Source organism: bacterium (assembly GCA_035530055.1).
Lineage (GTDB): Bacteria > UBA6262 > WVXT01 > WVXT01 > WVXT01 > WVXT01.
This window is the reverse complement of record DATKVN010000010.1, coordinates 1-57,316: the sequence shown is the minus strand read 5'-3', so window position 1 is coordinate 57,316 and position 57,316 is coordinate 1. Positions and strand designations below refer to the sequence as shown.

At 39.5% G+C, this 57,316-nt stretch carries 65 protein-coding genes, 1 tRNA gene and 1 riboswitch (1 of these 67 cut by a window edge); of the genes, 64 read left to right on the top strand and 2 right to left on the bottom strand.

Annotated elements, in window-relative coordinates; genetic code table 11:
- The 11 genes from VMW39_01430 to VMW39_01380 form a co-directional block, all read left to right on the top strand.
- Positions 1–37, top strand: partial view of a nitroreductase family protein gene (locus tag VMW39_01430; protein HUW22682.1) — the 3' end only. It extends 455 nt beyond the left edge of the window; the window shows 37 of its 492 coding nt (coding positions 456–492); the start codon falls outside the window, past its left edge; its stop codon occupies positions 35–37.
- A gap of 15 nt (positions 38–52) precedes the next feature.
- Positions 53–1,060 carry a hypothetical protein gene (locus VMW39_01425; GenBank protein ID HUW22681.1) on the top strand — a complete coding sequence of 336 codons (1,008 nt, stop codon included), beginning with the start codon at positions 53–55 and terminating at the stop codon, positions 1,058–1,060.
- A complete protein-coding gene (locus VMW39_01420) occupies positions 1,045–1,545 on the top strand; it encodes a ribonuclease H-like domain-containing protein (GenBank protein HUW22680.1) in 501 nt (166 codons plus the stop codon). Before VMW39_01425 ends, VMW39_01420 begins: the two co-directional genes overlap by 16 nt.
- Before the next feature lie 250 nt (positions 1,546–1,795).
- Complete coding sequence (locus VMW39_01415; GenBank protein ID HUW22679.1) at positions 1,796–3,001, top strand: putative DNA modification/repair radical SAM protein; 1,206 nt, start codon at positions 1,796–1,798, stop codon at positions 2,999–3,001.
- A 133-nt stretch (positions 3,002–3,134) separates the two neighbouring features.
- Positions 3,135–3,440 (top strand): MazG nucleotide pyrophosphohydrolase domain-containing protein, encoded by a 306-nt coding sequence (locus VMW39_01410; protein HUW22678.1) that lies wholly within the window; start codon positions 3,135–3,137, stop codon positions 3,438–3,440.
- A 374-nt stretch (positions 3,441–3,814) separates the two neighbouring features.
- Entirely contained in the window at positions 3,815–4,495 is a 681-nt protein-coding gene (locus tag VMW39_01405; GenBank protein HUW22677.1) for a queuosine precursor transporter, read from the top strand.
- On the top strand, positions 4,449–5,177 hold the full coding sequence (locus tag VMW39_01400) for a hypothetical protein (protein ID HUW22676.1): 729 nt from the start codon (positions 4,449–4,451) through the stop codon (positions 5,175–5,177). Before VMW39_01405 ends, VMW39_01400 begins: the two co-directional genes overlap by 47 nt.
- A gap of 80 nt (positions 5,178–5,257) precedes the next feature.
- Positions 5,258–5,911: an ATPase gene (locus tag VMW39_01395; protein HUW22675.1), complete on the top strand. Its 654-nt coding sequence runs from the start codon at positions 5,258–5,260 to the stop codon at positions 5,909–5,911.
- 1 nt (position 5,912) lies between these two features.
- Positions 5,913–6,158, top strand: coding sequence for a hypothetical protein (locus tag VMW39_01390; protein HUW22674.1), 246 nt, complete (start codon positions 5,913–5,915; stop codon positions 6,156–6,158).
- A 1-nt stretch (position 6,159) separates the two neighbouring features.
- Positions 6,160–6,918 (top strand): signal peptide peptidase SppA, encoded by a 759-nt coding sequence (gene sppA, locus VMW39_01385; protein ID HUW22673.1) that lies wholly within the window; start codon positions 6,160–6,162, stop codon positions 6,916–6,918.
- Positions 6,919–6,997: 79 nt separating this feature from the next.
- Positions 6,998–7,729: a sugar phosphate nucleotidyltransferase gene (locus tag VMW39_01380; protein ID HUW22672.1), complete on the top strand. Its 732-nt coding sequence runs from the start codon at positions 6,998–7,000 to the stop codon at positions 7,727–7,729.
- On the opposite strand, the gene VMW39_01375 is transcribed toward VMW39_01380, so the two are convergent.
- Complete coding sequence (locus VMW39_01375; protein ID HUW22671.1) at positions 7,677–8,471, bottom strand: ribonuclease Z; 795 nt, start codon at positions 8,469–8,471, stop codon at positions 7,677–7,679. The two genes, VMW39_01380 and VMW39_01375, sit on opposite strands and share 53 nt — an antisense overlap.
- A 168-nt stretch (positions 8,472–8,639) precedes the next feature.
- Here VMW39_01375 and VMW39_01370 point away from each other — a divergent pair, with 168 nt between their 5' ends.
- The 41 genes from VMW39_01370 to VMW39_01170 all read left to right on the top strand — a co-directional run bounded on the left by VMW39_01370 (position 8,640) and on the right by VMW39_01170 (position 47,537).
- Positions 8,640–9,164, top strand: coding sequence for an NTPase (locus tag VMW39_01370; GenBank protein ID HUW22670.1), 525 nt, complete (start codon positions 8,640–8,642; stop codon positions 9,162–9,164).
- Between the two features lie 52 nt (positions 9,165–9,216).
- Positions 9,217–10,005 carry an SAM-dependent chlorinase/fluorinase gene (locus tag VMW39_01365; GenBank protein ID HUW22669.1) on the top strand — a complete coding sequence of 263 codons (789 nt, stop codon included), beginning with the start codon at positions 9,217–9,219 and terminating at the stop codon, positions 10,003–10,005.
- A gap of 22 nt (positions 10,006–10,027) precedes the next feature.
- Positions 10,028–10,528, top strand: coding sequence for a DUF456 domain-containing protein (locus VMW39_01360; GenBank protein HUW22668.1), 501 nt, complete (start codon positions 10,028–10,030; stop codon positions 10,526–10,528).
- A gap of 11 nt (positions 10,529–10,539) precedes the next feature.
- Positions 10,540–11,511: an ABC transporter permease gene (locus tag VMW39_01355; GenBank protein HUW22667.1), complete on the top strand. Its 972-nt coding sequence runs from the start codon at positions 10,540–10,542 to the stop codon at positions 11,509–11,511.
- Between the two features lie 26 nt (positions 11,512–11,537).
- Complete coding sequence (gene opp4C / locus VMW39_01350; GenBank protein ID HUW22666.1) at positions 11,538–12,374, top strand: oligopeptide ABC transporter permease; 837 nt, start codon at positions 11,538–11,540, stop codon at positions 12,372–12,374.
- Positions 12,375–12,476: 102 nt separating this feature from the next.
- Positions 12,477–13,472: an ABC transporter ATP-binding protein gene (locus VMW39_01345; protein ID HUW22665.1), complete on the top strand. Its 996-nt coding sequence runs from the start codon at positions 12,477–12,479 to the stop codon at positions 13,470–13,472.
- Positions 13,473–13,558: 86 nt separating this feature from the next.
- Complete coding sequence (locus VMW39_01340; GenBank protein HUW22664.1) at positions 13,559–14,359, top strand: ATP-binding cassette domain-containing protein; 801 nt, start codon at positions 13,559–13,561, stop codon at positions 14,357–14,359.
- A 16-nt stretch (positions 14,360–14,375) separates the two neighbouring features.
- Complete coding sequence (locus tag VMW39_01335; GenBank protein HUW22663.1) at positions 14,376–14,675, top strand: MerR family transcriptional regulator; 300 nt, start codon at positions 14,376–14,378, stop codon at positions 14,673–14,675.
- A 186-nt stretch (positions 14,676–14,861) separates the two neighbouring features.
- The gene (locus VMW39_01330; protein ID HUW22662.1) at positions 14,862–16,364 is read left to right on the top strand and encodes an HDIG domain-containing protein; all 1,503 of its coding nucleotides are present in this window, start codon (positions 14,862–14,864) and stop codon (positions 16,362–16,364) included.
- Positions 16,361–17,038, top strand: a complete 678-nt coding sequence (locus VMW39_01325) for a glycosyltransferase family 2 protein (protein HUW22661.1) — start codon at positions 16,361–16,363, stop codon at positions 17,036–17,038. Before VMW39_01330 ends, VMW39_01325 begins: the two co-directional genes overlap by 4 nt.
- A 59-nt stretch (positions 17,039–17,097) precedes the next feature.
- Positions 17,098–17,172, top strand: a tRNA-Gly gene (locus VMW39_01320).
- A gap of 132 nt (positions 17,173–17,304) precedes the next feature.
- Positions 17,305–18,180 (top strand): PHP domain-containing protein, encoded by an 876-nt coding sequence (locus tag VMW39_01315; GenBank protein HUW22660.1) that lies wholly within the window; start codon positions 17,305–17,307, stop codon positions 18,178–18,180.
- Positions 18,175–18,303, top strand: a riboswitch (cobalamin riboswitch). It overlaps the preceding gene by 6 nt.
- A gap of 82 nt (positions 18,304–18,385) precedes the next feature.
- Complete coding sequence (gene cobU, locus VMW39_01310) at positions 18,386–18,913, top strand: bifunctional adenosylcobinamide kinase/adenosylcobinamide-phosphate guanylyltransferase (protein HUW22659.1); 528 nt, start codon at positions 18,386–18,388, stop codon at positions 18,911–18,913.
- 2 nt (positions 18,914–18,915) lie between these two features.
- A complete protein-coding gene (cobT, locus tag VMW39_01305) occupies positions 18,916–19,971 on the top strand; it encodes a nicotinate-nucleotide--dimethylbenzimidazole phosphoribosyltransferase (protein ID HUW22658.1) in 1,056 nt (351 codons plus the stop codon).
- Positions 19,968–20,705, top strand: coding sequence for an adenosylcobinamide-GDP ribazoletransferase (gene cobS / locus VMW39_01300; GenBank protein ID HUW22657.1), 738 nt, complete (start codon positions 19,968–19,970; stop codon positions 20,703–20,705). Before cobT ends, cobS begins: the two co-directional genes overlap by 4 nt.
- Before the next feature lie 184 nt (positions 20,706–20,889).
- Positions 20,890–21,816 (top strand): cobalamin-binding protein, encoded by a 927-nt coding sequence (locus VMW39_01295; GenBank protein ID HUW22656.1) that lies wholly within the window; start codon positions 20,890–20,892, stop codon positions 21,814–21,816.
- On the top strand, positions 21,813–22,844 hold the full coding sequence (locus tag VMW39_01290; GenBank protein HUW22655.1) for an iron ABC transporter permease: 1,032 nt from the start codon (positions 21,813–21,815) through the stop codon (positions 22,842–22,844). Before VMW39_01295 ends, VMW39_01290 begins: the two co-directional genes overlap by 4 nt.
- A 58-nt stretch (positions 22,845–22,902) precedes the next feature.
- Complete coding sequence (locus VMW39_01285) at positions 22,903–23,754, top strand: heme ABC transporter ATP-binding protein (GenBank protein ID HUW22654.1); 852 nt, start codon at positions 22,903–22,905, stop codon at positions 23,752–23,754.
- Positions 23,755–23,768: 14 nt separating this feature from the next.
- Positions 23,769–24,296: a cob(I)yrinic acid a,c-diamide adenosyltransferase gene (locus VMW39_01280; protein ID HUW22653.1), complete on the top strand. Its 528-nt coding sequence runs from the start codon at positions 23,769–23,771 to the stop codon at positions 24,294–24,296.
- Between the two features lie 316 nt (positions 24,297–24,612).
- Complete coding sequence (locus VMW39_01275) at positions 24,613–26,919, top strand: TonB-dependent receptor (GenBank protein HUW22652.1); 2,307 nt, start codon at positions 24,613–24,615, stop codon at positions 26,917–26,919.
- A gap of 180 nt (positions 26,920–27,099) precedes the next feature.
- Positions 27,100–27,480, top strand: coding sequence for a TraR/DksA family transcriptional regulator (locus VMW39_01270; protein ID HUW22651.1), 381 nt, complete (start codon positions 27,100–27,102; stop codon positions 27,478–27,480).
- A gap of 100 nt (positions 27,481–27,580) precedes the next feature.
- Positions 27,581–28,816 (top strand): glucose-1-phosphate adenylyltransferase, encoded by a 1,236-nt coding sequence (gene glgC, locus VMW39_01265; GenBank protein ID HUW22650.1) that lies wholly within the window; start codon positions 27,581–27,583, stop codon positions 28,814–28,816.
- 155 nt (positions 28,817–28,971) lie between these two features.
- Positions 28,972–29,631 carry a transposase gene (locus VMW39_01260; GenBank protein ID HUW22649.1) on the top strand — a complete coding sequence of 220 codons (660 nt, stop codon included), beginning with the start codon at positions 28,972–28,974 and terminating at the stop codon, positions 29,629–29,631.
- A 91-nt stretch (positions 29,632–29,722) separates the two neighbouring features.
- Complete coding sequence (locus VMW39_01255) at positions 29,723–29,920, top strand: helix-turn-helix domain-containing protein (protein ID HUW22648.1); 198 nt, start codon at positions 29,723–29,725, stop codon at positions 29,918–29,920.
- 57 nt (positions 29,921–29,977) lie between these two features.
- Positions 29,978–30,616: an endonuclease III gene (nth, locus tag VMW39_01250; protein HUW22647.1), complete on the top strand. Its 639-nt coding sequence runs from the start codon at positions 29,978–29,980 to the stop codon at positions 30,614–30,616.
- Positions 30,609–31,025 carry a DNA polymerase ligase N-terminal domain-containing protein gene (locus VMW39_01245; GenBank protein ID HUW22646.1) on the top strand — a complete coding sequence of 139 codons (417 nt, stop codon included), beginning with the start codon at positions 30,609–30,611 and terminating at the stop codon, positions 31,023–31,025. Before nth ends, VMW39_01245 begins: the two co-directional genes overlap by 8 nt.
- A gap of 27 nt (positions 31,026–31,052) precedes the next feature.
- Positions 31,053–32,099 carry a pyruvate kinase gene (gene pyk, locus VMW39_01240; GenBank protein HUW22645.1) on the top strand — a complete coding sequence of 349 codons (1,047 nt, stop codon included), beginning with the start codon at positions 31,053–31,055 and terminating at the stop codon, positions 32,097–32,099.
- Entirely contained in the window at positions 32,071–33,801 is a 1,731-nt protein-coding gene (gene glgP / locus VMW39_01235) for an alpha-glucan family phosphorylase (GenBank protein ID HUW22644.1), read from the top strand. Before pyk ends, glgP begins: the two co-directional genes overlap by 29 nt.
- A gap of 137 nt (positions 33,802–33,938) precedes the next feature.
- Positions 33,939–35,606 (top strand): cobalamin-dependent protein, encoded by a 1,668-nt coding sequence (locus VMW39_01230; GenBank protein ID HUW22643.1) that lies wholly within the window; start codon positions 33,939–33,941, stop codon positions 35,604–35,606.
- A gap of 88 nt (positions 35,607–35,694) precedes the next feature.
- Positions 35,695–36,984 (top strand): radical SAM protein, encoded by a 1,290-nt coding sequence (locus VMW39_01225; protein HUW22642.1) that lies wholly within the window; start codon positions 35,695–35,697, stop codon positions 36,982–36,984.
- 185 nt (positions 36,985–37,169) lie between these two features.
- The gene (locus tag VMW39_01220) at positions 37,170–37,466 is read left to right on the top strand and encodes a nucleotidyltransferase family protein (protein ID HUW22641.1); all 297 of its coding nucleotides are present in this window, start codon (positions 37,170–37,172) and stop codon (positions 37,464–37,466) included.
- The gene (locus VMW39_01215; protein HUW22640.1) at positions 37,463–37,810 is read left to right on the top strand and encodes a DUF86 domain-containing protein; all 348 of its coding nucleotides are present in this window, start codon (positions 37,463–37,465) and stop codon (positions 37,808–37,810) included. The genes VMW39_01220 and VMW39_01215 overlap by 4 nt, the downstream gene beginning before the upstream one ends.
- Positions 37,807–37,968: a hypothetical protein gene (locus VMW39_01210; GenBank protein HUW22639.1), complete on the top strand. Its 162-nt coding sequence runs from the start codon at positions 37,807–37,809 to the stop codon at positions 37,966–37,968. The genes VMW39_01215 and VMW39_01210 overlap by 4 nt, the downstream gene beginning before the upstream one ends.
- Before the next feature lie 40 nt (positions 37,969–38,008).
- Positions 38,009–39,931, top strand: a complete 1,923-nt coding sequence (locus VMW39_01205) for a PAS domain S-box protein (GenBank protein HUW22638.1) — start codon at positions 38,009–38,011, stop codon at positions 39,929–39,931.
- Positions 39,928–40,326 (top strand): response regulator, encoded by a 399-nt coding sequence (locus tag VMW39_01200; protein HUW22637.1) that lies wholly within the window; start codon positions 39,928–39,930, stop codon positions 40,324–40,326. Before VMW39_01205 ends, VMW39_01200 begins: the two co-directional genes overlap by 4 nt.
- A gap of 65 nt (positions 40,327–40,391) precedes the next feature.
- Entirely contained in the window at positions 40,392–40,763 is a 372-nt protein-coding gene (locus VMW39_01195; protein ID HUW22636.1) for a response regulator, read from the top strand.
- Between the two features lie 226 nt (positions 40,764–40,989).
- A complete protein-coding gene (rnk, locus tag VMW39_01190) occupies positions 40,990–41,406 on the top strand; it encodes a nucleoside diphosphate kinase regulator (protein ID HUW22635.1) in 417 nt (138 codons plus the stop codon).
- A gap of 284 nt (positions 41,407–41,690) precedes the next feature.
- Positions 41,691–42,293: a nucleotidyltransferase domain-containing protein gene (locus tag VMW39_01185; GenBank protein HUW22634.1), complete on the top strand. Its 603-nt coding sequence runs from the start codon at positions 41,691–41,693 to the stop codon at positions 42,291–42,293.
- The gene (locus VMW39_01180; protein HUW22633.1) at positions 42,244–42,684 is read left to right on the top strand and encodes a hypothetical protein; all 441 of its coding nucleotides are present in this window, start codon (positions 42,244–42,246) and stop codon (positions 42,682–42,684) included. Before VMW39_01185 ends, VMW39_01180 begins: the two co-directional genes overlap by 50 nt.
- 279 nt (positions 42,685–42,963) lie before the next feature.
- Positions 42,964–45,708 carry an HAD-IC family P-type ATPase gene (locus tag VMW39_01175; GenBank protein HUW22632.1) on the top strand — a complete coding sequence of 915 codons (2,745 nt, stop codon included), beginning with the start codon at positions 42,964–42,966 and terminating at the stop codon, positions 45,706–45,708.
- Entirely contained in the window at positions 45,693–47,537 is a 1,845-nt protein-coding gene (locus VMW39_01170; protein HUW22631.1) for an amino acid permease, read from the top strand. The genes VMW39_01175 and VMW39_01170 overlap by 16 nt, the downstream gene beginning before the upstream one ends.
- Here the strand turns inward: VMW39_01170 and VMW39_01165 are convergent.
- The gene (locus tag VMW39_01165) at positions 47,506–47,922 is read right to left on the bottom strand and encodes a hypothetical protein (GenBank protein HUW22630.1); all 417 of its coding nucleotides are present in this window, start codon (positions 47,920–47,922) and stop codon (positions 47,506–47,508) included. The two genes, VMW39_01170 and VMW39_01165, sit on opposite strands and share 32 nt — an antisense overlap.
- Before the next feature lie 86 nt (positions 47,923–48,008).
- Between VMW39_01165 and VMW39_01160 the strand changes: the two genes are divergently transcribed.
- The 12 genes from VMW39_01160 to VMW39_01105 all read left to right on the top strand — a co-directional run bounded on the left by VMW39_01160 (position 48,009) and on the right by VMW39_01105 (position 57,192).
- Complete coding sequence (locus tag VMW39_01160; GenBank protein ID HUW22629.1) at positions 48,009–48,626, top strand: nucleotidyltransferase domain-containing protein; 618 nt, start codon at positions 48,009–48,011, stop codon at positions 48,624–48,626.
- Entirely contained in the window at positions 48,623–49,180 is a 558-nt protein-coding gene (locus VMW39_01155; protein HUW22628.1) for a HEPN domain-containing protein, read from the top strand. Before VMW39_01160 ends, VMW39_01155 begins: the two co-directional genes overlap by 4 nt.
- Before the next feature lie 111 nt (positions 49,181–49,291).
- Positions 49,292–50,611, top strand: a complete 1,320-nt coding sequence (locus tag VMW39_01150) for an MFS transporter (protein ID HUW22627.1) — start codon at positions 49,292–49,294, stop codon at positions 50,609–50,611.
- 18 nt (positions 50,612–50,629) lie between these two features.
- The gene (gene rlmN / locus VMW39_01145; protein ID HUW22626.1) at positions 50,630–51,658 is read left to right on the top strand and encodes a 23S rRNA (adenine(2503)-C(2))-methyltransferase RlmN; all 1,029 of its coding nucleotides are present in this window, start codon (positions 50,630–50,632) and stop codon (positions 51,656–51,658) included.
- Complete coding sequence (locus tag VMW39_01140; GenBank protein HUW22625.1) at positions 51,655–52,311, top strand: HAD-IB family phosphatase; 657 nt, start codon at positions 51,655–51,657, stop codon at positions 52,309–52,311. The genes rlmN and VMW39_01140 overlap by 4 nt, the downstream gene beginning before the upstream one ends.
- Before the next feature lie 138 nt (positions 52,312–52,449).
- Positions 52,450–53,700 carry an NAD(P)/FAD-dependent oxidoreductase gene (locus tag VMW39_01135; protein HUW22624.1) on the top strand — a complete coding sequence of 417 codons (1,251 nt, stop codon included), beginning with the start codon at positions 52,450–52,452 and terminating at the stop codon, positions 53,698–53,700.
- Positions 53,701–53,736: 36 nt separating this feature from the next.
- A complete protein-coding gene (locus VMW39_01130) occupies positions 53,737–54,534 on the top strand; it encodes an ATP-binding cassette domain-containing protein (GenBank protein HUW22623.1) in 798 nt (265 codons plus the stop codon).
- 5 nt (positions 54,535–54,539) lie between these two features.
- Entirely contained in the window at positions 54,540–55,283 is a 744-nt protein-coding gene (locus tag VMW39_01125; protein ID HUW22622.1) for an ABC transporter permease, read from the top strand.
- Between the two features lie 158 nt (positions 55,284–55,441).
- Positions 55,442–56,242: a type IV toxin-antitoxin system AbiEi family antitoxin gene (locus VMW39_01120; GenBank protein ID HUW22621.1), complete on the top strand. Its 801-nt coding sequence runs from the start codon at positions 55,442–55,444 to the stop codon at positions 56,240–56,242.
- Positions 56,229–56,384, top strand: coding sequence for a hypothetical protein (locus VMW39_01115; GenBank protein ID HUW22620.1), 156 nt, complete (start codon positions 56,229–56,231; stop codon positions 56,382–56,384). Before VMW39_01120 ends, VMW39_01115 begins: the two co-directional genes overlap by 14 nt.
- 29 nt (positions 56,385–56,413) lie before the next feature.
- Positions 56,414–56,839 (top strand): nucleotidyl transferase AbiEii/AbiGii toxin family protein, encoded by a 426-nt coding sequence (locus VMW39_01110; protein HUW22619.1) that lies wholly within the window; start codon positions 56,414–56,416, stop codon positions 56,837–56,839.
- Between the two features lie 80 nt (positions 56,840–56,919).
- Positions 56,920–57,192 (top strand): DUF5661 family protein, encoded by a 273-nt coding sequence (locus VMW39_01105; protein HUW22618.1) that lies wholly within the window; start codon positions 56,920–56,922, stop codon positions 57,190–57,192.
- The last annotated feature ends 124 nt before the right edge of the window (positions 57,193–57,316 follow it).

Here is a 57,316-nt window from a genome sequence, read left to right as displayed (position 1 = left end):
AAAACTGAAAGACGTCCTCCACTGGGAAAAATATTGAGTTTGAGATTCAAAAATGCTCATTGTAGGAATTGATGAGAATGGATTAGGTTTTCGGAACCAGAGAATGTTGGGACCTCTGGTGGTAACCGCTACTGCCTTTAGAATAGAAAGAGGTTATGACTTCAATAAAGATTTTTTCTGGAATGAGCTTAAAAAGGTAGTTTCAAAAGATAAAAGTGATAAGAAGAGCCTCATTGTCTGTGATAGTAAAGAACTTTTCAAGAGCAATAACCAGAAAACATATAAATTAGCAGAGGCTACAGTACTTGCTTTCTATTCTCTTTTGAATAGAAAATTGCCCCAAGATTTCGATAACGATTTTTTCTCCAAAATAGTTCTCAATGGACAGGGTCTTCTTAGTGATTGTCCTGTAAATTGGAAAAGCTCCCTCTGTGGAATCGGTGCTCCCTACAATCTCCCCGCCTGGAAAGCAGAAACTCAATTTATAGAAAATATCTCAGAAAAATTGAAAGAGACGTTAAGAAAAAAGAGAATTGAATTCATTTTTTGGAAAAGTGGAATATTTTGTCCTTCCATTCTTAATAAGACGGGAGAGAAAAATCTGGATAAGTACTGGCTCGAGGTTCAAACAATAGGTGATTTTATTAATCTATTTCTGGAAAACTACCCAGAAGAAGAAATTTCCTTTTTTTCAGGGAAGATAGATGGCTGGGGAAAGAAGAAAATTTTGAGTTGCTTGGGAGAGAGATTTGAAATTCAACCTTTTCCTACAAAAGAGGGAATAGATATTTTTACAGTCTTCCATAAAAAGAAAAAATTGAAGCTCTGTTTTATCAAGTCCGGTGATAAGTTCATCTTTCCCATCTCCCTTTCCTCAATTTTTGGCAAATACATCAGAGAAATATTTATTAGACGGATAAACGAATTCTTTCAAAAGTTTGATAGTTCCTTAGATTGGTGTGGAGGATACAGGCAAGGCAGGAGATTTGATGGCTTCCTGAAAAGGGCTGCCGAAATAGCAACTATGGAGAGAATTCCACAAGAATGTTTGCTCCGGTAGAAAGACGAATTATGAAAGCTTTTCTGGACATTGAGACCTCATTTGAAGGAGAAATAACTGTTCTGGGAATATATCGCGGGGATGGCACGCTAATTCAGTTAGTGGGAAAAGAAATTACCAAGCCAAACTTGCTTAAGAGCCTTGTGGGGACAACTGCCATTTACACTTACAATGGGAGCAGGTTTGATCTCCCGGTCATAAAGGAGAAGCTGAGTGTAGATTTGGATGATTTTTTCGCAACCTACGACTTGATGTACGACTGCTGGGAAAGAAATCTTTATGGTGGTTTAAAAAAAGTCGAACAAATACTAGGAATTAAAAGACGCCTGAAAGAGGTAGATGGCTGGGTAGCTATGGAACTATGGTACCAATACGAAAAAGAAAATAACAAAAAGGCCTTACAAGTGTTACTGGAGTATAATAAAGAAGACATTGTTAATCTTCCTATCTTAATGGAAAAACTTGGAAAAAGGGGTGGTGATTAGTATGCCAGGGAAAGTACCGGCCAAGAGAGAGAAGAAGAAGCCAAAAAAGAAGAAAAAGTAAAGGAGTATAGGCGCTCATTCTGGTAAACGAATGTAGCAGCAGAGCGAAGCTCTGCTTCATTGGCAATGCAGGTCTTTATGTCCGTAACGGTGCGTCAATGTAAGTAGTGTAGGGGCTTGTCCCCGTAGAGATTACGCCCATAAAGGGCTACACTACGGATAATGTTTTGGTCGCGTAGGGGCGACCTTTATGGTCGCCCAGGGGCTTTATGCCCGTAATTTGAGTATGAAAAAACAGAATTTACATCATAAAGCAAACTTATTGGGAGAACTGGCTGGCTTCGATGTAACTGGTTTCCCCCTGGCTATTTTCCCTAAGAAACACATTGCCCGTTCCAGTCTCATCTATCCTGCGGCAGGACAAAAAGGTGAATGTATAAATCTGTTTAAAGTTCTGCAAACTAATTTTTGCGAGAACAACTGCTTCTACTGCGTAAATAGGAAAGACAGAGATTGTCCTCGAATAGAATTCACACCTCAAGAGCTTGCTTCTCTTTTCCTGGAATACTATAAGAAAAGGTGGGTTAAAGGGCTTTTTCTTTCTTCAGCAATAAATGTTTCTCCTAATGCCAGTCAAGAAAAGATGCTGGGGACTCTAAAGATTTTAAGGCAACGGTATAATTACCAGGGATATATACACTGTAAAATTCTGCCTGGTGTAGATACTGGCCTCATCGAAGCCACAGGAAGATTAGCAGATAGGCTCTCTATGAACTTAGAAGCACCAAACCAGAAATGCCTTTCTGAACTATCTGCGGATAAGAATTTCCATCGAGAACTGCTCGATGGGTTGAAGAAGATTGCCTCTTTTCATGGGAAACATCCCTTGAAAGGAGGAGTGACCACTCAGCTCGTAGTAGGAGCGGCAAAGGAGGGGGATAAGGAAATCCTTTCTCTGAGTCACAATCTTTATAGAGGCCATAACCTTCGTAGAGTCTATTACAGTGCTTTCACTCCGGTAGAAGATACTCCTTTGGAGAACTTGCGTCCTTGTCCTCCTTTGAGAGAATTCCGTCTTTATCAGGCCGATTTTCTCTTACGGAAATATAATTTCACTCCAGAGGAATTGATTTTTGATGAGAAAGGGGATCTCTATCTGGATAAAGACCCCAAGTTAGTATGGGCTTTAAGTAATACAGACAGGTTTCCGGTAGAAATAAATAAAGCTTCGTTCGAAGAACTGATCAGAGTTCCTGGAATTGGTAGAATATCAGCTAGGAAAATTCTGGATATAAGGAAAAACACTAAATTGAAGGAACTGGAACAGTTGAAAAAGTTGGGCACGGTTGTTAAACGAGCACGAAAATTTATAACTCTAAATGGAAAATTTTATCCTGCAAAGAAGGAACTCGAACCAGAAATAGACAAACAACTCTTCCTTTGGGAAGAGATTTGACAAATGGGAAAAAAGTTCCCTATCCCCCTTGGGGGAGAGAGTTAGGCCTGCCTGTGCGCCTGTCCATTCTGGGCCTTAACGGCCAGGGTGGCACGAGCCACGGCCAGGGGCGAGGGGGTAAAAGGAGGTTCAATTGGAAATAAGAGAATTTCAGAATCTAATGCACAAACTCTACTATTCCAGAGACAAGAAGAGAGGACTTGCCAGGACTTTTGTCTGGTTTATTGAAGAAGTAGGGGAGTTAGCCAAGCTAATTCGTGAAGGCAAAAAGAGTGATTTTAAGGAAGAAGTAGGAGATGTTTTTGCCTGGTTTTTAAGTTTAGCCAACCTTTTAGATGTGAATGTAGAAAAGGAAATCGAAAAGTATAAAGAAGGCTGTCCCAAGTGCAAAAAAATCCCCTGCCAGTGCACCTACGACACCCCCAGCTTCCAATTTTAATATGGAGTAGCTCCGATCCATCGGAACATTTCACAACCTATGGAGTCCTTGCGAAAGCAAGGGTTATTCAAAAATGTAGCAGCAAAGCGTAAGCTTTGCCTCTCTGTAGGGGACGGATTCTGTGCCGTCCCTTCATTTGGGCGGCCACGGAGTGCCGCCCCTACAATGCAGAGTTGTCGCTCTCGAGCTACAACTTTTTGCTTTCCTCCCTTTCGGGAGGACTCCAAAAACTAAAGCCTGCACAGCTTCCCAGAAAATCAAGCTCCCTCCACTTAAGACCCTCAAAATTAGTATAAATAGTCAAGTAGACAGTTTTAATTGACAAATTTTAGTTCTTTTGCTATTCTATCCTATATCGACGATAGGAGAAACGAATGGGAAAAACTGAAAGGGCTATTCAGCGAGAAGAGAAGATTTATATTCTTCTGATAGCCATTTTTGTCGGTGGCCTGGTCATTGCCGGGGTTCTGGCGAGCAAGATTGTCAATATAGCTGGTCTTATAGTCCCGGGAGGAGTTTTTGCCTACTCCATAACTTTCCCCATTACTGATATAATTTGCGAAGTTTGGGGTAAAAAAAAAGGGAAATATGTGGTCTTTAGTGGGTTCATCACTCTACTGGTCGTCCTGGCACTGATTAGACTTACTCTCATCTTTCCCAAAGCTTCTTTCTGGACTGGAGAAGAGGCCTTCACCAAGATTCTGGGTGGCACCTCGCGGATTATTATCGCTAGTTTTATTGCTTATCTGGTAAGCCAGTACCACGACATCTGGGCATTCCATTTCTGGCGCAAGGTTACCAAAGGAAAGCATCTCTGGCTGAGAAATAATGCTTCAACGTTTGTCTCACAGTTCATCGATACAGTTGTCTTTATTACCATTGCTTTTTATGGTGTAATGCCAGTTTTTACATTAATTAAAGGACAATATATTATCAAACTACTAATTGCGTTATTAGATACACCGATTGTATATTTTGGCGTCTGGTTAATAAGAAGGGGAAAAAAAGATGAAGATAGGCATAGTGGGAGTTCCCCCACAGGAAGTTTTAGATAAATATAGAGGAAACGATTTCATAGACCTGGACACTCTTTTCGATTTTACTGATAACACCAAAGCTGAATCCTACTTACCAAAGATATACTGTGCTACAATTAAAAGCATTATCGCCAATGCTTTGACTATAAAATTAGACCTCATCATTTTCGATAATGGCTATAGCAAGTGTGACAATGGTAGGTTCGTCAGTGAAATTCTTAAGCGTGAGCTTAATGTGCCTATAGTTACCACTCAAAATAATGCTACTCGTAGACATCCCCAGACAGTATGCGAAAGCGACCTGGAATTGAGAAAGAAGTTTGATTTGATAGTGGACAGTGTGGTTAAAGATGTTGATAAGTCAAAGTTGAAGTATGTAAAGCCAAATTATGGTTTCTGGGGAGTCCCTCCCAATGATTTCAGCATACTTGACCTATTTCCTAAAGAGACCCATGTTTTCGGCTGGGCAAGGTGTATGGAAGCAAGAGTTCCCGCAGACCTGGAGTTGGAAATCATGATAAGGGAGGACCTGCCTACGGTATTCTATGCACAGGCTTTCTGCAGCAAGAACTCCTTGGCGAAATATCTGGCAAAAAAGCATAATGGACTTTATGTTGAAGTTGACGATGTTCTCGATAATTCCGTAAAAAGCAAAATCGAAGCTTATCTCTACTTAAATAGGGACAGCGACCATTTTTAAAGGCGGTGCATAAAAAAGGTGACAGGTACATTTTTTGTGGGGGTGGCATTTATGCGACCCGCTGGATGGAGTGAGGCGATATGCTTTTAGGCGATGTGGGAACCAGTTATACCAAGATATTAAACACAGAAAAAGATGAGTATAGAGTTATGAAGACTCTCGACTTGCTTAAGAGTGACATAAGATTCGATATAGCCTGCGGGCATAACGCGAAATTGAAAGCAGATAGAGTGGTCAATGAATTGGTTGCTCTGGAAAAGGGTAGCAGGAGATTGATTGGAAACGGGAATTTTCTGGTGGTGGATGTGGGAAGTAGGGACATCAAATATGTAAAAATGAAAAGTAGTAAATATGAGGAGATGGATTGGAACGCTCTCTGTGGAGCAACTTTAGGATTTTCTATTGAGCTTCTGGAGAACCATTTTAATGTAAAGACATCAGAGATAGAGAAAACTTCTCAGTCCCTGGGAGTGACTTGTGGAGTTTTAGGTATGGCTAAAATTTTCGATAAGATTTCAGAAGGGTATGAGATAAACGATATTCTGGCAAGCTTTGTCAAAGGAATAGCAGAGAACGTCTATAAATTCATAGATGAACCTGAATTTTTCTATTTAAGTGGAGGATTATATAACAACAATTTATTTATCAAAAGTTTTCAGTGCAAGGTTAAACCTTTGGGAAGGTTTGTTCTTTTAGAAGGATTAAGAGAGATTGGGGATAGTGGAGTCAGATAGTATGCGTTTTGGATTTCACATCTGGATCGGTGAAGGATTCTCTAAGGTGCCTGAACTGGCACGCAAGAGAAGAGCCAGGACAATCCAATTCTTTTCTCGCAACCCCAGAACATGGGCGGTTTCTCCTATCCCCGAAGAGGAAGTCAAAAAATTTAAAGTAGGAAAGGATATATCGAAGGAACCCCCTCACCCTGACCCTAAGGGGAGAGAGGACAAAGTGAGTGACTGTTTGTCACAAGGAGAATAAGATGGCTAAAAAAGGAAAGATTGCAATTATTCCAATTAAGGGGATGGTTATTTCTGAGGAAGGCCCTCCTTCGTCTTTCCCTTTCTTGGCTATGACCAGAACAGTATCCTCAGCCGGACTAATTCCATTAATTGAAAGTGTAAAGAAGAATCGCCGGATTAAAGGTTTGATTCTGGAAATAAATTCTCCCGGCGGAAGACCTTTCCCCTGTAAAGAGATTGCAGAATGTATCAAAAGCCTGGGAAAGCCCACGGTAGCCTGGATAAAAGAATATGCTGCTTCTGGTGGCTACTGGATTGCCTCATCTTGCGACAGTATTGTAGCTGACCGCTTAAGTACCCTGGGGAGTATTGGTGTGGCGTCCATTCGACCCGACTTCTCTGAGCTGATGAAAAAGTTCGGGATAGACGTGGAGACAATGGCCTCAGGTGTCTACAAGACATTTGGCATACCTTATAAGAAGTCGACCCCGAAAGAGAAAGAGTTGCTAAAAGAAGAACTCAATACCATTTACAAAAATTTCATAGAAGAAGTCACCAAGAACAGAAAACTAAGCGAGGAAGTAGTAAAAGAAATATCCACTGGAAAGATTTACTTAGGGGAAGAGGCAAAAAAGCTTGGTTTAATAGATTTTCTGGGGGGAAAGACTAAAGCAATAGAACTTATTATGAAAAAGACAGGAATTGAAGTATACAAGATTGTAGATTACGCCAAAAAGATGAGGAGACCTTTAGGTTTTTTGAGGAGAATGTTTGGATAAAAAAAGGGGTAAAAAAGGGGTCAGGCCCCTTTTTTCGGAGTCCTCCCGAAAGGGAGGTTTCTATAATGAACGAGAAGGCATGAAAGGTTTAATTCTGGCTGCTGGTATTGGTAAAAGACTTCGGCCACTGACCAATTCGCTTCCTAAAGCCTTAATCCCTGTAGCAGGAAGACCGATGATTGAGTACAGCCTTAGAGGTTTTGGGAGGGCAGGAATTGGCCAAGTAGGTATTGTTGTCTCGCCTGGCGAGCAGGGAACCGTTTCTGAAAGACTGGGCGACGGGGGACAATGGGACACGCAGCTTACCTACATAGAACAGGAGAAACCATTAGGCACGGGAGATGCACTGGCAAAAGCTCAAGGATTTGTCGGTGAAGACAACTTCTTGTTGGCTTATTGTGACCTTGTTTCCTTTTACGACTTCACAAAACTCATCGAGTCTCATCTAAAATTTCGTCCCCTGGCAACTCTCCTTATCAATAGAGAAGAGAGTCCTGAAACAACAGGTCAGGTAGTTTGGGAAGGAGATCTGATTAAAAAGATAGTGGAGAAGCCAAAGGACAAAATTTCTGATTATGGAATAAGTGGGCTATTAATTATTGAGCCCGATATCTTTAAAGCCATCCCACATATCAAACCGTCAGCAATGGGAGAATACTACATTGGAGATGCCTTACAGTATTTAATAGATAAAAAATTTGAAGTACGTTACCAAAAGATTGATACCTGGCGGGTCAATGTGAACTCTCTTGAAGATATCAAGAAAGCTGAGGCTTTAATTCTAAAGAATCGAAGTCAGAAGGAATTATAAGGTTTCCTGAAAAATTATTTTTTATCTCGTTTTCTATTTCTTCCATTTTAAATTCGATTTCAGTAAAAAAATGGATAGGAACGAGGGTCTTAACTTGAGCTTCCTCGGCAATTTCTCCTAAAGCCAGGGCTGAGGTGTGCATTTCTTCAAGCTCTTTGGCAAAGCGTGATGGACAGGCGCAGTCGTGTATGAGATAATCGGCATCTTTTGCTTCCTCAACAATTGTGCGGCTAAATGCTGTATCTCCTGAGTAGACACAGGTGAGTGGGAGATCTTTAAGATAAATTTTGAGTCCTATAGAATCAGGAGTATGCTTTACTGGAAAAGAGGAGATGAGGGTATTTTCCTTTTGGAAAAAGAGAAAATTATTCTTATCAGTTGGTATGGTCTGGAAAGAAACTTCAGGAAACTTCTCAGGGTCTTCAAGCCGGTGAAAAGAGATAAGTCCTCTGATAAGAAGGAGGCATTCCTGGGTAGCAAAGATATTTATTTTATTTCCTAACCTGTACTGGGAATGTAAGAGAGAAGGTACTCCATAGATATGGTCAACATGAGTATGGGTTAATATGAGGTTAGAAATTTCGCGATAATCGAAACCCAGTTTAGCAAGTTTTGTTACAGGACTTCCGGGACAGTCTATAAGAAATTTCTCTCCGGAATCATCCATAAAAAGCAAGGAAGTATTATCTCTTTGGGCTGAGGCTACTGCCCCAGCAGTACCTAAAAATATTATTTTTGCCATTTTATATCACGGGGATATGATATAGAAAATATTTTCAATTGTCAACAATTTTGTATCCTCTTAGGTAGTCGCAGGCTTTAGCCTGCGCATATTCCACGCAACCTAAAGGTTGCGGCTACCGAATAATAAACCGCTGTTACAGGTTTAGCCAGCATAATCTGGAAAAAAATGAAGAAGAACATTCTCTTCACCGGTAGACCCGGTGTGGGAAAGACCACAGTTATTATGAAATTGATTAGCGGGTTGAAAGAAGTGGGAGGATTCTATACTGAGGAGATTCGCCAGCAAGGGGAGAGGAAAGGATTCAGGATTATTACTCTCAGGGGTAAAAAGGGAATCTTAGCTTATAAAGCTTTAAACAGCCCTTATCGAGTAGGGAAATACGGAGTTAATATTGAAGATTTAGAGAATATTGCCGGGAGGAGCATTTCTCTTGCTGTAAATGATGATAAGAAAAAGATTATCCTCATCGACGAGATTGGAAGGATGGAACTCTATTCTCCTAAATTTCAGGAAGCAGTAATTAAAGCACTCGATAGCTCCAAAAGAGTAATCGGCACACTCCAGGAAAGACACAATAAGTTTATTGATGCCATTAGAAAAAGAGAAGACGTAGAACTCATTGAGGTAACTTTAGAAAATCGAAAGATATTGCCAGAAGAGTTGAAAAAGGAATTCTTGGACGCAGACTAAAGTCTGCTACTCCTTGACGCTCCGATGAATCGGAGCTACCAAATACTAAAAGATGAGAGTTATTGGTTTATTAACAGATTTTGGATTAAATGATAATTTCGTAGGAATTATGAAGGGAGTAATATATCGTATTAATCCCCAGGCAAAAATTGTTGACCTCTGCCACGAAATAGAATCCCACAATATCCACGATGCAGCATTCCTTTTGAAAAGCTCCTACCCATATTTCCCTGAAGGCACGGTCTTCCTCATAGTGGTCGACCCGGGAGTGGGAAGTGAGCGGAAATCTGTAATAGTGGAAACAGAAAAGTATATCTTTGTAGCACCCGATAACGGAGTTCTATCTTTTCTCACAGAAAGAGATATAAAAAGAATTATCCAGATAACCAATGAAGAATATTTTCTGAAACCAGTGTCTCGCACTTTTCATGGCCGGGATATCTTTGCTCCGGTAGCAGCACATCTTTCCAGAGGAAAAAAAATAGAGAAATTTGGCACGGCGATAAAAAAGATAAAAAAACTAAAATTTTCTGAGCCTCAAATAAAAAACAATCGTCTAATGGGTGAGGTTATGTATGTCGACCATTTTGGAAACTTGATTACCAATATTAACCAGGATGCTTTTCTCCGATTCATTGAGGGCAATAAGTTCCAAATAGTCATAGGGAAAGCAAAGATATCAAAAATTAGTTCTTCCTATCAAGAAGAGAAAAAAGGTCTACCCATTGCCATATTTGGCAGTTTCGATAATTTGGAGATTTCGCTTTATGGAGATGATGCCTCACAGCGTTTGAATTTAAATAAAGGCAGTAAAATTTACATAGAGAAAAGAACCACTTAATCATATTGGGGAGGTAGTTAAAATGGAAATTGTGGGAATAATCGCTTTTATAGCCGTTCTCCTTTTAGGGATTATCTCACCCTTTTTCGGACTGCCGGGAACCTTCATTATTGTTGCTGACGCCCTGGTTTATGGATTAATTACCCGTTTTCAAACAATAACAGTCTGGTTCTTACTTCTCCTCCTGGGATTGGCAGTTGTGGGTGAAATTTTCGAATTCTTTTCCAATATCTTTGGGGCAAAGCATTATGGCGCCTCAAGATTGGGTTTGATAGGTGCTTTTTTAGGAGGCATTGTCGGTATTTTTATAGGTAGTTCTTTCCTGCCTATTCTCGGTCCCTTGGTGGGCGGATTAGTAGGTGCATTTGTGGGAGCTTTCCTTTTTGAACTGTTCAAGAAAGAGGGTTCCAAAAGAGCTATTACTGCTGGACTGGGTGCTTTTCTGGGAAGAGTGGCGGCAATTTCAGTAAAAGTATTCATCACTATTATAATGGCTGTCCTTATTTTAACGAAAGTTTTTTAAGGGAAGAAACTATGCTTGAGTATATTGTTCGCAGACTATTGTTCATGATTCCGCTCCTCCTGGGAATTACAATCATTACTTTTGTAGTCGTTCATCTCTCTCCCGGAGGACCTGCCGATATGCTGACTGGACTCAGCCCCAAGGTTAGTGCTGAGGCTAAAGCCCGTCTCCACTCCTTATACGGGTTGGATAAACCGCTCCACGTCCAGTATTGGCTCTGGCTAAGTCGGTTAGTGCGCTTCGATTTTGGAAAGTCTTTTAAAGACGGACGCCTGGTGATTATAAAAATTTTGGAGAGGCTTCCGGCAACTTTATTATTAAACGTCCTTTCCTTACTTCTCATCTTTTTTATTGCCCTGCCCATAGGGGTTATCTCTGCAGTGAGACAAGATTCATTTTTTGACAAGGGGATGACAGTATTTGTTTTCTTGGGTTTCTCCGTGCCTGCTTTCTGGCTCGCCTTGCTTCTAATGGTACTTTTTGGCGTTGTTCTGGGATGGCTTCCCATTTCAGGCATGCATTCCGTTAATTTCCCTTATTTTTCTTTCTGGGGAAAGCTTTGGGACATTATTAAACATTTAATCTTACCTGTTTTTGTTTCTGCTTTTGGCGGACTGGCATATTTATCCAGATATTCGAGAACATCTATGCTAGAGGTACTCCGCCAGGATTATATCCGCACCGCCCGCGCCAAAGGATTGTCCGAGAAGAAAGTGATATATAGACATGCCCTACGTAATGCTCTAATTCCCATTGTTACTCTTTTAGGACTATCACTTCCCGCTTTAATTGGAGGCGGATTTATTTTTGAAACCATTTTCGCCTGGCCGGGAATGGGACGCCTCGGTTATCAGGCGATTATGGCCAGAGACTATCCGGTAATTATGGGTGTGGGAGTTATTGCTGCTCTTCTCACTCTATTGGGCAATCTAATCGCCGATATAACTTATGCTTTTATCGACCCCCGCATTAGATATCGATAAAAAGAGGTCTCTGAAAAGGAAAATAGATGTGGAAGATTTTCTGGAAAAGATTTAGAAGGAATAAGTTGGCTATGTTGGGAGCTCTCATTATTTTCTCCTTAGCACTGGTAGCAGTTATTGCTCCTCTCATTGCCCCTTTCAGTCCTCACCAGCAGGATATTCTTCACAGGTTAGAGCCACCTTCTACTAAACATCCTTTAGGAACCGATGATCTGGGAAGAGACCTTCTCTCCAGAGTAATCTACGGGACTCGAATTTCACTTCTTGTGGGATTTGTAGCAATAGGAATTGCCATTATAATCGGAAGTATTCTCGGGCTTCTCTCTGGATACTTTGGAGGCTGGCTCGATGCTGTAATTATGAGATTTGTAGACATAATGCTCTGCTTTCCCACATTCTTTTTAATCTTGATGGTAATCGCCTTCCTTGAGCCTAATATCTGGACTGTAATGGTAGTTATCGGGTTGACAGGATGGCCTGGTTTAACCAGACTCGTCAGAGGTGAATGTCTTTCAATAAGGGAGAGAGAGTTCGTTCAGGCAGCCAAGGTATTAGGTTTGTCAAACATAAGAGTGATGTTTGTTCATCTATTGCCCAATGTAATGGCCCCCATTCTGGTTACAGCCACACTAGGGATTGGCGGAGCAATTTTGACTGAATCGGCTTTGTCCTTTCTTGGTCTGGGCGTCCAGCCGCCAACTCCCAGTTGGGGTAATATTTTAACTGCAGGCAAAGATTATATTACTGTGGCGTGGTGGCTTTCTCTCTACCCCGGCCTGGCAATTCTTATCACCGTTCTGGCTTATAACCTCCTTGGCGAAGGATTGCGCGATGTCTTCGACCCCAGAATGATGGCAGAATAGGTAAAGATTTCGCTTTACACTCCAAAATTATTTAGTCCTTTGGAGTGTCAAACGAAAGTTTGACCCTTAAACAGAAGGATGTCTGAATAGGAAAAAATAGCAATGGAAAAAATTTTAGAAGTCAAAAATCTTTCCGTTGAGTTTTATAAAGGAGGAAAAGTTATCCAGGCACTGAGAGATACTTCGCTCACTCTGAAAAGGAACGAAGTCTTAAGTATAGTTGGTGAATCTGGCTGCGGAAAGAGCACGCTTGCTCTGTCCATACTGAAATTAATTCCGGAAAAGGAGGGTAGGGTTATCTCGGGCGAAATCCTTTTTAAGGGAGAAGACCTCCTGAGGTTATCCGACGAGAAATTACTCCAGATAAGAGGAGATAGAATCTCTATCATTTTTCAAGACCCCTTTACTTCTCTTAATCCCGTATTCAAAATAAGTAAGCAGATTGCTGAATCTCTCATTCTTCACAAGAAAGAGAACTTGTCTACTCATCAAATGGAAAAAGAGATAATCGAACTCCTTGAGCTGGTTAAGCTACCCAAGCCAAAAGATACGATGTTGTCCTATCCGCATCAGCTAAGTGGAGGAATGCAACAGAGAGTAATGATTGCCATAGCTCTCTCTTCCAATCCAGAAATTTTAATTGCTGATGAACCAACCACAGCGCTCGATGTCACTATTCAAAAAGAGATACTAAACCTTCTAACTGAACTACAAAAGAAACTGGGACTTTCGGTAGTCTTGATCACTCACGATTTTGGCATAGTTGCCCAGACCTGTCAAAGGGTCTCAGTTATGTATGCAGGAATCATAGTTGAGGAAGCGTCAACTTCTGAAATTTTTCATAATCCTCTACATCCTTACACTAAAGGGCTTTTAGAGTCTCTTCCTTCAAGAGAAGAACTGCCAAGTTCTTCCCAGGGTAAGAAGAGAAGACTCAAAGCAATCCCCGGACAAGTCCCTGACCCCAGTAATTTACCTTCAGGGTGCAAATTTAATCCCAGATGTCCAAAAGTTATTGAGGACTGTAAACCCGAGGAGCCAAGACTCAGGGAGATAGTCAAAAATCACTGGGTAAGGTGTATTCGTGCCGTCTATTAGACGGCACCGTAAACGGTGCCCGACCAGCTTAGCGGGCGGTTTTCCCGGTCCCGTCCCGGTCTCGGGACGGGTAGGGTGAAGGAGTTATGTTAAAAGTTGATAATCTGAAAAAGTATTTCCCTGTAGAGCGAGGAGTGTTCAGGAGAGTTATCGATTACGTACGAGCTGTTGATGGTATCTCCTTTGAAATCAAAAAAGGAGAAGTCTTTGCCCTGGTAGGGGAATCCGGCTGTGGCAAAACCACCACAGCAAAGATGATTGTGGGGCTATTTGAACCCACAGATGGGGAAATTTTTTTCCACGGCAAAGATATCTCTTTACTGAAAAGAAAAGAGCTGGCTCGAAAAATACAGATAATCTTCCAGGATCCCTTTGCCAGTCTCAATCCCAGGCTCACAATAGGAACTATTGTTGGAGAAGCAGTTAAACATAGATTAGAAGCTACTGACGAGAAAGTAAAAAATAAGAAAATAAAAAAGGAAACAAGAGAACTTTTAAATCGAGTGGGATTGCCAGTTAATATTTTAAATGAGTATCCCCATCAGTTCAGTGGAGGTCAAAGACAGAGAATCGGCATTGCCAGGGCACTGGCTATGCAACCGGAATTGATTGTCGCAGATGAGCCCGTATCTTCTTTGGATATTTCTGTTCAGGCTCAGATTCTAAATCTTTTGCTCGATTTGAGGGATTCTCTGGAATTATCTTATCTTCTTATCGCTCATGATTTGAACGTCGTGCGGTTTTTAGCTGACAGGGTAGCGGTAATGTACCAGGGAAAAATTGTAGAAAGGGGTTCTGTCAGGAATGTATATGAAGACCCCCTTCATCCCTATACAAAAAAGTTGCTTGAAGCAATTCCCACTCTGGAGACTGAGACCATAAAATAAAGAGGAGGGATAAGAGATGGCACCAAAGGAAAAAGATAGAAGGAAGAAGATTGAGAGATTGTCCCGTAAGGAGAGATTGGGAAGAGGGTTACTTAAGATTGGTGAGATAGCCAATCTGGCAGGAGTAACTACTTCTCTCGTAAGGTATTACACCGACATCGGCTTATTAAAGGTAGCCAGCTATACCAAGGGTGGCTATAGGCTCTACGACAGGGAAGAGACTATAAGGATTATTCGACACGTAAAACCATCTATGGAGAGACGACGCACCTTAAAAGAAATCAAAGAAAATTTAGAAAAAGGCTCAAAGAAATAGGAGCCCTATCAAAATCGGAGTTTGGAGTCCTCCCGAAAGGGAGGGAGGAAAAAACCTTGCTCTCGCAAGGAATCCAGAATTTGTGGAGTCCTCCCGAAAGGGAGGTTCGGGCGACCACAAGGGTCGCCCCTACGCGATTCGCAAGGAGTCCAGAATTTTCAGAGACCTTCTAACGCATGCACTGAAATGGAAAAATTGCTGAAACTGATATTAAATTTTGCAAATAAATCTAACAGAAAAATATTTCTGGTGGGTGGTTCCCTAAGAGATTTACTATTGGGAAGGGAGACCGGGGATTTTGATTTTGTTCCTGAAGGAGATGCTGAGAAGTTCGCCAGGAATTTCGCCAGTGAAGTGAGCGGCAGTTTTGTTCTTCTGGATGAGAAAAACAGGATTTATCGGGTAGTAAAACAGAAAATATCCAAGAAGAAAGATAAACAGATATTCAATTTAGACTTCTCTCAAATGCGCGGAAAAGAAATAAAAGAAGACCTTTTACTAAGAGATTTCACCATCGATGCAATGGCTGTGAGATTAGACCAAATAGAAGGAAGCCTCAAAACCTTAAAACGGGCGAAACTCCTGTCCAGGTTAATTATAGACCCTTCTGGCGGGATAGGAGATTTGAAAAAGAGAATAGTAAGGAGAACTTCTCGCAAAATTTTTGACGATGACCCCTTGAGATTACTCCGCGGATATCGCCTGGCAGCCACCTTGGAATTTGCTATAGAGAAAAAAACAGAGGATGAAATTAAAAAGAAGGTCGATTTAATTAAAAGCGTAGCCAGAGAGAGAATAAGAGACGAATTGTTCAAGATTCTCTTTGCACCTCAAGGTTATCGATATCTTCAAAGACTGCACAGAATAGGACTTTTGAACAGAATCATTCCTGAAATAAAAATAATGAAGGAGAAACCTGGAAATTATTACCACCGGGAAGGGCTGTGGGGACATTCCCTGGAGACTCTCAAATCCTTGGAAGAGATTTTTGCTAACCTGGTCAAGCTCTTTCCCCGGATGTCTAGCAAGATAATGGCTCATCTCGATGAGAAAATATTTGGTGAAGTAGAAAGAAAATCTCTTTTAAAGTGGGCAGCAATTTTTCACGACATCGGTAAGCCAAAAACAGTAAGGAGGGAAGAGGGAAGGGTTCGGTTTTTTGGTCACGATGAAAAGGGAGCCTCACTGGTTATGGAAATTATGCAGAGGCTTAAATTCAGTAATAAGGCAATCAAAATTGTAGAGAAGACGGTTAAGCACCATATGCGTCCCGGTAACTTGAATGAAGCTCCTCGGTTGACCGATAGAGCAATCCATCGCTTTTTTAGAGACCTTTCTGAAGAAGGAGTGGACACTCTTCTTCTCTCTCTGGCAGACCGCTATTCTTATCGAAAGATTCTACCTGAGCGAGATAAAAAGTTTGCCATAGAAATAAGTCGAAAGTCCATAAGGAAACATGAACAGACTGTTAGAAAAATGTTAAACAAGTACTACTACCATAAAGAACGAATCTTGCCTAAACCTCTTGTTCGAGGAGATGAGATTATGAAAAGTTTCAATCTTCCTCAAGGTCCTTTGATTGGCAAGTTATTGAAAAGAGTAGCAGAAATCCAGGCGGGAGGAAAATTAAAAAATAAAGAGGAAGCTCTCCAGTTTTTGAAGAAGACATTAAAAGAGGAGAAGTTGTGAAATTATCAGTTATCATGCCAGTTTTTAATGAAGAAAGTACGATACTAAACATCATCGACAAAGTAAAAAAAGTAAATATTGATAAGCAAATTGTTATAGTTGATGACGGTTCCACTGACAGGACGAGAGAGATATTGGAAAAATTGAGGGATGAAAATATAAGAGTAATTTACCATACGAAAAACCAGGGAAAGGGAAGCGCAATAAGGACAGCGATTCCCTACCTTGAGGGAGAGGTAACAATCATACAGGATGCTGATTTAGAATATGACCCCGAAGAGTACCATAAATTGATGAGACCAATTCTGGATAGAAAAGCCAAGATTATTTATGGTTCCAGATTTCTACAATTTAACAAACCTATTTACTTGCGTTACCTTTTAGGCAACAAGTTTTTGACCTGGTTAGTCAATATATTATACCGTTCCAGGATCACCGATTCATATACCTGCTATAAGGCCTTTGAAACTGGCGTTCTAAAAAATTTGACATTGCAAGCAAAAAGGTTTGAATTTGAAGCCGAAGTTACAGTTAAATTGCTGAAGAAAGGTTACGAGATTCATGAAATCCCCATATCATATTCTCCCAGAACATTAAAAGAGGGAAAGAAAATCAACTGGAAAGATGCTCTTTCAGGCATTTTAACTATACTTAAATATAAATTCAGCAAATGAGGGTTCTAACCATTTACTTGACAAAAGGGTCTTTTTGGAATAAAATTTTCTTAATCAAAGCGGGCGTAATTCAGCGGTAGAATGCAACCTTCCCAAGGTTGACGTCGTGGGTTCGAGTCCCATCGCCCGCTCCAGTAATTTTTAAATTTTTCTGGATTCCTCCCGAAGAAAGTCTGGGTATGGAGTCCTCCCGAGAGGGAGGAAGATAGTTATTCCCCCGATGAAATCGGCAGGACTCCAGCATCTACTTATTAATGGAGCATATTTTGAAAAATCTATACGTAGACTTGCATATACATAGCACATTTTCTGACGGGGCTTTTACTCCGGAAGAAATTGTTAAGCATGCCAGCAAGGCGGGTTTGGCCGCCATATCTATTACTGACCACGACAATACTGATGCTACCCCCTCGGCTATTAAGGCGGGAAAAAAATTGGGAGTAGAAATCGTTCCTGGAGTGGAACTAAGCGTCGAGCCGGAGTCTTCTCGAGATGAAGAGATACACATTCTGGGATACTATATCGATTGGCAAGATGAGAATTTTCAGGAGAAACTCCGCAATTTCAGGGAAGCACGCCGCAAGAGAGCCTACGAGATTTTAGAAAAACTGGACCATCTGGGAGTTAAGATTGATCCCCAACAATTATTTGAGTTCGCTGGCAAAGGTTCTGTTGGTAGAATGCATGTGGCGAAAGTTTTAAAAGAAGAAGGATTTGTTAACTATCTCCAGGAAGCTTTCGACCGCTATTTAGCTTATGGCAAACCAGCCTACGTTCCTAAGTTAAGATTGCCCTCTCAAGAAGCACTCGACCTGATCTCCCGGCTTGGAGGAATCTCTGTTATCGCCCATCCTCTATATGGAGGAAACAGCAAGGAAATAATTCAAAAACTCAAAGGTTTTGGATTAGATGGAATTGAAGGTTACTATACTAAGCATTCTTCTGAAGATGTAAAGAGATTTCGGAGTTGGGCTAAGGCGTTTGGTCTTCTAATTACTGGAGGCTCCGATTGTCACGGAGAGATATTGGATGAGGAAATTCTGATAGGAAATCAGGAAATTCCCTATGATGTTCTATCACAGTTAAAAGAATATAGGAAGACGAAATTAGGAAAGTGCTTGACAGAGGAAGAGCATATATAGTAGAATAAATTAAATATTTTTTATGTAAATAGGGGAAGTCCGTGAAAACCGGACACTGCCCCGCAACGGTGAGCTTCTTAACAGAAGCAAGTCCGAGAACCTGTTTGCAATATAGTGCCTTCGCGGGAGGGTTGGCCGAATTCATAAGGCTTCAGTCCCAACTTTCAAGTGAAGGTTGGGTTTTTTAATTTTTGGAGAAATGTATATGGGAAAGTTAATCCTTATCTTAGGTGGAGCACGCAGTGGGAAGAGCAGTTTCGCTGTTACCCAGGCCAAGAAGTTATCGTCTGGACAATCTGGGGTAGTTTATGTCGCCACTGCTTTTGCCCTCGATGAAGAGATGAAAAAAAGAATAGAGAGACACAAGAAAAGACGCCCCGCTTCTTGGAAAACTATAGAAGAAAGAAAAGATATATCAAAAATTTTGGCTAAATTAGGGAAAGCCAGTATAGTGATAGTCGATTGTTTAACTATCTTGATTTCAAATCTTCTCCTTTCCGGAGAAAAAGAAGCAGCAACTTTGAAGAAAATTAAAGAGTTCTTCAGGACTCTCAAGAAGAGAAACCTTACCACTCTAATAGTTTCTAACGAGGTAGGGATGGGAATTGTTCCAGAAAATAGATTAGGCCGTAATTTTAGGGATATCGCCGGGCAAACCAACCAGGTAGTTGCTAAGCTGGCAGACGAAGTATACTTGCTGGAGGCAGGGATTCCCGTTAAGATAAAGGGGTAAAAATGGAAAGAATTCGAAAAGTTATTGAAAAGATTGAGCCAATCGACCAACAAATGATGGAAAAAACGCAAAAGAGATTAGACTTTCTCACCAAACCCAGAGGGAGTTTAGGAAGACTGGAAGAGCTGGCAAAAATTGTGGTGGGAATCAAGAGAGAAGATAGTCCCAATTTGAAGAATAAAGTGATATTTACTTTAGCCGGAGACCATGGAATCGCAAAAGAAGGAGTAAGTGTCTTTCCTCAGGAAGTCACCAGCCAGATGGTTTACAACTTTTTACAGGGAGGAGCAGGAATTAACGTTCTCGCTCGCCACATAGGCGCAAGAGTGGTAGTAGTCGATATGGGAGTTGCCTGCGACTTAAAACCCCACCCCAATCTTATAATCAGAAAAATAAATTATGGAACTAAAAACATAGTAAAAGAACCGGCAATGAGCCGGGAAGAAGCAATAAGGTCAATTAATGAAGGAATCGAAATTGTGGAAGAAGAACTGGAAAGAGGCATAGATATTATTGGCACAGGAGATATGGGAATTGGGAATACCACCCCATCCAGCGCAATTCTCGCAGCTATAACCAAGACATCTGCAGAAGAAATTACCGGCAGGGGGACAGGAATAGATGACTTTAAACTTAAGCGTAAAATAGATGTTATTAAGAAGGCATTAGAAACCAATAGACCAGACCCCAATGACCCGATCGATATTCTATCCAAAGTGGGAGGGTTTGAAATCGGAGGACTACTGGGAATTATGCTTGCCGGTGCTTCTCACAGGATTCCTGTGGTTATCGACGGATTCATCTCCGGGGCAGCAGCTCTTCTGGCAATAGAGATAGAACCGAAAGTTAAGAGTTACTTGATTCCCTCACATTGTTCAGCAGAAGCTGGCCATAAGCGAATGTTGAGCTTTTTAGGTTTAAAACCCCTACTCGACTTAGACCTCAGACTTGGTGAAGGTACTGGAGCAGCCCTGGGCATAAATATGGTAGATGCAGGTATAAAGATATTGACTCAGATGGCAACCTTCCCCGATGCAGGAGTTTCCGAAGGATTATGAAATCAATGGTGGCAGCAATTCAGTTTTTAACTATCTTTAGCTCTGGCAAAAGAGGTAAAGTTACCAGCAATTATCTATCCAGGTCTTTATTCTACTTCCCTTTTGTTGGTCTTTTGATTGGTGGTTGTCTTGTGGGGCTTAACTTCGTGCTTTCAAAACATTTGAACCATTCAGTAGTTAATTTATCTATTATTCTTCTTTTAGTTATTCTCACCGGCGCGCTCCATCTGGATGGTTTCGCCGATACAGTAGACGGATTCTACGCAGGCAAGGATAGACAAGAGATACTGAAGATAATGGGAGATAGTCATATCGGCACAATGGGCGCAATAGCACTGATTATTCTGATTCTTTTTAAATTTGCTCTTCTTGAGGGAATTCCCGAAGTAATTAAATACAAAGCTTTGCTGTTGATGCCTCTATCCAGCAGATGGGCAATGGCAATCTCCGGCTCCCTCTCTAAAGGAGCAAAGAGTGAAGGTCTGGGAAAGTTCTTCTGTAAACCGGTAAGATTGAGAGAATGGTTGGGGGCAACACTGTTTACATTAATAGTAGCGTTTCTGATTTTGAAAACTCAATTGCCACTCTTTATTTTGAGTATATTTCTATTTACTCTTATCTTAACAAGGTATATCACCAGGAAAATTGGAGGTATGACTGGAGATACCTTCGGCGCAATAAACGAATTAACCGAAGTCTTCAGCCTCCTAATTTTCTCGCTTATTAGTTTATAATGGTTTTTGTAGTGTAGGGCTTTATGCCCGTAAACATTACGCCCATAAAGGGCTACACTACAATTATATTACGATTACGACCATAAAAGGCTACACTACCCATAAAATTGTAGCTGCAGAGCGATAGCTCTGCTAAAATGAGGCAAAGCTTACGCTTTGCGGCTACAAAAAGAGAAATATGGCTATGAAACATCATTTTATCTTCTTAATTATTTCCATTTTGTTGGTATCCTCTTGCAGCAGTCAAGCACCACCCTTAAAATCGAATTCTCCATACGGAGTCGTAGTCATAGATGACCTCGAAAGAGAAGTGAGATTCAACCATCCTCCACAGAGAATAGTCTCTCTCGACCCCAGCATCACGGAGATACTCTTTGCCCTGGGACTGAATAATGAAATGGTGGGAGTAACAGACTATTGTGACTATCCTGAACAAGCGAGAACTACGCCAAAAGTAGGCGGATACATAAACCCCAACATCGAAGCAATTGCATTACTCGAACCTGACCTGGTAGTGACCACTCTGAAAACCAATACTCCCCGATTAATCCAACAACTGGAAGATTTTGGCATTAAAGTTTTCGTTTTAGACCCTAAAAAGATAGAGGACATTTTTGCTAACATTTCTTCATTAGCAAAGCTAACATATCGAGAAGAAAGAGCAAGAGAACTTTTGCAAGCTTTGAAGAAAAGACTGCACGGAGTTAGGAAAAAAGTCGCTGAAATCTCTCGTCCTGGTGTATTTCTGGGAATGGGAAAAGACCCACTCATATCCGTGGGTCCGGGGAGCTTTGCCCATGATTTAATTGAGATTGCTGGCGGAAGAAATGTAGTTGGTCATTCCTCCTCTAGATACCGTAAATACTCACTGGAAGAGATTCTTTTGGCTGACCCTGAGGTGATTATCATCTGTTCGATGACTCCAGACGATCCCTGTCTCGCTCAAAAAAAATGGTGGAAGAGGTGGACGAATATATCCGCAGTGCGTAATGGTCAAATCTATGTAGTTGAAGCTAATCTGTTAACCAGACCCGGACCGAGAATGATTGAGGGGCTTATGGAAATAGCTAAGGCAATACATCCGGAAATATTTTTGGAGCCACAAAGATGAAAGTTTTAAGTTTAAAAAAATGGCTAATAACTATACTCCTGTTAATAATTCTTCTCATTGTCACCATAATATTTTGTTCTTTTCAAGGCTCAGCGGACATCAAACTTAAGGATTTACTTGAGATATTTTCTAATTCTCCTGGTCAAACTTGGTGGAATACTAAAGCAATAATTCTGTTAAAGGTGCGACTTCCCAGAATACTACTTGCCTGCATGGTAGGGGGAGCGCTTGCTGTTAGTGGTGTGGTTTTGCAAGCTTTGTTGAGAAATCCTTTGGCAGACCCCTATATCCTGGGAGTCTCCAGTGGTTCTGCCCTGGGAGCAATAATCGCTATTCTGCTTGGTTTAAACATTACTATTGGTACCCTACCCTCAATTCCCCTGTTCGGTTTTGCCGGAGGACTACTCACCATCCTTTTTGTTTACCATATCTCGAAAATACACAGGAAAATATCGATTCAAACAATGCTCTTAGTGGGCGTGGTAACCGGGGCCATACTTGCAGCTATTATTATGTTCATCACCTCCATCGCCGGCCCCCACAAGGTGCAGGGAATAATTTTCTGGCTGATGGGTAGCTTGAGTTCACAAGAGTATCCTATGGTGGTGATAGTTTCGTTATATGTGATAGTGGGAATTCTCATACTTCTCTATTATGCTCGCGGTCTCAATCTTTTAGTCTTAGGAGAGGAATCAGCAACTCAGCTCGGTCTGGACGTAGAACGCACCAAAAAGATAGCTTTTATCGGTGCTTCACTAATTACAGGTGCTGCTGTTTCAGTCAGTGGTCTTATAGGGTTCGTGGGTATATTAATTCCTCATCTTATGAGAATGATTATCGGCTCAGACCACAGGCTACTTTTGCCCGCAGCTGGACTATTCGGAAGTATATATCTTATACTTGCCGATACTCTTGCCAGGACGCTCATGGCGCCCACAGAAATTCCCGTAGGAGTGATAACTGCCATATGTGGAGGCCCCTTTTTCATCTATCTTCTCAGGAAAAAGAAGACAATCTTTTTCCATTAATGTCATTGCGAACGAAGTGAAACAATCTCGAGATGGTTGAAAAATGGATGGAGAAAAAATGACTCTGACCCCTTTTTTTAGAGTTAAAGATTTGAGATTTAGGTATGACGAGAGCTGGGTGCTCGATGGTCTCTCTTTTGAGGTAAGAGAGGGAGAGATTCTGGGCATAATAGGACCCAATGGCTCGGGCAAGACAACAATCCTGAGGATACTCTCCAGGGTTTTAATGCCTCAGGAAGGAGAAGTCCATCTCCATGGGAAAAATCTGTTAGCACTGAGCCAAAAAGAGATTGCCCAGATAATCGGAGTCGTTCCCCAAGATACCTATTTCCCTTTCCCATTTACAGTTGGCGAGGTCGTTCTCATGGGAAGGTCACCCTGGCTCTCAGGTTTTGGATTCGAATCAGAAAGAGATTTGCAAATTGCTTCTCAAGCAATGACTCTAACCAACACGCTCAGTTTTAGCAATCGTCTAATTTTCGAACTTTCCGGAGGGGAAAGACAGAGAGTAATAATTGCCCGTGCTTTAGCCCAGAGGTCACAGGTAATGTTGCTCGATGAACCCACTGCGCATCTGGATATAGGATACCAGATAGAGATTTACGATCTCATCAAGAAATTGAATACTGAAAAGAGACTGACTGTAATTATAGTAGCTCACGATTTGAATTTAGCCAGTGAGTACTGCGACCGTTTGATTCTGCTTGATACCGGCAGAATTTATAAAATGGGAAGCCCCAAAGAGGTAATAACTGAAGAGAATCTTTCCAGGGTATACCAGAGCAAAGTTCTTGTGGAAGAGAATCCTGTTACTGGCGCACCCCGGGTAACTTTGCTTAGCAAATTGATGTCCAGAAAGTACCGGGAGAAAAAATTAACCGCCAGAAGTACCCCGAAGGGGTTATCTTGAGGAGGTGTCACAAATTGGAAGAGAAAGGATTAATTCAGATTTATACCGGCGACGGAAAAGGTAAAACTACAGCGAGCATCGGTCAGGCAATAAGGGCAAAAGGACATAAGTTTAAAGTATGCTTTGTTTACTTCTTCAAAAACCTGAAAGATTTCTCTTACGGTGAGGTGGAAGTCCTGAAAGGACTAGGAATAGAAATTGTTAATTTTGTTCCTCAGCATCCCCATTTCTATAAAAATATTCCACCGGAAGGGATAAGAGAAAAATGTCTGAAGGCAATAGAGTCTATTAAGGAAATATTTCAGAAGAACTATGACATGGTAATTTTAGACGAGATACTGATTGCTTTACGGGACGGATTTTTGAAGGAAGAAGAAATTTTGCAGCTTCTGGAGAAGAAACCAGAGTCCTTAGAAATTATTTTAACTGGAAGAGGAGCAACCAAGAAAATTATAAAAAGAGCAGATTTAGTAACCGAGATGAAGAAAATAAAACACCCCTTTCATCGAGGCGTAAAAGAAAGAAGAGGCATCGAATATTAATTGAAAAAGTCCGGAGTCCTGCCGAGAGGGAGGTATATAGGGGACCTTGTTTTCGCAAGGACTCCAGGGTCTTTGGAGTCCTGCCGAGAGGGAGGTATATAGGGGACCTTGCTTTCGCAAGGACTCCAGGGTCTTTGGAGTCCTCCCGAAAGGGAGGTATATAGGGGACCTTGCTTTCGCAAGGACTCCAGGGTCTTTGGAGTCCTCCCGAAAGGGAGGTTGGATTTGTAGGCACAATTTCAAATTGTGCAGCAACCTGTAGCCGCAGAGCGACCGCTCTGCGTTATTGGAAACATTTCTTAAGGGGGTAATCTGGATGTTACTAAGAAAGAAAAATTTAATTTTGATTTCGGCAGCCATTCTACTTGTGGTTGGTCTCGCCTGGCTGGGAAAGGAGTTAAAGGAAGTAAGGGAGAAAGTGGCAGAGGAAAAGAGAGTCTCCTCTGAGAAGATAGAAGAGAGGGAGATAGAGATAGAGATAGAGATAGAGATAGAGAAGGAGAAGGCATTAATTGAGGAAGTCAAGCGTGAAGTTGAAGGGAGACTCAGGGCTAAAGAGGAAGAGAAGAATAGAATGGAACGGGAGCTCAAGAAGAGGGTAGATAAACTTGAATTTGAGAGGACAAGGAGAGAAGAAGAGGCCAATATCTTAAAGGAACAGCTGGAAAAGGACTTAAAAGAAGTGAGGGAGAAAGTGGAAGAGGAGAAGATAGTCTCCTCTCAGAAGATAGAAGAGAGGGAGATAGAGATAGAGAAGGAGAAGGAACATAGAGAGGAACAGGCAGTCTATATGGGGGACATGGGAGTCATCGTAATTACTCCCACCAGGGGCCCCAGAATGCTAAAAGATTTACCCACAAACGTCAGTGTAATCACCAGGAAAGAAATCGCCGAAAGTAACGCTCACAACGTGGGAGAAGTCCTTAAAAACAGATTGGGCGTAGAAGTAAGAAGATATGGAACCTTGGGAGCTCCCTCTTACATTGGGCTTCGGGGTTGTTCCGCATATCAGACACTAGTAATGGTCGATGGTCGCTCTATAAATAGCACCTCAGATGGAATAGCCGACCTGAGCCAATTTTCCATAGACAATATTGAAAGAATAGAAGTTGTGCGCGGTCCTGCCTCAGCCCTCTACGGTGCCAATGCTCTGGGAGGAGTAGTCAATATCATTACCAGAGAAGCAAAAGACGAGAAGGTAACAGCTGATGTAAATTTTGGTTTAGGAAGTTTTGGCACCCAGATAGCTAGATTAAATTTCGGAACAAAAGATACCAATATTAAAACCTACTTTACAATAAGTAACAATACTTCCAACGGCTGGCGGGAAAATAGTGCGTATGACAACCATAATTTTACAGGGAGATTAGCATACAGTGCCGGGAAAATCGGAAATTTTGAACTTAGAGGCGGTTACCATAGAGGAAAACTGGGACTACCCGGTGTTAATTATACGTTTGACTCAAGTACATGGGAAAAAATTATTTTAGAGGAAAAATTCGCATCCGACCCTAACCACAATCAGGAGGACGAGAAAGAATACGCCATTTTAGAATACTCAAATGGAGGAGAAAATTCAAAATTGTTGCTCAAAGCCTATGGCAGTAACGACCAAAGGAGAGACCGAAATCCCGATGAGCTAAGAGATGACCTTCACGAAAATGTTACCCGGGGAGTAGAGACTCAGTTAGATACTCTATACGGGATAACACTCGGTATGGACATTCACCAGGATGAATATAAGCAGAGAAATAAAATCAATTCACAGACCATAATTGGTGAAAGGACCTTAAATGAATCTATCTTTCTCCAGGAGATTCTATCCCTTAAGCCATTGACTACAACAATGGGCCTCCGCTACGACAACCATTCAGCATATGGAGGTCAAATAAATCCCAGTTTCAGTTTGGTCTATCAGCTCTCTCAGCCAGGAGAATCTTTAAAACTTTCGTTCAATCTGGGAAGGGGCTTTCGAGCGCCAACGTTCTGCGATCTATACCAGCCTTACACAGATTATGGTTATCAAGCAGAGGGGAATCCCGATTTGAAGCCAGAAAAGGCCTGGGCTTATGACCTTGGATTTGAACACCAATTAGGGAATTTTTTATTAAGCAGGGTGACCCTATTCGAGACCAACATAGAGGATTTGATAGAGTGGGCAATGGATCCATCTTTTATATGGAGGCCTTCTAACGTCGCCCAAGCCTATAGCCAGGGCGTAGAATTAGAATTTATCCATCAAATTATGTCAGGACTTTCTCAGAGCATAAATTATACCTATATCCGCAGCGCAGGGAAGAAAGAAGGAGAAGATAAGTATGAAATTGCGCCTTATAATCCCCACAATCGAGTCAACTACAGGATTAATTATGCTAACAATTTTGGTTTAAAGTTAAGTTTAGGAACAGAATATGTTGACGAACAATGGAGCGATAGAGGAAAGACAGGGGATAAATTACCAGACTGCTTTTTGCTTAATGCGAGGATTGCTCAAAGAATCAGAAATCTGGAAGCGTATATTTCTCTCGATAACATTCTTGATAAAAAATACCAGACAGTTTTTGGCTATCCAATGCCCGGCAGGAGAATTTTTGCAGGAATCTCCTGGAAATTAGGTTCATAAGTATCTAAATTATTTTATTTTTCCCTTGACAATTAATGAAAAATTATTTATTCTTATAAACATTCCCAATTAAAAATCGGGAAAAGGAGCGTGATAGCTTCTCAATGTCATTGCGAGTCCCGATTGAAAATCGGGACGTGGCAATCTCGAGGTTACAATAGCATACTGCAGAGAATATCTATGAAAAAATTAACCACATCGAAAAAAAGAATAAGTGCAAAAGAAATAAAGAAATTTAAAGAACAACTCCTCCATTTAAAAGAAGAGTTGCTCAAATTAGTCCAGAAAACAACAGAGAACGAAAAAGAGTATCCCAGTGGTGAGGTAGGAGATAGTGTCGACCAGGCAGCCGATTCTTCTGCCCGGGAATTACTTTTTGAACTCAATCATGGTGAAAGGCAAAGATTAGAAGCTATCGAAAGTGCTTTAAAAAATATTGAACAAGGCCATTTTGGAATGTGCGAAAAGTGCGGTAATATAATAACCAAAAAGCGACTGAAAGTAGTTCCCTATGCTCGCTTATGCATCAAATGTAAGGCTAAGATGGAGAAACCAGCTTAAAATATCTATAAGGTAAAAACCTTATGAAGCAGGATTTATAAGTTAATAATCCTGCTTTTTTATTTTTTTTAAACTTATATTCTATCGAAAAGATAAAAAAATGAAACCAAAAATTCTCGGTATGATTATGGCAGGCGGGAAAGGAGAGAGACTTTACCCCCTCACCAAAGATAGAACCAAACCAGCAGTGCCTTTTGGAGGCAAATACCGACTAATCGATTTCGTCCTCAGTAATTTTCTCAATTCAGGTATTTATGCCGTATATGTTCTAACACAATTTAAAGCACAGTCTCTCATTGAGCATCTCCAGGACGGTTGGCAACTGGGACAGGTTATGAGAGACCACTTTATTGTTACCGTTCCTGCCCAGATGCGTTTAGGAGAGAGTTGGTACAGAGGAACTGCTGATGCTATCTATCAGAATTTGAACTTAATTAAACGGGTCAATCCAGATATTGTAGCTGTCTTTGGGGCAGACCACATTTACAGGATGGATATTCGCCAGATGGTGAAATTTCATATCAAAAAGAATACCGCTGTTACTGTAGCCGCTGTTTCCGTTCCTATTAAAGATGCATCACAACTGGGTATTATCAGTGTAGATGAACATGGTCTCATCATTGGCTTTCAGGAAAAGCCCAAAAAGCCCTGCACCATTCCTGGTCGACCTAATGAAGCTTTAGCCTCTCTGGGAAATTACCTTTTCAACACCGACATATTGATAAGTGAACTGAAAGAGGACATCCTAAGAAAAAAGACCAAGCACGATTTCGGGAAGGACATCATTCCTATCCTCTATCAGCAAAAGAAGGTCTTTGCCTACGACTTTAAAGAAAATAGGATTCCCGGTGAGGAAGACTCAAAAGAGACTAGTTACTGGCGCGATATAGGGACAATTGAGAGTTACTATCAAGCAAATATGGACCTTCGCGCTGTCAAACCTTCCTTTAACCTTTACAGTCCTCGCTGGCCAATTAAGACCACCAGTTACACTGAACTTCCACCAGCCAAGTTTGTATTCGATGAACACGGACGGAGAGGTGTAGCATTAAACTCCATCGTCTGTGAAGGCACCATCATTAGTGGTGGAACAGTAAGAGATTCTGTAATAGGCAGAAACGTATTCATCCACAGCTATTCCGAGGTAAACCAGTCAATTCTTATGGACAATGTAGACATCGGAAGGCATGCGCGGATCAAACGCACAATTATCGACAAGAATGTCAAAATTCCCCAAAGAACAGTTATTGGTTATAATTTAGAAGAAGACCGAAAGAAATATCACGTCTCCCCTGAAGGAATTGTAGTCATTCCCCGCACCGAACCCAAAGACTAATATGGAATCCTTGCGAATCACGTAGGGGCGAAATAATTCCGGGGACACAATACTTAATTATCCACCAGTTTCGCCCCACCAGTTCCGTCCCACCAGTTTCCGGGATACAATACTTAATTATTGATTTCTGATACTTGATTTGTTAGAATTATGTCATGGCACGAATAGCACGTATCGTCATACTTAACTATCCTCATCATATTATCCAACGTGGCAATCGCTCTCAGAATGTATTCTTCAGCGACCAAGATAAGAAATCCTACATTAATCTTCTATATAAGCATGCCATAGAAGCTGGTGTAATTTTCTGGGCATATTGTTTGATGGATAATCATGTGCATTTAATAGCTGTCCCCAAGAATGAAGACAGTTTAGCGAGGGGAATAGGTCAGGTACACAGATACTATACCCGCATGATTAATTTCCGTGAAGGGTGGAGGGGATATCTGTGGCAGGGGCGATTTATATCTTATCCATTGGACGAGCAGTATCTTTATGCGGCTGTCCGTTATGTTGAACGGAATCCAGTAAGAGCAGGGTTAGTGAAAAGGGCTGAAGATTACCCTTGGTCGAGTGCGAAAGCTCATGTTCTGAAAGAAAAGGATATTTTACTTTCTGATAACTTTATGCTTTCAGAAATAGAAGACTGGTCATCATATCTTGCTGAAGACGATAGAGACATAGATAGGAATCTCTTCAGAGAACATGCCCGCACCGGTCGACCTTTAGGTGATGATAAATTTATTACTAAACTTGAGGAAATAACCGGAAAGGTATTAAAAAAGGGGAAACCAGGACCCAAGAATAATAATTAAGTATTGTGTCCCCAGAACTCACCCCAGAACTCACAAAATTTACTTTACTTTTATGAATAAACTTGTATAATGTTAGCAAAGGTACAATAAAATGGTTAAACTAAACCACTATATGACTGTCAAACAAGCAGCCAGCTTTCTTGGCGTATCTCCTATGACTTTAAGACGATGGGATAATGAGAAGAAGTTAGAAGCAACTCGCCATCCCATAAACAACTACAGGCTTTATGAGAAGAAACAACTGGAAAAAATCCTAAAGGAGATAGAGACAGGAAAGAAAGGCGCTTGATTTAGTTTTAGTGTAACAACCGGTGTCAAAAAAGTTCCCGAGAGAGGGAAAAGAACGATGTCGGTGAAAAACATAGATAAGATATTACTCTTACTAAAAAAAGAGTATCCCAAAACAAAGATTGCCTTAAATTTTAGCACTCCTTTAGAGATTTTAGTAGCTACAGTTCTTTCTGCCCAATGTACTGATGCGAGAGTAAATATAGTGACTAAATCTCTTTTCAAAAAGTATAGGAAAGTCCAAGATTATGCAAAAGCTAACTTGAAAACTTTTGAACAGGAAATCCGCTCAACAGGATTCTATCGTAATAAAGCAAAAAACATAATATCAACAGCTCAAAAGATTGTAAAAGATTTTAACAGTAAATTACCAGATTCAATGGATAAATTGATACAACTACCTGGAGTAGCCAGAAAAACAGCAAACATAGTGCTTTTTAATGGCTTCGGGAAAGTAGAAGGCATAGCAGTCGATACCCATGTCAGGAGATTAAGCCAGAGGTTAGGGCTTACTAAAAATCAAGACCCCCAGAAGATTGAACAGGATTTAATGAAACTGTTAGATAAAAAAGAATGGGGAAAGTTTAGCTATCTCTTAATTGACCATGGCAGAAAGATTTGTGATGCAAAAAAACCAAAATGCTTAGAATGTATTTTACGAAAACTCTGCCCTTCTAGAAAGGATTCTTATGCCTAAAAAGACGCCTAAAAAATCAAAAAATCTTATCTTTGTAGTCCAGAAACACCAAGCCACACGTCTCCATTACGATTTCCGTCTGGAAAAAGGTGATGTATTAAAAAGCTGGGCCATTCCCAAAGAACCGCCAACAAAAAAAAGCGTCAAACGATTAGCCATTCAGGTTGAAGACCATTCGTTAGGATATGAGGATTTTGAAGGTGAGATAGCCGAAGGACTGTATGGTGCAGGAACAGTAGAAATATGGGATAAAGGATATTATGAGCCGATAAAGTTCCAGGCTAAAGAAATAACCTTTGAATTAAAAGGCAAGAAATTAAAAGGGACTTATTGCTTAATAAAGATACAACCCAAAAATCCCCAAGACAAAAACTGGCTCCTCTTCAAAAAGAAAACTATTAGACGTTAAACAAAAAATCAGAATGTCAAAAGAACAATGGTCAAGACAAAAATAATCTGTACAATAGGACCTGCAAGCGACAATGTAACCGTCTTGAGAAATATGATGCTCGCTGGTATGGATGTAGCCAGACTTAATTTTTCCCATAGAAACCATGCCAGTCATAAATATTGTATAAATTTGATTAGAGAGTTAAATAAGAAATATAGACGCCATATAAAAATATTACAGGACCTGGAGGGTTATCGTATAAGAGTTGGCAGGTTCAAACATAAAAAGAGTATCGAATTGAAAAAAAGACAACAGGTCTTCCTGACTAATCAGGATGTATTAGGAGAAAAAAATATAATACCGTTTGATTATGAAAGCTCTTTAGATAATATAAAGCCAGGGAATTACATATACATAGATGACGGCAACATTGCTCTAATTGTAAAATCAAGGACAAAAAAATATCTCAAGGCAGAGGTGATTATTCCTGGGTCTTTGAAGGAAAACAAAGGAATTAACATTCCCGATGTATCCTTAAGGTTTAAAGGATTAACTAATAAAGATAGAATCGATATCCAATTCGGTATAAAAAACAAAGTAGATTATATTGCACAATCTTTTGTAAGAAATAAAAACGATATTATTCAAATAAAAGATTTAGTTAAACCCAACCTCCCGAACTGCAACATAATTGCCAAGATTGAAAATCGGCAGGGTATTAAGAATATTGATGAGATAATAGATGTCTCCGATGGAATTATGATAGCGCGGGGGGATATGGGAGTATCAATTCCAATCTATGAAATCCCTGTTGTCCAGAAACTGATAATCAAAAAATGTAACCAGGCAAAGAAGTTCGTCATTACGGCTACACAAATGCTTGAAAGTATGGTAGAAAATTTAAGGCCTGCCAGAGCTGAAGTCACAGATGTTGCCAACGCAGTATTAGATGGCTCTGATTTTGTTATGCTTTCAGCAGAAACTGCTATAGGTCAACATCCCGTTGAAGTAGTAAAGATGATGAACCAGATACTGAAATTTACTGAAACGTCATTTAAGGAAAATGGATCCCTTAGAAAAAACATATTTTAACCCGGGAAAGGCATCTGTTCCCAAAATACGAAAGCAAGGGAAAAGAATTGCTTATTTTTCTATGGAGATAGGCATTGATTCTAAAATTCCTACCTATAGCGGTGGCTTGGGAATTTTAGCTGGGGATACAATCAAATCGTGTGCTGATTTAAGCGTTCCTCTGGTTGCAATTACCCTATTGTATAGAAAAGGATACTTTTATCAAAAGCTGGATGACCAGGGTCAGCAACAGGAGTTACCATGTGAATGGAATCCCAAAGATTTATTGACACTCTTACCCAAAAAAGTAAGTGTTACCATAGAAAATAGACCCGTTTTTATCCAGGCATGGCAGTACAGGGCAACTGGTGTCACTGGATATTGTGTGCCTGTCATCTTCTTAGATACGGATATTGACCAGAATAGTGATTATGACCGGAGTCTTACTGATTATCTATACGGTGGAGATGAAAAGTATAGGCTCGCCCAGGAAATTATCCTGGGTATTGGCGGAGTAAGGATACTTAAAGAATTAGGATACCATCGAATTAGTCGGTATCATATGAATGAAGGACACGCAAGCTTATTGACCCTTGAACTCTTAAATGAAAGAAAAAGAAATCATGAACCAATATGGGATATTGATAGGGTAAAAAGAATGTGTGTGTTTACCACACATACACCTGTTCCTGCAGGGCACGACCAATTTTCTTACGACTTGGTCAGGCAAGTTCTGGGCGAATCTATGCCCGTCGATTTTTTAAAAAATATCGGAGGGGAAGACAGGTTAAATATGACGCTTCTTGCATTGAATTTGAGCCATTATGTAAATGGTGTTGCTAAGGAACATGGTAAAGTTTCCCGGGAGATGTTTCCCGGTTACCATATTGATTCTATCACTAATGGGACACATACAAACACATGGGTCTGTGAAAGTCTTAAAAGGTTATACGATAAGTATATTCACGGTTGGATGAATGACCCTTTCAGTCTTCGGTATGCCTTAAGTATTCCCAAAGAGGAAATATGGAATGCTCATCAGGAGGCAAAAAAGAAACTTTTAGACTATGTTAATGAGAAAATGAATGCAGGCATGGATTATGACACACTTACGATTGGGTTTGCACGAAGGGCTACTGCATATAAAAGGGCGGATTTAGTTTTCTTTGATACGAACAGGTTAGTCAATATTTCTCAAAGCGTTGGTAAGATTCAACTGATTTTTGCTGGTAGGGCGCACCCCAGAGATTGGCCTGGAAAAGAACTGATAAAAAGAATTGTTTCTGTGTCGAAAGAACTAAAAGACAGTATTAAAATAGTTTATCTTGAAAATTATGATATGGAACTGGGTAAGATGCTTATTTCCGGAGTTGATTTATGGCTTAATACTCCTCGAAAACCCCGAGAAGCTTCAGGAACATCTGGTATGAAAGCAGCGCACAACGGTATTCCCAGTTTGAGCATTTTAGATGGATGGTGGATTGAAGGATGTATTGAAGGTCTTACTGGATGGTCAATCGGTTCAGCTTCGGATATAGAGAGTGTTGATGAAAGGAATGCTCATTCTCTCTATGAAAAGTTACAAAAAGTAATCATTCCTCTATTTTATAACAACCGTGATAACTGGGTTGATATTATGCGGCACTCAATTGCCATCAATGCTTCTTTTTTCAATACCCATCGAATGGTGCAGCAGTATGTTTTAGATGCGTATTCGTATTAATCCGGGTTGCAGGAGACCGGTCGGCTTTTTGTGTTTGGCGTCCTGAACCTTCGGGGCCAAACACTTTGCATCCTCAATCTCGCAAAAATTGTAAATAAAATTTATTTTTATTATTGCTAATATAACTGGAGGAAAAGATGAATATTATGAACACAAGTAATCCTGTACATCCACTTAAGTCTCAAGCTAAAGTTTTATTATCCAGCGTATTTGGCCCCTACGCACAAGACGATGAATATGGAAGCCGAAAGATTAACCCGATGGAACTTTATCATAACCAGGTTACTCGGGAGCAAGGTCCTTTTTCTCTTCGCCTGTTCCATCGTTCATTTGGATTGATGCTGCTTCAGGCAAACATTGATGCGCCATGTACGCTTTTAGATTTTCCTACCCTCGACCGTTTTACCAATGAAATCCAAAGCCATTCTTATGATATTGTTGGAATTAGTTCAATTATTCCCAATATCGGGAAGGCAAAAAAGATGTGTGAGGTGATACGCAAATACTTACCTAAGGCAACGATTGTTGTGGGCGGGCATATTGCCAGTATACCCAATATTCATAATATCATTGATGCGGATTATATTGTCAAAGGAGAAGGTGTCAGCTGGTTTCGAAGGTTCCTGGGACAGGATGAAAACGTTTCAGTAAGACATCCAATAGTTCTTTCTGCATTTGGCGGCCGTATTTTTGGTATAACTCTTTCAAAAAGAAATACCGCTGCAATTTTAATACCATCAGTAGGATGCCCGGTGGGCTGTAATTTTTGTTCCACTTCTGCCCTATTTGGTGGTAAGGGGAAATTCATAAACTTTTATGAAACTGGAGATTCTCTTTTTTCCATTATGTGTCAGATTGAAAAAGAGCTCAAGAGTCGGTCTTTCTTCATCCTTGATGAAAACTTTCTTCTACATCATAAAAGAGCATTAAGGTTGTTAGAATTAATGGAACAGCACAATAAGAGTTGGTCTTTGTTCGTTTTCAGTTCTGTCAAGGCTCTGAAATTTTATACAGTCAAACAGCTGGTGGGTTTGGGAATTTCCTGGGTATGGATAGGACTGGAAGGTGAGAACAGTCAGTATGCAAAGCTTAAAGGGATAGATACCCACTCGTTTGTACAAGATATGCAATCACATGGCATTCGCGTTATGGGGTCAACTATTATCGGTTTAGAAAACCATACTACGGAAAACATTGATCAAATTATAGATTGGGCAGTTAGTCATGATACGGACTTCCACCAGTTTATGCTGTACATCCCGGCTCCTGGCACGCCTCTTCATGAACAGCTCCTGAAGGAAGGAAGTCTTTTGTCTGAAGAAGAATGTCCCACCGCAGATAGACACGGTCAATACCGCTTTAATTATCGCCATAAGCACATTTACAATGGTCAGGAAACCGAGTTTCTTCTCAGAGCCTTTCGTCAGGACTTCGAGATAAACGGTCCCAGCATTGCCCGAATGATTCGAACCATGCTAATAGGATGGAAAAGATACAAAAACCATCCGGATCCACGTATTCGTAATCGTTTTGAATGGGAGATTAAAAAATCCATCGATTATTATACGGGAGCAGTTTGGGCGATAAAAAAATGGTACAGGAAAGACGAACTTATGTCGAAGAAAATCATCTCACTTCTTCAAGATTTATACAAGGAGTTCGGTTGGAAAACCAGGATAATGGCTTCACTATTGGGCAGAGGGCTATACTTTGCTATGAAAAGAGAGGCAAAAAAACTTGCTAACGGTCAGGTTTATGAGCCTTCTACATTTTATGAAAAAAACGCCAAAGCGCTGAAGGAATAGCAGACTTCAGTCTGCGTTTGAAACGGTAGCCGCAGGCTTCAGCCTGCGTCATAATTAAGTATTGTGTCCCCGTAATTAGGAGTTTATAATGAAAATATTATTTATTTCACCATGTCCTAAAGATGAACATCGTCACAAAAATTTGCATATACCTCAATTATCTTTGCCAGTACTGGCGGGATTAACTCCTCCAGAACATGAAATTGAAATAGTAGAGGAACCGTGGGATAAAATTAATTTTGACAAGAAATATGATTTGGTGGGCATAACAACCATGACGGCAACCGCTCCCAGAGCTTATGAAATATCAATAATGTTCAGGGAAAGGGGTATAAAGACCATTCTTGGAGGTATTCATCCCACAACTTTACCGGATGAATCCATAAAATATACTGATTCTGTTGTAATTGGAGAAGCAGAAAATATCTGGGATAGTGTTATAAAAGATGTACAGGAAAATAAGCTAAAAAAATTTTATAAAAGCGAATTTCCTCTTTTAAATAATTCCGTAATACCCAGAAGAGATTTAGTTAAAAGAAAAGCAGGGGTTATTAACCTCGTTCCAGTAGAGACAACTCGTGGATGTCCTTATAATTGTGATTTTTGTTCAGTAACAAAATTTTTTGGCCCACGTCCTCGGCATAAACCAATAAAAGAAGTAATTAAAGATATTTCCACCATTAAAGGGAAAAATCTTATGTTTTTAGACGACAACATTACAGGAAATAAACAATATGCAAGGGAACTTTTCAAAGAATTAAAATATATGGATAAAAAATGGGTAGGGCAATCAGCTATAAATATTGTAAAAGACAGGGAGTTATTAAAATTAGCTTCTGAGTCTGGTTGCTGTAGTTTCTTTATTGGTCTAGAATCTGTATCTACTAAAGAAATAAATCGTTATCACAAAAATCTAAAGAGTAAAGAAGAGATCAAAGAAGCTATAAAAATGTTTCTGGATGTAGGTATTTTAATTTATGTAAGTTTAATTTTTGGTTTTGATGGTGATGATCAATCTATTTTTGAAGAGACAGTTGAGTTTCTTATTGAATCTAGAGTGGCTTTCGCACAATTAGTTTTACTTACGCCCTACCCAGGGACAAAAATCTTTAATGATTTACAAAAGGAAGGTAGAATATTTAGCTACGATTGGAGTAAATATGATAATGTTAAACTTGTTTTTGAACCTTTAAGAATGACTGCTGACCAACTTTTGGGAGGTTTTCATTGGGCGAGACATAAATTTGATTCTTTTCCTTCAATAATAAAAAGATTCTGGGCTAATAAGCGTCACCCAATACTATACAGTTCATTAAATTTAGGGAGTCGTTATCATACCAAAAAGTCCCGGGGAAAGGCCCAGGGACACAATACTTAATTATTGAACCCGATGCTGGACTTTTGAAAATTTTGCCAAATCTTCCATATAACAATAGGCAAGCACGCCTGGACTATTGGATGTTGAGAAATTTTTTCAACAAACTTGAGGAAATAGTGGGAAGAATATTAAAAAGGGAAAAGGGGAGCGAGTAAGACAATTAAGTATTGTGTCCCCAGAATTATATGGCCATGACCCGCAGAAAGATTGAAAATATACTTAGGAAGCACAAGCAAGAACTGAAAAAAAGATTTAAATTGAAAGAGATAGGGATTTTTGGCTCATTTGTAAGAGATGAACAGAAAAAAAAGAGTGACATAGACATTCTTGTAGAGTTTGAGAAACCCATAGGTCTTTTTGAATTTATGGATCTAGAAGAGTACTTAATGAAAATATTGGGAGCAAAGGTTGATCTTGTCTCCAAAAAGGCATTAAAACCAAGAATCGGTAGACATATCTTACAGGAGGTCGTCTATATATGAAAAAGCGAGAGTATGGAGATTACATTCAGGACATTCTTGATTCTATAAATGACATTGAAAAATTTACTGAAGGTATGAATTTCAATAAATTTAAAAAAGATAAGAAAACGATTTATGCAGTGGTACGCGCCATTGAGATAATTGGAGAAGCAACAAAAAATATCCCAAAAAGAATTAGAGAAAAATATCCTGAAGTTCCTTGGAAAAAGATGGCGGGAATGAGGGACAGGCTGGTTCATGAGTATTTTGGAGTTGACCTGGAAATTCTCTGGGAGGTTGTTAAGAAAGATGTCTCTATGATTAAACCCCTTATCCAAAAGGTATTTGAGGATTTGGAAAAATGAGACAAAAAAGCACTGAAAAGGAAGATATGAGAGTGCCTTACAAACTACCCCACGGCTGGTGTTGGGTAAAGCTGGGAGAGGCTTCTGGAAAGGAAGGAGTAGCAGACTTCAGTCTGCGTGTTATACGAAAGAGCGGATGTCATAATTCTGAAGAATAATTAAGTATTGTGTCCCCAGAATTGAGAATTCGAGGTTAAAATGGAACAGAAAGAAATAATCAAAGAGAATCGCAGCAGACCAAAAGTATCGATTGTGAACAAGAGAATGTGGCTACTTGTCGCCCTCGGGTTTGTTATGCTTTGTATCTTAACGTGGCTAGATGAAATCCTGGATTTACCTTACCTTCTAACGGGAGGGATAAGAACTCCCTTTAACTGGCATGAGTCAATAGTGGAAATGGTCATAATCATTATTGTTGGGCTGTTCACGGTATCAGTAGTTATCCGTAACATTGCTGAGAACAAGAAGAAGGAGAAGTTATTGCAACGATATCACGAAGAGCTGGAAATCAAGATTAACGGACAAACGGCAGAGCTTTTGAGGGTAAATGAAAAATTAAGGACAGACATCACCCAGCGCAAAAAATCCGAGGAGTCGTTGAGGTATAGCGAAGAGAAATATCGCCATCTCATTGAAAATTTACAGGAAGGGATTTGGGTTATCGATAAAGATTCTTATACCACGTTTGTTAATCCTCGTATGACTGAGATGTTAGGATACACAACAGATGAAATGATAGGAAAACATCTATTTTCATTTATGGATAAACGTGGTGTAGAGATTGCTCAAAACTTTCTGAATCGACGTAAAGAGGGTGTCGAAGAACAACACGATTTTGAGTTCCTGAGAAAAGATGGAATACGTCTCTATGCCACTCTGGAAACAGCGCCAGTTTTTGATGGTAAGGGAAATTATTCCGGAGCGATTGCCGGCGTGATAGACATTTCCAGGCGCAAGCGGGCGGAAGACGCGTTAAAGCTCAGTGAAGAGCGTTATGCGCTTGCCCAGCGGGCTGCAAATATCGGTAGCTGGGATTGGGATATTCGAACCGGTAATCTGGAGTGGTCTGATACAATAGAGCCTATGTTTGGGTTTGGTCGGGGAGAATTCGGTGGAACTTATGAGGCATTTCTTGAATGTGTTCATCCTGAGGACCGACAGCACGTTGTCGACTCAGTAAATGCCTGCATAGAAAAGGGCAGGGACTATGATATCGAGCATCGTATTGTTTGGCCTGATGGCAGCACAGTCCGTTGGGTTTCAGAAACGGGCAATGTCATCCGTGACAAAAACAATAAGGCAATCCGTATGCTCGGAGTTGTCCGGGACATAACCGAACGCAAACACGCAGAGGAAGTTTTAAAAAGAGACAAAGAGACCTTTGAGAAGCTTATAAGCGAAAAAACTCACGAATTATTTAAAACGCAAGCGGAATTAGATAAGGCAAAGCGCCTCTCCGACCTCGGCATTCTTGCCGCAACTGTCGCCCACGAGCTGCGTAATCCATTAGGAGTTATCAAGATAGCCGCATATAATATAAGGAAAAAGAGAGAAAATTCCTTACTAGATAAACATCTTGACAATATAGAAAAGAAGGTATTGGAAAGCGGCCAGATTATAAATAATCTTTTAAATTATTCACGGATAAAAATACCCAGTTATGAAAAGATACAGATTTACGATATTCTAAATGAATGTATTACTTTTACGAAGAGAAGATTTCATAAGCAGAATGTTTCTATAGTCAAAAAATTTAAATCGAGAAAAAAGAAGCTTATTGAGGCAGACCCTTTGCAGATTAGAGAGATATTCAATAATATTTTAACTAATGCATACCAATCTGTCTCGAACAAAAAGGGAAAAATAGAAATATCGGCGAGGGATGATGGAAAGGGCTCCATTGAGATAAGCTTCAAGGATAACGGAATGGGAATAGGTAAAGAAGATTTGGAAAGAGTATTTGAACCTTTCTTTACCAGGAAATCAAAGGGGACAGGACTGGGGCTTACAATTTGTAATGAATTAGTCAATCTTCACAGTGGAAGAATAGACATTAAGAGTAAAAAAGGCAAAGGAACAAGTATAACCGTAAGTCTGCCAATCGAAAGAGAAACAAAATGAAAAAGAAAATCCTTATGCTTGATGATGATGAAGAACTGTGTGAAGAAATAGCAGAAATCCTGATAGATGAGGGCTACCGTGTAACTACGGCATTTGATGGCTTAAGAGGGAAAAGGCTCGTTGAAAAATATGATTACGATATTCTCATTCTGGATGTCAAGATGCCCGGTTTAAGTGGACTTGATATTTTAGAGAGCATAAAAGGACAAAATAAGAAGCTTAAAGTTATTATTTTAACTGGAAGACCTTTAAGCAAGAACTTGCAGGGAGAGCGAATCTATGGAGATAAAGAGGAAAACATTTTAAGGCTGGCTGATGGGATTATTATTAAACCCTTCGATATAGAAGTATTGCTTAACAAGATTAAAGAACTATCAGGTAAGGCCCCTGCTTAATAGCAACAGCTATTTCAGATTGTGGAACAGAAATTTGAAAAAAGTTAAAAAGTAAAGAGATAAAAATGGCAAAAAAGAAGATAATGGTTATTGACGATAATAAAGAGTTCTTAGAAGAACTTCAGGAGCTGTTGAATTTGACCGGGTATGATACTGTGGTCTTTAGCGATGGCACATCTGCCCTAAAGATGGTGTCTAAGATAAAACCGGATGTCATATTGCTTGACCTTAAGTTGGGAAAGAAAAGCGGGTTTCACGTTGCTTCTGAACTGAAACGCTTTCGCAAAACTGCAAATATTCCTATTATTGGTATGACTGGCTTCTATGTGGAAAAAGAACACGCTAAACTTATGAATACGGTGGGGGTCAAAACGTTTCTTATAAAACCTTTTGACTCATCGGAAGTAATTGCGAAAATAAAGGCGGTTTTAAGGTAAAATTCCGGGGAAAAATTCCAGGGACACAATACTTAATTATTGAACCCGATGCTGGACTTTTGAAAATTTTGCCAAATCTTCTATATAATAATAGGCAAACACGACTGGACTATTGGATGTTGAAAAACTTTTTCAACGAACTTGAGGAAATAACCGGAAAGGTATTAAAAAAGGGGAAACCAGTACCCAAGAAGAATAATTAAGTATTGTCTCCCCAGGAGCAAACATGAAAGAGAAAGTGATTTATATTACTGATTTGGATAAGAAACGATTAAAACAATTAATAAGAGAAGCCAGAACGTTTGGTAGTGAACATGAAATATATCTAGAGAAATTAGAAGGAGAGTTGAATCGAAGTAAGGTGGTTAAATCAAAGGAAATTCCTACAGATGTAATTACAATGAATTCCAAAGTTCGTCTCAAAGATTTAGATACTCGGGAAGAAATGATTTATTGGTTAGTCTTTCCTGACGATGCGAATCCTGACCAAAACAAAATTTCAATTCTAGCACCAATTGGAACCGCATTAATTGGATATCGAGTCGGAGATGTTATTGAATGGAAAGTTCCAGCAGGATTGAGAAAGTTGAAGGTTCTGGAAGTGCTTTATCAGCCTGAAGCCGCTGGAGATTATCATTTGTAGTCAAAAAAATCATGAAGAATTACAGACAGGTCTTTATAAGGAGTAGCTCCGATTCATCGGAGCGTTTGGAGTAGCAGACCTTGGTCTGCGTTTGAAAAGTAGTCGCAGACTTCAGTCTGCGTGTTATACGAAGGAGCAGATGCCATAGTTCCAAAGAAGAATAATTAAGTATTGTGTCCCCAGAACTTCAAAGTATTGTGTCCCCAGAACTTGCCCCAGAACTTGCTTGACAATTGACTACAAATTGTATATAATTGACTACAAGATGTATATGGAGGCAGTTTATGATAGATAAACTCTTTTCTTCAAAGGCAAGGGTTGAGATTTTAAAATTATTCCTGTTTAATCCCGGAGATAACTTTTATCAAAGAGAAATTTCTGCAATTACCCACCAGTCCATAAGAGGCGTTCAACGGGAGGTAGAGAAACTTCATAGTCTTGGTCTTATCGAAAAGACCACACGGGGCAATCGCGTCTATTATAAAGTAAACAGAAACTGTCCTATATTTGAAGAATTAAAGAATATCTTATTTAAGAGCGTAGGGATTGCCAAAGTTCTAAAAGATAATCTTGAGGGAAATGGAATTAAAGTCGCTTTTATCTATGGTTCTTATGCAAAGGGAGGGGAAAGCCTTTCCAGCGATATTGACTTAATGGTAATAGGAGATATCTCCTCAAGAGAACTTTCAACTATCCTTTCTAAGCCCAAGAGAGAATTAATGCGTGAAATTAACTATGCAGTATTTCCTATGCAGGAATTTATAAAGAGGCTAAAACAGAAAGACCATTTTCTTAAGGCAGTTTTAAAAGATAAGAAAATGTTCATTGTGGGAGATAATGATGCACTTAAAGCAATTATTGAATCAAGGAAAGTTAAGGCGGCATAAGACATCTAAAAAAGAAATCGGCAATTTGTTAGAACTCGTAAAGAGGGATATAAAAGACGCAAAAGTAAAGGGTCTTTCTGCGGATAGAAAGTTTGTTACTGCTTATAATGCTGTCTTACAATTAGCTACAATTCTCCTTTATTGCAAGGGATATAAGCCAGAAGGTGCAGGGCATCATTTTACTGTGTTTCAAGCAATGAAAGAAATAATGGGTAAAGATTATTATGATTTGGCAGATTATTTTGATTCCTGCAGGGCAAAGAGAAATATAACCGATTATGATTATGCTGGTGGAATTTCAGGGTTGGAAGCCGTAGAGTTGATTAAAGAGGCAGAAGGATTTTTAGAAATAATTCTTAATTGGCTTAAGAAAAATTATCCGAGAAAATAGGGACAGCGACCATTTAATTTAACAGAAGTAGGAAAAGAAGAGGGGGACAGGCTACTTTTTTACATTTATACTAAAATTAGTTTAGATAAGAAACAGAGGAAAATGACTTTTTTATTCAATAATCAAGACCTGCCCCCAAAATTAGAATCCGAACAAGAAAGAAAAATAGGTCGCTGTCCCTAGTTTTTTAGTTTTTCTAGTTTTTAATGGCTGCGTTATATACGGACTATGGAGAAGATAGCAGAGGCGTTGGTAACGTTAGGCCAGTAGAGAGGCTAAATGATTCAGATGTTAAATAATTCATTTCATTCAGAACCTGTTGAAAAAGTGCTGAAGAAATTATCTTCCGGGATAAGCGGACTTTCGCATAAAGAAGCAAAGACCCGCTTACAGGATTTTGGCCCTAACGAAATACCTGAGAAAAAAGCTAAACATCCTGTTCTGATTTTCCTTAAGCAATTTCATAGCATTCTAATTTATATCCTTATTGCCGCTGCTGCCATTTCATTTTTCATTGGCCATGCAGTTGATGTTTATGTAATTTTAGCTGTAATTCTAATTAATGCCATAATAGGCTTCATTCAAGAGAATAAGGCAGAGAGATCAATTCAGGCTTTAAAAAGGATGATTGTGCCTTATGCAAAGGTTTTCCGAGGAGGAAAATTACTGCAAGTACATGCGAAAGAATTAGTGCCCGGAGACATTATTTTCTTAGAAGAGGGCGACAGAATTCCTGCTGATGCAAGACTTCTTGAAGTGAAAAACACCAGGACAGTAGAGGCTTCTTTAACTGGCGAGTCACTTCCTATTGACAAAGACGTTAAAGTGCTGCCTGAAAAAACAGGTTTAGCTGACCGTAAGAATATGGTATGGATGGGGACATTTGTTGCCGGCGGACAGGCTAAGGCTGTTGTGGTATCTACGGGTATTAAAACAGCCATTGGTAAAGTAGCTACTAGTATAGAAAAGATAAAAAAAGTCAAGGGTCATTTTGAAAAGAAGACAGCTATTCTGGCAAGACAAATGGGTATTATTGCGGTTGTCTGTGCATTTATAGTATTCCTGGTCGGTTTTTTTGTTAGAGGGTTTGAATTCTCTGAAATTTTTCTTTTTACAATAGCTTCTCTTGTTGCTGGAATTCCGGAAGGATTGCCCGCAGTACTGATAATAGTACTTGCTATTGGTGCCTACAGGATGGCAAAAAAAAATGCTATTGTTAGAACATTGCCGGCAACTGAAACTCTTGGGGTAGCAACAGTTATTGCAACCGACAAGACAGGAACATTAACGCAAAACACCATGAATGTTGAGAAGATAATTTTGCCGGGTGAAGATGAAATCACTGTTTCAGGAGAAGGCTGGAAGCCTTCAGGGGATTTTTCTCAAAAAGATAACATCATTGCTCCATTAGAAAATTCTCGTTTATCAAAACTTTTACATATCGCTTGTGTTTGTAATAATGCAAGGATAGTAAAAGAAGAGGACGAAAAATATAAAATTATTGGTGACCCCACAGAGGCTGCTTTGGTTGCTCTTGCAGAAAAGGCTGGATTAAAGAAAGAAGAGTTGCTGGAAAAAGAGAAAAGAATAGATGATTTACCATTTAATCCAGAATTGAAATATAGAGCATCGCTTTCAGTACTTGTGGAAGAAGATAGGAAGAAAGAAATTTATGTTATCGGAGCTCCCGAGGCTGTTCTTGCCCATTCCTCTTTTATTCTTTGGGAAAAAGGAGAGAAGAAGATAACTCAAGAAGAGAGACAGGAAATTCTAGCCGGAATACAAGGTTTGGCAAAGAAAGCAATGAGAGTTCTTGGCTTAGCTTACAAGATAACTCCTGTCAGTACAGATAACCTGTCAGAAGATTTGGTCAATGATCTTGTTTTGGTTGGCGTTGTTGGTATGCTGGATCCTCCAAGGCCCCAAGTAAAGGAGGCAATTGCTAAAGCCAGGAAAGCAGGTATTAGAGTTATTATGAAGACAGGAGACCATAAGGACACAGCTGTTGCCGTCGCTAAAGAGATAGGGATGATTGGCGAAAAGACAAAAAGTAAGCGTCCGGAGGTTCTTACTGAACAAGAATTGCTAAATCTTTCAGAAGAAGAGTTTGAAGAAACAATAAAACATATTTCTATTTTTGCTAGGTTAACTCCTGGTATGAAATTAAGAATTGTTGAGACTTTACAGAAACAAGGCCATATTGTTGCCATGACAGGGGACGGGGTTAATGATGCACCTGCACTTAAAAGAGCGGATATCGGAGTTGCCATGGGTATAATTGGTACTGATGTAGCAAGGGAATCAAGCGCAATTGTGCTTGCTGATGATAATTTTTCTTCTATTGTGAATGCAATAGAAGAAGGAAGAACTGTTTTTACGAATACAAGACAGGCAAGTTCTTTTCTAATCACTACTAATTTTGCAGAAAGTATAAGTATTATAACTACAATGCTTCTTGGCCTTCCATTGCCATTGCTACCTACTCAGTTGTTATGGCTCAATTTGGTTACTGATGGGGTTAGCGATGTTGCCTTAGCTGCTGAACCAAGTCATGAGGACGTTTTGGAAGAACCTCCACGAAAGGCAAAAGAAAATATTTTATCAAAAGAAATCATCCCTTTCATTCTCATCATGGCCGGTATTATGGTTATTTTTACATTAATTATTTTTAATGCCTATTTGCCAAGCGGAATAGAAAAGGCAAGGACAGGGGCATTTACTGTTATGGCATTCACTCAATTATTTAATGTTTTAAATATGCGTTCACTTAAAAGATCTATTTTCAAGATAGGTCTTTTTAGCAATAATTTTATAGTCGCATCTCTTATAGCTTCTGTTTTTCTGTTAGCCATGGTACTTTATGTCCCATTTTTCCAAGGCGTATTTCAATTTGTGCCCTTAGGTTTATTAGAAATACTCATTATAATCATTTTTTCGTCTTCGGTATTATGGTTAGGCGAGTTGTACAAATATTTGAGACCACGGGCAAAAATAAGGAGAATGCTTAAATGGAGAGAAGTCTAAAAAGAGAACTTACTCTTTTAGATGTTTTCTGTGTAGCGACAGGGGCAATGATGAGTTCGGGCTTGTTTATTTTGCCCGGATTAGCTTATGCTAAAGCGGGGCCTGCGGTTATTCTATCTTACATAATAGCGGGTGTGTTTTGTATCCCTACGGTTTTGAGTATGGCAGAATTGACTACAGCGATGCCCAAGGCCGGCGGAGATTATTTCTATATCATGAGAGGATTTGGTCCGCTATTGGGAACAATAGCTGGTTTTAGTACCTGGTTTTCTTTGAGCCTGAAAGGGGCCTTTGCTTTGTTGGGTATGGGTGCGTATTTAACGATAATGACTCATATTCCAATACATATCGTTGCACTCATTTGTTGTTTATTTTTTATAATCTTGAATTTAATAGGAGTAAAAGAAGCTGGAAGATTTCAGGTGTGGTTAGTTGTTGGCCTATTAGGTATACTTATCAGCTATGTTGTCTGGGGTATGAGAGCTGTCGATTTCGGACATTTTTCGCCATTCTTTTCTAAAGGGCTGAATTCTTTGCTTGCGACAGCAAGCTTTGTCTTTATTTCCTATGGGGGATTGACTAAAGTAGTGGCTTTAGCTGAGGAAGTAAAAAATCCAGGCAGGAATTTACCTCTAGGCATGATACTTTCTCTTATTGTAACCTCTATTTTTTATGCTTTGGTTATCTTTGTAACTATAGGGGTTTTAAGTCCCGAGAACCTAAAAGGTACTCTTACTCCGATCTCAGACGGGGCAGGAGCCTTTGGTGGAAATGTTTTAAAAATTATTATAAGTATAGGCGCATTTTTGGCCTTTATTTCTACTGCTAACGCAGGGATTATGACTGCTTCAAGATACCCTTTGAGTATGAGCAGGGACAAGCTTTTACCCGCCGTTTTTCAAAAAATAAGCTCCCAATTCAAAACCCCTCATATCGCTATTTTCTTTACCGGCGCTTTTATGGTTTTGGCTATTTATTTTTTAAAGCTGGAATTACTGGTCAAAGTTGCCTCCACTGTGTTGATTTTACTTTATATATTCGCCAACCTGACCCTTATCTTATTCAGAGAAAGCAAGCTTCTAAGCTACAGGCCAAAATTCTATGCACCCTTTTATCCTTATATGCAGATTTTAGGGGTATTAGGAGGAATTTTTCTTTTAATAGAAATGGGCTCGTTTATTATTTTTCTGACTACTATTTTTCTTCTTTTGGGAGTTGTCTGGTACAAAGTATATGCGCAAAAAAGAGCAGCTCAAAACACAGCTCTCATATATGTTTTAGAAAGATTGGTTGCTAGGGATAAAGAATTAGTCTCAGACAGTCTTCTAACGGAGTTAAAAGAGATAGTTATCCAGCGAGAAGGGATTCTGGGCGATAAATTCCAGAGACTTATTGAAGAAGGGAGGGTTTTAGATATAGATTCCCCTTTAAAAATGGAAGTTTTTTTTAAAGAAGTTTCAGTCATGCTAAGTAGGGATCTAAATGTAAATTCTGAAGAATTATTCAAGAAATTTGTTAAAAGAGAGACGGAATCAAGCACAGTAATTGGAAAAGGGTTAGCTATTCCACATATCTTTGTCGGAGCGAAAAATATTGCTAAAGTCATTTTGGTTAGAGCAAAAACGGGGATTATTTTCCCTAATGATCAGTTAGTTCATATTGCGTTTATTCTTGTCGGTTCTTCTGGCGAACGTGTTTTACATCTAAAAATTTTAGCTGCTATTGCTCAAATTGTTCAGAATCCTGAATTTGAGAAGAAGTGGCTTGAGGCAAAAGGCGAAGAAGAGTTAAAACATGTTATTCTTTTGGCTGAGAGAAAAAAAGGTTAAAAATGCTTAAATAATTATCTAATTTGGTTAAGCTTATCAGGGTGGAATTGATGAACGAGTGAGACAATTTGTAAAGAACAAACCAAGGTTCAACCGAAGGTACGGATGTAGATTTTTTTTGGCATATTTTTGTAAGTTTTTGATTCTTTTGACATTGCAGTTTCTTTTCTGTTTCTGAAAACAAGAAATTAAAGGGGGCAAAAAGAAAAAAAGAAATTCTTTTTTGGGCCAAAGCCCCGCCGATGGCGGGGGCGATTTTGATGTTTTTGCGTTCCCGAATGAAGAAATTCAGTGTAGATATTCTTCGGGACCGCTGCATCAACTCCCTAGTTGCTGCTAAAAAGCAGCCGGAAAGGAAAATACCCCACCAACCCGAAATAGGCAAAGCCTGTTTCCCCCCGTAAAATTTCGCTTGACATCTATCACTTTTAGTGATAATATTATCACCAAAAGTGATAATGGAGGTTAAAAATGCAAGATAAAATAGTAAAGCTATTCTATGATGACGTATATGCGCAATTTACAATAAACGAGTTAGCTACAAAAACAAACATTTCTTACAGTTATGTGTACAGACAAGTTGAAGAATTGAAAGATAAAGAGATTTTAATTATTGAACAGCGTTCAAACCGTAAATATTGTAGGCCTAACTATAAAAATCCAGAGGTAAAAACAAGCTTTGTTAAAATATCAAATCAGATAGCTGAAGATTTTCTAAAGAAAAGAGACAAGATTTTTTTTGTAGTTGAAAAGCTTCTTTCGGAGTTACCTAAAAAGACAGATTTTAACTTACTTTCTGTCGTTCTATTTGGATCTTTGGCTAAAGGGACCGACTTTAAAAAAAGTGATATCGACCTTTTTATCCTTGTCCCTTCAAAAAAGAAATATGATGAAATTATTGATATGGAATGTGTCGCCTTGTCAAAAGGTTTTGGTGTCGAAATAAACCCTTTGGTTTCTGAGCCAACAAATTTATTAGCAATGTTAAAAGATAAGGAGCATAATGTAGCCAAGGAGATCTTAAAAAATAAAATAATATTGTTTGGTGCAGAGAAATTTTGGGAACTGATATTGGAGGTAATAAAATGAGTGATTTGAAGAAAGAAATGCTAAAAATAAAAGTAAAAGGTTATTTTGATAATGGCGATTTAAAAGTAGACCCTACGATTACAGCACTAGTAAAATATCATGTTGATAAAGCAAGGCATAATATTGAGACAGGTTCTTTGCTTATGGAGGTTTCGGAAGATAAAGAGAGCAAGAAAAGACTAAAAGTAAGTGCCGATTATATCGGACATGATTGGACTATAAGCTGTGGATATTATGCAATGTTTCATGCGGCAACAGCTGCGTTGGCCGCAATAGGGATAAAAGCCCAAAGCCATGAAAGCCTTATCGAGGGTTTAGAATATCATTTTGTTTTCAAAGGAAAAGCTATAGAATCAGAGGACATCAAGAAGATAAAATCTGCAAAAAGGCTTGATGAGAAATATGTTAATAGAATGTGGGCCACGAAATCCAAAAGAAATACAGCACAGTATAAGGCCGATGCAGTTATTGCGCAAAAAGATGCTGAAAAGGTTTATAAAAATGCAATAGATTTTGTTGATACGATAGAAAGTTTAATAAAGGGATTAAAATAAGTCTAATAAATTCGGGGGACACAATACTCAATTATTGACTGGATGCGGGGAAAGGGGTTCAAGTGAGATAATTAAGTATTGTGTCCCCGGAATTTCCCCGGAATTTGACATATGACAAATCAAAACGATAATAAGAAAAATAAAAGTTTAAAATTTTCGTTTTCCGACGGGATATTTGCCAGTGGAATGACTGGCTTTACCCAGGAATATCTCACTCCATTTTTACTCTTGTTAGGCGCCACAGCAAAACATATAGGAATGCTGAGCGCTCTTCCTAATTTCTTTGCATCTCTGATACAGGTTAAAAGTGCTGACCTTACCGAGCGCCTGAAGTCGCGGAAGAAGACTATCAACATCTTTGTTTTACTTCATGCGCTTATGTTATTGCCAATGGCAATTATGGCTTTGTCAGGTGGAGGGAAACCAGTTACTTTTATAGTATATGTAGTTCTGTTTACATCATTTGGAGCACTTGCCACCCCTGCATGGGGAAGCCTAATGTCAGACCTGGTGGATGAAAACAAGAGAGGAACATATTTTGGCTGGAGGAACAGGACACTGGGGTTCATAACAGTCGCCGCAGCCTTAATAGCTGGATTCATTCTTCAGAAGATGAAAGGAGTTAACATATTTTATGGCTTTACGCTTATTTTTGGTCTTGCGTTCATATTCAGGATGATGTCCTGGTATTTTTTAACAAGAATGTATGAACCACCTTTGAACCACGGGAAAGAAAATCAATTTACTTTATTTGATTTCCTGGCTCGAATAAAAGAGAGCAATTTTGCAAAATTTGTTCTGTTCGTATCTATGATGAATTTCTCTGTTAATTTGGCAGCTCCATTTTTTGCAGTACTAATGCTTAAGGATTTACATTTTAGTTACATTCTTTATATCATTATCACCATTGCTGCAACTCTTACGGTTTACATTATGATTAGACGGTGGGGCAGACATGCAGACAGAATTGGCAACCTGAAAATTATTAAATTTACATCCCCCTTAATTGGAGTAATTCCATTAATGTGGATTTTTAACCGTAACCCGGCATTCCTGATTTTCGCTCAAGTATTCTCTGGATTTTTATGGGCAGGATTTAACCTTTGTACAACCAATTTTATCTACGATGCAGTAACTCCTGAAAAACGAACCCGCTGCATATCGTATTTTAATGTACTCAATGGATTAGCGCTCGCTGGTGGCGCACTTCTTGGCGGATTTTTATTGCAGAGACTACCGCCTCTTTTTGGGTACAAAATCTTAACGCTTTTCTTAATATCTTCCACGTTAAGAATTATGGTTGGTATTTTTATGCCACTGAAATTGAGAGAAGTGAGACCTGTCGAAGAAACCAAGAGTAATCAGCTCTTTTTCAGTATGATTGGCATAAAACCGCTCCTGGGAATTGAAAGAAAGACAATTAGATATTAAGGTCAAAAATCGCAGAATATGGGTAAGAATGATATCAGGAATTTGACATTGGAAGAACTTAAAAAAACAGTTGTGGAGATGCACGAAGCACGCTATAGAGCCAACCAGATATTCTCCTGGCTTTATCGAAGAGGCGTCCACGATTTTCACGAAATGGACAATATACCAGTGACGCTTAGAGATAAACTTGGCGAGAACTATTACATAAGCGCTCTTGAGCTTTCCCAGCATCTTAAGTCAACTGACGGTACTGAAAAATTTCTTTTTAAACTCGCGGACGGAAATTTCATAGAAAGCGTCCTTATTTATGCAAAAAATAGAAAAACAATATGCCTTTCTACTCAGGTTGGCTGTAAATTTGCTTGCTCCTTCTGTGCCAGCGGGTTTATAGGCTTTATAAGAAATCTTACGCCAGCAGAAATTACAAACCAGATACTGTTTTTGCAACACAATCTTAAGCACAAGATAACGAATTATGTGCTTATGGGTATGGGAGAGCCCCTGGACAACTACGAGAATGTTTGCAAAGCTATTATGATAATGAACGACCCGGAAGGAATGGCCATAGGAGCAAGAAGGATTACTATTTCCACATGTGGAATAATCCCGGGAATGAAGAAACTCCAGGATTTGAGCCTCCAGGTGAATCTATCTGTGTCCCTCCACGCTACAAACAATAACCTGAGAGATGCGCTTATGCCGATTAATAAACGGTATCCATTAGAAAAACTTATTAAGGCGTGCCAGGACCTGATAGATGCTACGGGAAGAATGATTACCATTGAATATATTTTAATAAAGGATAAGAACGATTCTCTGGAAGATGCAGATAAGCTTGCGGCAATAGCGAAAAAATTGAAAGCAAAGGTGAATCTGGTACCCTATAGCGCAATTCCCACCTTGAACTTTCAGTCCACAGGAAGAAAAGAGACGAATATATTTATGAATAAACTTATTAAGAGAGGAGTAAATGCAACTCTCAGAGAATCAAAGGGGAAAGATATACAGGCTGCCTGCGGGCAGTTAGCAGGCAGGGCAAAAGAATGAATTACAAACTTATAATTTTTGATATTGACGGTACGATAGCCAAACACATAAGCTCCTGGAGATATATCCATGAAAAACTCGGATTGTGGCATAAGCAGGCATATCGCTATCAGGAGAAGTTTCTTGCCGGAAAGATAAGTTACAGAAAATTCTGTGAATTTGACGCGGCTCACTGGAAGGGATTACCGGAAAAAAAGATAAGAGAAATTTTCAAAAAAGTCCCCTATGCCAAAAACGCAGCGCAGTACATAAGGAGGCTCAAAAAAATGGGTTTCAAACTGGCTGCTATCTCTACAGGTCTTCAGTATATAGCCGACAGAATAAAGAAAGAGCTAAAATTTGATTACGTCTTATCCAATAAATTGATTTCCACAAAAGGTATTCTTACGGGAAAGGTCAAAATAAATATAACCCACGGAGCAAAAGGGAGAATTCTGAGAAAAATAGTGAAGAAGTTCCGGGTAGAACCAGAGGAAGTGATCTGCGTGGGCGATAGCCACGGAGATATATCCCTGGCGAGACGCTCAGGCTACTCCCTCGCTTTTAACTCATCGGATGAATCTTTCTCGAAAATTGTGGATTATAATTGTAAGACAAATGACTTCAAAGAAGTCTACAATAAAATAGTATCTATCTCCGAAGAAAAAAAGTAGAGCAAGTAGTAACTTTAGGTGACAAAGCTATTGAAGCTGGAAGAGGAAACCACAAGTCACCAGGGTCGTTGACAAGCCAGGAATAATGAGGCTTTCTTCCACAGACATACCCCTGGTAAAGAAAAGGAAAAAGATAGGTTGGCTAAAGAAATATACGATATTGCCGTCATTGGTGGAGGTCCAGCGGGGATTATGGGGGCAATTCGGGCTGGACAGCTTAAGAAAAATGTGGTTTTAATAGAGAGAAATGACTGTCTCGGTAGAAAAATCATCCTCAGCGGAAAGGGAAGGTGTAATGTTACGAATATCGCGCCGATAGAAAAATTTGTGGAGAAGTTTGGCGAAACGGGTCAGTTCTTGAAACCAGCACTTTATAGTTTTTTCAATCAGGATTTGATAGATTTTTTTGAATCAAAAGGCCTCAGGCTGAAGATAGAAAGGCAGGCCCGCGTGTTCCCAGTCACGGACAATGCCCAATCTATTGTAGAAGTTTTAAAAAGGTCTCTTAGAGAAGGTAATGTTTCAGTACTCTACAATATGCGGTTAGTGGATTTAGAAAAAAAGGACAGCTTATTCCTATTGCACCTGGAAGGCAATAAGAGGGTGAGTGCCAGAAAAGTCATATTGGCAACAGGGGGAGCTTCCTATAAGGTAACAGGTTCTACCGGCGACGGTTTTCGTCTCGCCAAAAAATTTGGACATACTATCGCCGCTTTAAAACCAGGTCTCGTGCCTTTAAAAACAAAAGAATTATGGGTAAAGGAGCTACAGGGACTTACATTGAAAAACATCCGCATTACCTTTGAATATGGCAAGAAGAAGACACGTTCTGCTGTAGGCGAACTTTTGTTTACCCATTTTGGAGTCTCTGGACCGCTGATACTCGATTTAAGCAAGGAAATCGTCTCCGTCCTCGAAAAGCATAAAGAAGTCCGTCTCCTTATCGACCTCAAGCCAGGATTGAGACCCGAACAGATTGAAAAGAGATTACTAAATGAGTTCAATGCCAGGGGAAAAAGCCAGATAAAGAATATTATGAAAGGTCTTTTACCCCAGAGATTAATTCCTGTATTCATTCGTCTATCAGACATAGAGCCGGAAAATAGAGGAAATCAGATTACCCAGAAAGAAAGACCACGGATAATAGATTTATTGAAAGCCTTACCTTTAACCATTATTGGCTCCTTACGTCTGGAAGAGGCAATGGTCACTGATGGTGGCGTCTCCACAAAAGAGATAAATCCCCGGACAATGGAATCAAAAATTGTTCCCGGCTTATATTTTGCCGGCGAAATCATAGACGGTTCCGCCCCTAGTGGCGGATATAATCTCCAGAAGGCTTTTTCCACCGGCTACCTCGCCGGCGAAAAAGCAGGCTCTCTTAAATAGAAAGATTACAGTTCGGATAGCCGAAAGGTAAAGGATATGAATGAAGAAGTAATCAAGGTTAAGAATTTATCAAGGGATTTCGGTAATTTTCGGGCAGTGGACAATATCTCATTTGCAGTGAAAGCTACCGAGATTTTTGGTTTCTTAGGGCCAAATGGCGCGGGAAAAACAACAACTATAAATATTCTCTGCACCCTCCTTCTGCCTACCAGCGGAGAGGCAATTGTAAATGGATTTAATGTAGTAACTTCTCCCGATGAGGTAAGAAAGTCTATTGGCATCATTTTTCAGGACCCCAGTCTGGATGAACGGCTTACTGCTTACGAAAACCTAAATTTTCATGGGATGATTTACCATATACCCCGAAAGACAAGAAAAGAGCGCATCAAGGAAGTTCTGGATATGGTGGGGCTCTATTCCAAGAAAGATTCTATTGTCCGCACATTTTCAGGCGGAATGAGAAGAAGGCTGGAAATTGCTCGGGGCCTTATGCATCATCCTAAGATTCTATTCCTGGATGAACCAACCATTGGCTTAGACCCGCAAACAAGACAGTATATCTGGGATTACCTGTTAAACCTATCAAAGGAAGAAGGAATAACCATGTTTCTCACCACGCACTATATGGACGAGGCAGAAATCTGCCAGCGTGTAGCAATTATTGATTATGGCAAAATCATCGCTCTCGACAGCCCCCGTCAATTAAAAAATGAGTTCAGCTTGAGTAGTTTGAATGAGGTATTTTTAAGACTTACTAACCATGGTATCCGCGAGGAAGAAGCCAGTTTCAAAGAACATTTGGGTCATATTGTGCGCTCAAGGAAATTGAGGTAACCCCTATGGATTTCGATGCTATACGAATGATTTGGTTGAGAGACCTTATCCGCCATTTCCGGGATAGAATAAGATTGTTAGGGTCTATTTCCCGACCGATACTCTGGCTTTTGATTATGGGCACAGGTTTAAGGGCTGTTTTTAATGTGCACGGGATATCTTATACTCATTTTATTTTTCCGGGAATTATTGCAATGAATCTTATCTTTGCGGCAATGCAGTCAACCATAAGCATTATCTGGGACAGGGAATTTGGGTTTTTAAGAGAAATTCTCGTTGCCCCGATACCGCGCACTTCCATTGTGCTCGGCAAGACCTTAAGTGGCTCAACAGTCGCTTTTATCGAGGGACTTTTTGTTTTAGCCTTCGCGCCGTTTATCAAAATAAGCATCCCTTTACCCCATCTTTTCTTACTTCTACCTTTGATGTTTTTCGTCGCCTTTGTTTGTACCAGCCTTGGTATTGTTATTGCCGCAAGGATGACTTCTTTTGAGGGCTTTGGCGTAATCTCCAACTTTGTAATTATGCCTATGTTCTTCTTAAGTGGTGCAATATTTCCCATTGATAATCTCCCCTTTTTGATAAATATTGCTGTCCGTTTGAATCCTTTAACATATGGGGTAGACTTCTTAAGAAGATTTATTTTAGGGATAAAAGTTTTTCCGCTTTACATGGATTTTCTGTATCTTACCACTTTTGCTCTGGTAATGTTAAGTATCGCAGTCTTTGAGTTCAATAAGAGGACCTAAATTCGGGGACACAATACTTAATTATTGACCGGCTGCAGGGAAAGGGGTTCAAGTAAGATAATTAAGTATTGTGTTCCCAGAACTCATTTGACATGAAAGGGTATAAATTATATAATGTATATCGTTTAATCAATTCTTAATATTTGAGAATTAAAAAAATGAAAAACAATAACAAAATGAACCTTGGGTATAGAAGCCTTTCTAAAGATGAACTCTATTTAATCTCTCGGGCTGAGTTTGAGAAACGAAAGCTCATCACAAAAGAATTTACCCAAAAGCTTTTTGGAAATTTTAAAAAAGCGGCTAATATTTTAGATAAACTTACAAGAAAAGGACGTCTTATTCAACTCCAAAGAGGCAAATATATTGTTGTACCTATAAAAGCACCTAATCAGCTATGGACACCCAATGAATTTGTTACCGCTAAATTGTGGATGGTGGATGTGCCTTATTATATTGGGTATTTCACTATGTATAACTATTGGGGTTTTACAGAACAGATTCCCCAAACAATATTTGTATTAAATACTAAGAGATCATGTACAAAGATAATAGGTAATGTGAGATATAAAGCGGTTAAAATAAATAAGAGAAAGTATTATGGTATTAAAAGAATAAGAATAGATGAAGAGGCTGTGTGTATAAGTGATAAAGAACGAACCCTTGTAGATTTTATATACAATCCTATAGGGTCATTTGAGAATGTGAAGAAGGTGTTGGCGGCTAATTTAAAGCAAATCAATATTGATAAATTTATAAAATATCTTATTTCTTTTCCAGTAATTTCCGTTAGAAAAAGAGCCGGGTATATTTTAGAAAAATTGAATCGTAACATACCACAACTAAAAAAACTAAAAGAGACAATAGGCAATGAAAAGACGTTTGTTGCATTGAACCCAGCAAATTCTTCTCGGAAAGGGAAAATTAATAAAGATTGGAGAATCATTGTTAACGAATAGGGAAAAGCTCAAAAGTTTAATTCCTGTGCTGGCAAGAAAACATAATTTCAGACCAGCAATTGTAGAGAAAGATTATTATCTTAACAATATATTTTTGAAATTTCGCACCCTTCTCTTATTACAGGAAAAGAAGAGAATATAAAGATTGAAATCTCACTAAGGCAAATGCCTATGGATAAGCCTGTTTATAATGTGATTAAACATTTTTATAAGGACCCTTTTACAGGCGAAGATTTAATCCCTAGAAATAAAATACTATCCCTTTCTCTAAATGAAACAGTTGCAGAGAAACTTAAGGCTGCAATCACAAGGAAAGATTTAGCAATCCGTGATTATTATGATTTATGGTGTATAGCAGAAACTAAGTTTGATTTTCATAACAAACGATTTCTTACTATATTTAAAAAGAAACTTGAAGAGGAAGGTTATAATGGTGATTATAGACATAACTTTGGTTTGGATAAAGATGCGGTTAAGTTACTGCAACACCAAGTAGCAACAGATTTAATACCTGTCATCCGTTTAGGGGAACGTTTCCAACTCAATAAGGTTTTTGAACGGTTTAATAAATTGTGGGGCACAATAGTTAATTGTTGACCCGATGGGGAAAAAAGGGGTTCAAGTAAGATAATTAAGTATTGTGTTCCCAGAAAATAAAACAAAAGGGGTGCTAAGAAATGGAAAAGAGAAAACCCTTCACGGCAAAAGAAGCAAAGGAAATTGGAGAAAAGTTAGGGATTAAGTGGGACAAATTCGATGTGGAGCAGTTTCGCGCGGGATTAGATGTAGAACTGGAGCACGGAACCCGTGACCCAAAAACAAATGTTACCAACGACAATGCCTTGATGACCGGCAAAATCACCCTCGCGCACCTCAACGAATTTCCTGATTATTACACCAGGCTTGAGAAGATGGAAAAAGAAGCCGAAGACTTCTGGGAAAACGAGTAAAAATAAAAGAACAATTAAGCATTGTGTCCCCAGAACTTGTTTGACAATTGACTACAAATTGTATATAATTGACTACAAGATGTATATGGAGGTAGTTTATGATAGATAAACTCTTTTCTTCAAA

Bases quoted from the DNA above. Each gene is read 5' to 3' on its own strand.
- VMW39_01210 (HUW22639.1), top strand. From the start codon at position 37,807: ATGAGACAAAAAAGCACTGAAAAGGAAGATATGAGAGTGCCTTACAAA.
- rnk (HUW22635.1), top strand. From the start codon at position 40,990: ATGAAAGAGAAAGTGATTTATATTACTGATTTGGATAAGAAACGATTA.
- opp4C (HUW22666.1), top strand. From the start codon at position 11,538: ATGTGGAAGATTTTCTGGAAAAGATTTAGAAGGAATAAGTTGGCTATG.
- nth (HUW22647.1), top strand. From the start codon at position 29,978: ATGTCGGTGAAAAACATAGATAAGATATTACTCTTACTAAAAAAAGAG.
- VMW39_01120 (HUW22621.1), top strand. From the start codon at position 55,442: ATGAAAAACAATAACAAAATGAACCTTGGGTATAGAAGCCTTTCTAAA.
- VMW39_01150 (HUW22627.1), top strand. From the start codon at position 49,292: ATGACAAATCAAAACGATAATAAGAAAAATAAAAGTTTAAAATTTTCG.
- pyk (HUW22645.1), top strand. From the start codon at position 31,053: ATGGTCAAGACAAAAATAATCTGTACAATAGGACCTGCAAGCGACAAT.
- VMW39_01200 (HUW22637.1), top strand. From the start codon at position 39,928: ATGAAAAAGAAAATCCTTATGCTTGATGATGATGAAGAACTGTGTGAA.
- VMW39_01275 (HUW22652.1), top strand. From the start codon at position 24,613: ATGTTACTAAGAAAGAAAAATTTAATTTTGATTTCGGCAGCCATTCTA.
- VMW39_01290 (HUW22655.1), top strand. From the start codon at position 21,813: ATGAAAGTTTTAAGTTTAAAAAAATGGCTAATAACTATACTCCTGTTA.
- VMW39_01330 (HUW22662.1), top strand. From the start codon at position 14,862: ATGGAAAAATTGCTGAAACTGATATTAAATTTTGCAAATAAATCTAAC.
- cobS (HUW22657.1), top strand. From the start codon at position 19,968: ATGAAATCAATGGTGGCAGCAATTCAGTTTTTAACTATCTTTAGCTCT.
- VMW39_01285 (HUW22654.1), top strand. From the start codon at position 22,903: ATGACTCTGACCCCTTTTTTTAGAGTTAAAGATTTGAGATTTAGGTAT.
- VMW39_01125 (HUW22622.1), top strand. From the start codon at position 54,540: ATGGATTTCGATGCTATACGAATGATTTGGTTGAGAGACCTTATCCGC.
- VMW39_01345 (HUW22665.1), top strand. From the start codon at position 12,477: ATGGAAAAAATTTTAGAAGTCAAAAATCTTTCCGTTGAGTTTTATAAA.
- VMW39_01340 (HUW22664.1), top strand. From the start codon at position 13,559: ATGTTAAAAGTTGATAATCTGAAAAAGTATTTCCCTGTAGAGCGAGGA.
- cobU (HUW22659.1), top strand. From the start codon at position 18,386: ATGGGAAAGTTAATCCTTATCTTAGGTGGAGCACGCAGTGGGAAGAGC.
- VMW39_01140 (HUW22625.1), top strand. From the start codon at position 51,655: ATGAATTACAAACTTATAATTTTTGATATTGACGGTACGATAGCCAAA.
- VMW39_01220 (HUW22641.1), top strand. From the start codon at position 37,170: ATGGCCATGACCCGCAGAAAGATTGAAAATATACTTAGGAAGCACAAG.
- VMW39_01225 (HUW22642.1), top strand. From the start codon at position 35,695: ATGAAAATATTATTTATTTCACCATGTCCTAAAGATGAACATCGTCAC.
- VMW39_01230 (HUW22643.1), top strand. From the start codon at position 33,939: ATGAATATTATGAACACAAGTAATCCTGTACATCCACTTAAGTCTCAA.
- VMW39_01295 (HUW22656.1), top strand. From the start codon at position 20,890: ATGAAACATCATTTTATCTTCTTAATTATTTCCATTTTGTTGGTATCC.
- VMW39_01425 (HUW22681.1), top strand. From the start codon at position 53: ATGCTCATTGTAGGAATTGATGAGAATGGATTAGGTTTTCGGAACCAG.
- VMW39_01245 (HUW22646.1), top strand. From the start codon at position 30,609: ATGCCTAAAAAGACGCCTAAAAAATCAAAAAATCTTATCTTTGTAGTC.
- VMW39_01400 (HUW22676.1), top strand. From the start codon at position 4,449: ATGAAGATAGGCATAGTGGGAGTTCCCCCACAGGAAGTTTTAGATAAA.
- cobT (HUW22658.1), top strand. From the start codon at position 18,916: ATGGAAAGAATTCGAAAAGTTATTGAAAAGATTGAGCCAATCGACCAA.
- VMW39_01415 (HUW22679.1), top strand. From the start codon at position 1,796: ATGGTCGCCCAGGGGCTTTATGCCCGTAATTTGAGTATGAAAAAACAG.
- VMW39_01155 (HUW22628.1), top strand. From the start codon at position 48,623: ATGAGTGATTTGAAGAAAGAAATGCTAAAAATAAAAGTAAAAGGTTAT.
- VMW39_01160 (HUW22629.1), top strand. From the start codon at position 48,009: ATGCAAGATAAAATAGTAAAGCTATTCTATGATGACGTATATGCGCAA.
- VMW39_01195 (HUW22636.1), top strand. From the start codon at position 40,392: ATGGCAAAAAAGAAGATAATGGTTATTGACGATAATAAAGAGTTCTTA.
- VMW39_01390 (HUW22674.1), top strand. From the start codon at position 5,913: ATGCGTTTTGGATTTCACATCTGGATCGGTGAAGGATTCTCTAAGGTG.
- VMW39_01355 (HUW22667.1), top strand. From the start codon at position 10,540: ATGCTTGAGTATATTGTTCGCAGACTATTGTTCATGATTCCGCTCCTC.
- VMW39_01360 (HUW22668.1), top strand. From the start codon at position 10,028: ATGGAAATTGTGGGAATAATCGCTTTTATAGCCGTTCTCCTTTTAGGG.
- glgC (HUW22650.1), top strand. From the start codon at position 27,581: ATGAAACCAAAAATTCTCGGTATGATTATGGCAGGCGGGAAAGGAGAG.
- VMW39_01110 (HUW22619.1), top strand. From the start codon at position 56,414: ATGGATAAGCCTGTTTATAATGTGATTAAACATTTTTATAAGGACCCT.
- rlmN (HUW22626.1), top strand. From the start codon at position 50,630: ATGGGTAAGAATGATATCAGGAATTTGACATTGGAAGAACTTAAAAAA.
- VMW39_01405 (HUW22677.1), top strand. From the start codon at position 3,815: ATGGGAAAAACTGAAAGGGCTATTCAGCGAGAAGAGAAGATTTATATT.
- VMW39_01335 (HUW22663.1), top strand. From the start codon at position 14,376: ATGGCACCAAAGGAAAAAGATAGAAGGAAGAAGATTGAGAGATTGTCC.
- VMW39_01175 (HUW22632.1), top strand. From the start codon at position 42,964: ATGATTCAGATGTTAAATAATTCATTTCATTCAGAACCTGTTGAAAAA.
- VMW39_01185 (HUW22634.1), top strand. From the start codon at position 41,691: ATGATAGATAAACTCTTTTCTTCAAAGGCAAGGGTTGAGATTTTAAAA.
- sppA (HUW22673.1), top strand. From the start codon at position 6,160: ATGGCTAAAAAAGGAAAGATTGCAATTATTCCAATTAAGGGGATGGTT.
- VMW39_01270 (HUW22651.1), top strand. From the start codon at position 27,100: ATGAAAAAATTAACCACATCGAAAAAAAGAATAAGTGCAAAAGAAATA.
- VMW39_01215 (HUW22640.1), top strand. From the start codon at position 37,463: ATGAAAAAGCGAGAGTATGGAGATTACATTCAGGACATTCTTGATTCT.
- VMW39_01205 (HUW22638.1), top strand. From the start codon at position 38,009: ATGGAACAGAAAGAAATAATCAAAGAGAATCGCAGCAGACCAAAAGTA.
- VMW39_01380 (HUW22672.1), top strand. From the start codon at position 6,998: ATGAAAGGTTTAATTCTGGCTGCTGGTATTGGTAAAAGACTTCGGCCA.
- VMW39_01105 (HUW22618.1), top strand. From the start codon at position 56,920: ATGGAAAAGAGAAAACCCTTCACGGCAAAAGAAGCAAAGGAAATTGGA.
- VMW39_01395 (HUW22675.1), top strand. From the start codon at position 5,258: ATGCTTTTAGGCGATGTGGGAACCAGTTATACCAAGATATTAAACACA.
- VMW39_01170 (HUW22631.1), top strand. From the start codon at position 45,693: ATGGAGAGAAGTCTAAAAAGAGAACTTACTCTTTTAGATGTTTTCTGT.
- VMW39_01130 (HUW22623.1), top strand. From the start codon at position 53,737: ATGAATGAAGAAGTAATCAAGGTTAAGAATTTATCAAGGGATTTCGGT.
- VMW39_01370 (HUW22670.1), top strand. From the start codon at position 8,640: ATGAAGAAGAACATTCTCTTCACCGGTAGACCCGGTGTGGGAAAGACC.
- VMW39_01255 (HUW22648.1), top strand. From the start codon at position 29,723: ATGGTTAAACTAAACCACTATATGACTGTCAAACAAGCAGCCAGCTTT.
- VMW39_01180 (HUW22633.1), top strand. From the start codon at position 42,244: ATGATGCACTTAAAGCAATTATTGAATCAAGGAAAGTTAAGGCGGCAT.
- VMW39_01375 (HUW22671.1), bottom strand. From the start codon at position 8,471: ATGGCAAAAATAATATTTTTAGGTACTGCTGGGGCAGTAGCCTCAGCC.
- glgP (HUW22644.1), top strand. From the start codon at position 32,071: ATGGATCCCTTAGAAAAAACATATTTTAACCCGGGAAAGGCATCTGTT.
- VMW39_01365 (HUW22669.1), top strand. From the start codon at position 9,217: ATGAGAGTTATTGGTTTATTAACAGATTTTGGATTAAATGATAATTTC.
- VMW39_01420 (HUW22680.1), top strand. From the start codon at position 1,045: ATGTTTGCTCCGGTAGAAAGACGAATTATGAAAGCTTTTCTGGACATT.
- VMW39_01260 (HUW22649.1), top strand. From the start codon at position 28,972: ATGGCACGAATAGCACGTATCGTCATACTTAACTATCCTCATCATATT.